The organism is Haliea salexigens DSM 19537 (assembly GCF_000423125.1).
GTDB classification, from domain to species: Bacteria; Pseudomonadota; Gammaproteobacteria; order Pseudomonadales; family Halieaceae; genus Haliea; species Haliea salexigens.
On sequence record NZ_AUHJ01000005.1, the window covers coordinates 1 to 57671 of the forward strand.

A 57671-nucleotide genomic window follows, 5' to 3' on the forward strand; every position below is an offset into this window, starting at 1 on the left:
CCTAGATCATAATCCATAAAGCTGGGGTCCGGCCTTCCGGCAAGCCAGATCTCGTCAGCGATCTCTCTAATCCCTACATACTGGCCCGCAAACACGGTACTGAAGTTCACCTTGCGGCTGCCTATGCATATCCGCCCACACTGGGTGACCTGGATCGTACGGTCATGAAACGGGTACTCAGGCGGTTCCGGGTGGAAGTATTCTCGGGCTGAGGGTGTATACACTTCAGCAGGATACCGGCCTTCAAGCGCCTGGTGGGGCCGGTCGTTGTTGTAACCCTCTATGAAGTCATCAAAGCGCGCTTGCTGCTGCAGGAAATTATAACTGGGCGGCTTGGTGGCCTCATTCTTGAGGGTCAGGTGCATACGCTCATGTCGGCCGTTCTCTTGGGGGTTGCCCGGTTTGATCCGTTCTATACCGATTCCCAGGCGTAGCCACCAGACCGAGAGCCGGCTCAGGCCAAACAGGGCATGAGGACTGGAGAACGGCACGCCATTGTCAGAGCGAATAGCAGCTGGCAGACCGAACTCCTTAAATACCCGCTCAAATACGGGGAATGCGCCGCTTTCCTTGGTGGATTCCAGGCTCTCACAGGCCAGCAGATAGCGCGAGCGCTGATCGGTGATTGTCAGGGGATAGCAGTACTGTTTGTTGCCCAGCAGAAACTGGCCCTTGTAGTCAGTACACCACAGGGCATTGGGGCTCAGGGCGATGCTGAGGCTTGTGCCCTGGGCTTTGTGGCGCCTGCGCTTGCGGCGTTTGACCAGTCCGTGTCGATCGAGGATCGCATGGATGGTGCTGGGAGCCGGCGGCTGGATCACCGGGAACTCCTTGATCAACTTGTCCCGGATCTTGGGAGCGCCCCAGGTTTTATGTTCCCGTTTGATTTTCAGGATTGCTTTTTCCACCTGAAAAGGCGTTTTGTTCGGGTGCCGGTAGGGGCTGCGGGCCCTGTCCTCCAGCCCTCGAATACCGGCGTCTTTGTAACGATTGAATATCTTGTACCCGGTTTTGCGGGAGATCCCGAACTCCCGGCACATGACGGCCATTTTCTCGCCATCCAATAGGCGGGCCACAAATCTGAGACGTTCATCCATATGATTACACTCGTTCCAGGGCATCTGAGGCTCCCCCCAAATGCCTAATTGTGTAACCTATGTGCCCGGAATAAAGTGGTACCTATGTGTCGGGAAGCTCACAAAACTGATTCAGTACCGATTCGGTGTAGAGCTGGATGCACTGCCAGGCGCGGTCAATCGGAATGCCCCCGGCCAGGGGATGCAGCACCATGTTGCGCTCCGGGTCATCGTGCAGGCGCTGCCGGCATACGTCGGGGGTCAGTATCTCGTACTGGCCGCTGGCGCGGATTGCCTCTACACCGGTACCTTGCGTCTCCATTGGGCGAACCAGGCCCGACATGCTCCAGCTGTTATATTCCTGCACCTCGTTGAGGAAGCAAGGGCCGATCTCGGCCCATGCCGCTTCTGGGTCAGGGTCGACGAAGATCAGGGAAAAATCTGCGGGTGGTGCGACGACAAAGCCCTGCTTGCCATGTTTTTTCAGCTGCTGGTGATAATAGGCCTCCAGTTCATCGTTTTGCGTTGGAGGGGAGAAGGGGAGACCGAAACGGGCCGCCCGGCGCGCAGCCGGCCGGCTCATGCCGCCGACCATGAACGCCGGGTGTGGCTGTGAATACGGTTTTGGTGTCACATTGATAAGCTCTCCCCTGTACTCGAAGGGTTCGTTCCCCCATGCCTTCAGCAGCGTTTCGAGAACATGGTCCATCCAGGCCCCGCGGTCTTCGAAGGGTTTGTTGAGCGCCTGAAATTCCAGCTTCCGATAACCCAGACCGGCAATAAAGCTGAGGCGGCCTTTGCTGAGCAGGTCGATTACGGCAATATCTTCCGCCAGCCGGACAGGATCGTAGAGAGACACCAGCAGGGCCATGACTCCGATGTTGATGTTATCCGTGCGTGCGGCTATGGCGGCCGCCATGGTCAGCGGTGAGGGCAGCCAGCCGTTTTCGGCACAGTGATGCTCCTCGACGTTGACGTAGGTAAAGCCGTGTCGGTCTGCGTAAGCTGCCATGTCGATGGCCGTACGATAACGCAGGGCACGTTGTTCGGGGTCCTTTTCGGCCCCGGTCATGTTGAGTCGCAGGCTGGTGGTTGTCATATTGTCACTCTCTGTTACGACCTTGCCGCGGCAGGTGGCTTAGGGCCTTCAACCCGGGATCTGCAGTCGCGCCAACCCCGGTTTGATCAGCGACTCGTAAGTGTCTATGAACGCTTCGGGTTCCTCCGGCACGGAAAAAATAAAGCGGCGCGCGCCGGCATCGACGAAGGCCTGCATCTGTTCGATAAAGTCCTCAGGACGACCCAACAGGCAATATTTACGTGCCGCGTCGCGGAAGGGGCGGTTATAGATCATTTCCAGCATGGCAGCGGCACGGTCCAGCGCTGCCTCGTAGCTCTTGTCAGGGAAGGTGAAAATGAACGCAGATGACTCAAAGTCAACGGCACTTCGACCGAAGCGCCCGGCCTGTCTATCGATCTCGCGCATGTTTTCCGCGTATTGCTGCGCCGAACACATATGGGAGATGTAGCCGTCCCCGTGTTGGCCCGCGCGACGGAAGGTAGGACCTTTACGTCCACCGATGAGTATTGGGGGCCCCGCCTTCTGCAGCGGCTTGGGATCCAGCGATACAGGCCCGAACGAAAAATGCTTGCCCCGGTGCTCCGCTCCATTCTCAGTCCACAACTTGCGCAAGACCTCAATGGCTTCGTCAATTCTCGGGCCGCGTTCTTCCAGCGGCACACCGCAGGCCTCATATTCGGGCGGGAACTCGCCACCCACCCCAACCCCGAGGGTGAGGCGCCCGCCAGACAACAGGTCGAGCGTAGAGGTGATCTTGGCCACCGGTGTGGGATGCCGCAATGGCAGCAGATAGACGCTGGTGCCCAGACGCACCCGCTCGGTGATCGCGGAAACAAAGGTCAGTGCAGTCAATGACTCCAGCAGCGGGATGTAAAACGACACGTGGTCGCCAACCCAGATTGAGTCGAAGCCCGCCGCCTCCATTCTCGGTGCCAAACGCAGCATATCTGCCCGGTTTTGTGCGGGCAGTACCATGCCACACTGTATGTCCTGTGGCAGTTTGAGGTTCTCGAACATGGTTGCTCCTTGTTTCTGATTTATCCGGGGCAGGCTACGGCACGAAGGCCGGTCGGGTACCGATCACGCCCGCGGTCTGCAATTGTTCCAGCTCATCAGGCTGCAGACCCGCCAGCTCACCCAGCACCTGTGCATTGTGCTCTCCCAACATCGGGGCCGGGGCTCGTAGCGGAAACCTCTGCCCGTCAAACTGAAAGGGAAAATTGGGGTAATCCAGTTCACCGGCCACCGCGTGCTGTAGCCGGGTAAAAAAGCCATTTGCGCGCAGCTGGGGATGATGTTGCAGCTCACGCACATTGCGCAGAGCGGCCGCAGGCACACCTGCTGCCAACAGTGTATCGAGTGCATCCGCAGCGTCTTGTGATGCGCACCACTGTGCGACCGCAGTCTCAATGCCGGTCTCTTCTGCCCGGCGTCCGGCTCTGTTCGCTAGCGCCACCGCTTCTGCAAACCCCTTGCCCAGCAGGCGAGCCAGTGCCTGCCACTGCGCGTCGGTTTCTACTGCAACAGCGATCTCAGCGCCAGCCCTGCAGCTGAAGACGCCCTGCGGCACCGCGTGTGGGCTGCGGTTACCGTGCCTGCCCAGGCGCGAGCCGTAGGCCGTGTATTCTGCGATCTGTTCGCTAACCGCGTAGAGGCCAGCCTCCGCCAGAGGTACCTCCACCAGCTGCCCGCCGGCCCCCGCATCCCTGAGGCGTAGCGCTGCCAGTGTTGCGATGACAGCATGCATGCCGCCGAGTGGGTCGACGCAGCCCCGGGGGACTACCGGCGAGCGGTCGGGATAGCCGGTTTGCCAAGCCAGGCCCGAAACCTGCTCGATCGTCATGGCGAAACCGGTGCGGTGACGCCAGGGGCCTTCCAGCCCAAAGGCCGGCATGCGGACCATCACGGCCTCTGGATTCAGTGCGCTGATTTGCGTCCAGTCGAGGCCAAATTGTTGCATTACCCGGGGCGAGAAGTTCTCTATGACGACATCACATTTCGCGATGAGCTTTTTTATCGCGGCCAGACCGCGGCTGTCGTTGAGATCGAGGGTGATGCCAAGCTTGCCGGTATTCGCGCCGTGCGTTATCGGCGAGCATTCCCAAAGTGGTTTGTCTTTGGGGAAAAAACCAGCGGCGAAACGCATGCCATCGGGATGCTGTGTCGATTCGACCTTGATGACCTCCGCACCGAACAGGGCGAAGCAGGCCCCGGCCACTGGCCCCGCCCAGAAAGCGGTAAGATCGAGCACGCGCAGGCCCTGCATGGGCAGGGTTGCATCTCGCTGCGGGGCTTCATCCCGCGGTGTCCAGTCAGTTGACTGCGCGCCGCGCCGGGGCGCGGTGCCGGGGCGACGTAAACGTCCTTTGCCCAGGCGGTAGGGTGGACGTGGCTGCTGATGTTGGTCCGGATGCCGCCAGAAGCTTTTCCTGGCGACGAACTGGGCCATGTCCAGCACTGTGGCGCCATCTCCGACGGGGGCCACAGGAATTCGCCTTCGCTCCGCTTCCTCGATGATCTGGGCGACGCTGTGGCGTTGGGTCCAGGCGTGGATTGCTGGCTGCACCCTGTCAATGTGTTGGAAGCGCATGAAGCCGGTGCGCAGTGTGGGGTCCTCGCCCAGATCCGGGCGGCCGATCATTTCCGCGAAACTGCGCCATTGCTTTTCGGTGATCGTGCAAAGTCCCACCCAGCCGTCATTTGCGGGTTCGATGCTAGGTACATCCACTGACGCCGGCATGGGCGTATTCGGTTCCAGTTGGCCGTGCAGGTACTGATAGGGCTGGAAACTCAGCAACATGGCCTCAAAACGGGACACTTCCGCGCGGCGACCTGGCGTCATGCGCAGCGCAGCCATTGCCGCCACAGCCGCGAAAACGCCACAAATATGGTCTCCGATATGCCCGCCTGCGGCAAAGGGCGCACGATCCGGGTAGCCGCGGTAGGCGGTGGCGCCCACTTCGGCCTGCAGTGTGAATTCCGTGGCCGGTCGACCTGACCATGGCCCCTTGTCGCCCCAATCACTGATACTGATGATGGACAACTGCGGGTGTTTCGCCAGTAGCTCCTGGGCGGACAGACCCACGCTAGCCAGCTGTCCTTCCTCGAGCAGCAGGTCTGCCTGCGCCAATAGTGCTTCGAAAGCGGCGCGATCCGGGTCGGTTGACAAGTCCAGGGTGGTGCCTTGTTTACTGGCGTGCAGGCAGTTGAACAGTGCTCCAGTGTCCCCCGGTGCCAGTGGGTCGCCGCCGTCGAGTTCCGCGGATGCTCGCCACTGGCGCAGCGCCGCGCCACCCGGGGGTTCCACTAGCATGACCTCGGCGCCGGCCTCGGTCAGTATTTTACCCGCGGTCGCCGCACTGGTGCCGCCGGCCAGCTCAAGTACGCGGATGCCCCCAAGGGGAAAAGCCTCGCTTTTCATGGCGCTGTGCACCTGCCTGTCGTTATGAATAGTGTTGGCATAGCGCCCTAGTATGCACAGCTCGACCTGTTACTGCATCCGGATACGGCAGTGCTTGTGCGGTTTGCGTGTGTTGCCCAAATTCTCGTACTCGGAGGGCGCCCGTGTGGTGAGCCGGTCGGTGTCCGTAAGGCGGCGAGAATGGTTTATACTGATTCGCAGTTTACAGTGCAGGTGTGCTCGCGCTCCTTGTCAGTACAACATCCATAGCCGTTTTCTATATGCAAGGCAGGGGGAGCAATGGATAGCTTTCGCGTGAAATACGAGATTTCCAACCATGGACAGCCCAGCCTGCTGCCGGAAATCGCTTTCGCGCCGGATGGTCAAGCGTTTGCTGTATCCGTACAGGAGCAGAATGAAGTTCGCCTCTACGAGACCGCGACCGGGCGGTTGCTGCGGTGCTGGAAGAACCCGGAGGCCGGTTTTGGTGAGCCTCACGGGGTGCTGCTCACAGAGCGGCATCTTTTGGTGTCCAACCGGAATTACTTCAAGGCGCCGAGTGAGATTCGGGTGTACAGCCTCAACAGTACGGACGATTATGCCATGCATCGCCTGGTCACACCCTTCAGTGAGCTGGTTGAGGCTCATAGCATGACGCTCTCAGATGGCCGTTTGCTGGTCACTTACTGCGAGGGCGAGGGGCGTACGGGGGGTGTGGTCTGCTACGCGTATGACGACGAACGCGGCCGCATAGGCGAACCGCTTTCGATGGTGGATGCGTGTTTTCACCGTCTCGGTGATCCCAAGGGCGTGACCTTTTTCGATCAAGGTCGACGAGCACTGGTCTCGTTCAATTCGTTGAAGCCAAATCCGCCGTTACAGCGGCTGATCGTGCGCTCCCTTCGGCGCTGGTACAAAAAAATGGCCGACTCCACAGGGAACGTGTGGCGCAGCGCCTGGAACGTGCTGAGAGAGGGGCAGGGCAAGCAGAGAAAACCGCCGCCGATTCTGCACAACGGGCTCGCTGTTTTCGCGATTGATGCGACGGGCAATCTGTCACCAGAACCCGAGCGTGTTTTGCTGCGCGATGAATTTTGCCGGCTCGAAAACGTCCACTGCCTTGATGGTACCTGTGCCGTTGCGGATACCATTAACGGGCAAGTGCTGCTGTATGACATCGTCGCAGACCCGAATCTGGAACGCCCGCGGGAGATCGTGCGGGAAGCACTCTCCTTGCCCCACGGCGTCAAGCTGTCGCCGGATGGCAACACCCTGGTTGTGAGCAATTACGGCCTGCGGGCCTGGCGACAGGAGATCATCTGGTTCGGCTGGAGCAAACCCCGCACGGACACCGTGGCAATCTACCGGCGTGAGGCCCGCACGCAGCCAGCCTAAACGCGGCGCACCGAGGGCCGCAGCAAACGGTTGCGGGCCCTGATGACGAGAGTGGTGAGCCGCCTTTGCGAGGTGTTTGAAGCGTGTGTATACAGGTCTGTATGACGCAGTCGGTTGCGCAATGTGCGTCCACTCAGAAATCGATTGTAGTTGTCTTCGATGATATCAATCTCGGCGTTCTCGCGATCCGCCACCCGCGGCGTCACGTGCGGTGTAATAAGCACATTCTGCTGCCGCCAGAGGCTGTCCCACGGAGGTAACGGTTCGGGGTCGGTAACGTCCAGACCGGCGCCGGAGAGGGTGCCCCGTTTGAGCGCAGCTTTCAGCGCGGCGGTATCTGTCAGGCGCGCACGGGCGACGTTGACCAGCATCGCGCCGGGTTTGAGCAGAGCGAACTGGCGCTCGCCGAGCATGGCATGGCTGCTGTCGTTGAGAGATGCCGCCAGCACAACAATATCGGCGTGCGGCAACAGGTCGTCGACCGAGTCGCCTGCCGCGAGGCTTGAAACAGGAATGCCGAGGCCTTCGTCTCCCCCCGCGCTGCGCCGGAACGCGGACACCTGCAGCCCCAGCGCGAGGCAGCGGGGAACGAGGGCTTTGGCGGTGCACCCCAGGCCAATAAGCAGCACGCTGCGGCCCTCAAGTCCGCGCATTTTACCGGCGCCGCTCAAACCCCACACGCGGTTGCGTTGTGCCTTCAGTTGCTGCGCGCTGTTGTAGGCCAGTGCCAGCATGAAAAACAGCGCGTGCTCGGCCAGCACGGCTGCAGAGCGCCCGGATGCCGATGTCACCGCGAAGGGGGCATTGATTATTTGCCGAGTGGCACAGGCATCCAGTCCGCTGCGGTTACAGTGGATCCAGCGCAGCTGCTGATGCTGGAGATAGGTTGCGTCAGGCACCGTTGGCAGCACGGCAATGTCAGCTGTGCGCAACTCCCGGCGCAGGACCGCGCGCGCGCCGGGGGCAAGGAAAACCGTCTGGGCGGGCTGGAACAGCGCCTCCAGGCGCGCGCGGTGGTGTTCACCGTAGGCCGATGCAATGACAACGCGGTTTGGCGCAGCGACGGCGGTTCGAGGTTCGGAACGGTCGCTGTCGGTTGTGGCTGGATTCATCTTCCTGGTTACCCCTTGCCCCGGTGTTTAGCGCAATCACCTCAATGTGAGTAGTAGCACGGGAGGTGTGCAGCGTCCATTCTGGCGACGCACACGAAACTGGTCTGGAAATCTTTCCTTGTGTACCCTGTGAGGTTACCTGACAGGCTGGGCGCATCGCGCTGTTCATCGGCCAAACATCGAACAACGGAGCCCCGGCTATGCGATCTCCTTCACGTCCCCGTGTTCTGGTCACAGGCGGGGCAGGCTTTCTCGGCAGTCACTTGTGCGAGCGTCTTCTCGCCGATGGCCACGATGTACTCTGCGTGGACAACTTCTTCACCGGCAGCCGCGACAATGTGCTGCACTTGCTCGGCAACCCCCGCTTCGAATTGTTGCGTCACGATGTCACATTCCCGCTGTACGTCGAGGTCGACCAGATCTACAACCTCGCGTGCCCTGCATCGCCGATTCACTATCAGGCGGACCCGGTACAGACGACCAAGACCAGTGTGCATGGCGCCATCAACATGCTCGGCCTGGCCAAGCGAGTCAACGCCCGCATTCTGCAAGCCTCTACCAGCGAAGTGTACGGTGACCCGGAAGTCCATCCCCAGCAAGAGGGCTATTGGGGGCGCGTGAACCCTGTGGGCCCACGTGCCTGCTACGACGAGGGGAAGCGCTGTGCTGAAACACTGTTCTTCGACTACTACCGCCAACACGGGTTGCGCATCAAGGTGGCGCGCATTTTCAATACCTACGGGCCGCGCATGCACCCCAACGATGGCCGCGTTGTTTCAAATTTTATTGTTCAGGCACTCAGTGGCGCACCCATAACGCTCTATGGCGACGGTCAGCAAACCCGCTCTTTCTGTTACGTCGACGACCTGATTGAAGGGTTGATTCGGCTCATGAACACGCCGGATGACGTAACAGGCCCCGTGAATCTGGGTAACCCGGTGGAGTTCACTATTCGCGAACTCGCACAGCAGGTGCTGGCAAAAACCCGGTCTTCCTCCGAGCTATTGCAGGAGCCCCTGCCGGAGGACGATCCACGTCAGCGTCAGCCCGATATCGGCCTCGCTAAAACGCTACTCGATTGGGAGCCCGTCGTGCCCCTGGCCGATGGGTTGGATCGCACCATAGATTACTTCAGGCGTATTGGTTCCGAAGTATGACGCCGTTTGTGCTGCCATGAGTCGGGTGGTACATCTCAGGCACGTGGCTGCGCGACTGAAACAAAAAGCGAATGGCAGTCGTGTGTTGCGCGCAGGCTTCCTGGCCTCGCTGGTGCGCGGTACCGGGCTGCTGATAACGTTTGGGTTGCAGCTATTGCTGGCACGCCTGATAGGCGACGCCACCCATTACGGGCTCTATGCCTGGGGGCAGAACCTGCTGTTCCTGCTGGGCGCTATCTTTGCCATTGGTATTCCACTCGCCAGCAGTCGTCTCATTGCGGTGCATCACGCCCGGGGTGACCTGGCCACTGCCTCGAGAGTGGCCTGGCACAGTACAGGCTGGTTGCTTGTGACGTGCGCCTTGGGCATCGCCGGAGTGACTGCGCTGGTACTTGCCATGCCGGCTGAGCTGTTTGTCGACTTTCCGCGCGCGCTGATCCTGTTGGCCGTGTTTGCCGCTCCCCTGGTTTCGTTTACCACCTTGCTGCAGGCGCATGCCAGGGCAAAGGGTCGGCTTCTGCTGGCTTTCGGGCCGACACAAGTGCTGCGCCCACTTTTTACCGCGCTTATCGCTGGCGTAGTCGTATTCTGGGCGGGCTTCCAGCTCGGGGCAATTGAAGCGATGCTCGCCCTGGCTGGCAGTTTGCTGCTGGTGCTTTTGTTGCAATGCGTACTGGTTGCGCGCACCGGGCGCCGGAATGCCCCCTTGCCCGCCAAAGAGCCATTGGCAGAGGAGGGGAACTATGCGCCTTCGCAGCTCATGCACAATGCACTCCCGCTGTTTGCGACGCGCTGCGCCACCTTGACCATGCAATACAGCAATACGCTGCTGCTGGGTATTCTGGGCGGGCCAGCGATTGCCGCGAGTTTTTTTGTGGCAGATCGCCTGGCGCGCCTTGGGGCGATACCGGGTACCGTTGTCGCGGCAGTGGTGCAGCCCTGGCTCGCCAGCGCGTATGCCGAGCGACAGCATGAAAAACTGCAGGCGGTAGTTACCGAAGCCAGCCATGTCAGTCTCTGGCCCACTCTGCTCGGCTGCGTTTTGCTCTATCTCGCTGCCCCGTTTCTGGTAGGGTTGTTTGGCGCCGAGTACCAGGGTGCGCTGGAGGTGCTGGGCATTCTGCTGCTTGGCTACGTTGCAGGTGCAAGTCTTGGTCCCAGCCAGCAAATGCTGGTCATGAGCGGCCATCAGAGAGTGCTCATGCACATCATGACGCTTTCGGCCCTGGTGCACATCCTGGCGCTTATACTTCTCATTCCTAATTTTGGTGCTACCGGTGCCGCGGCCGCCACATTGTTCAGCACGACCCTCGCGCGTTCGCTGTGCCTGGTGATTGTGCGCCGACGCCTGGGTCTGCAACCATCGGCGCTCGTCCATCTGGCGCAGCGATTGCGAAACAAGGAGCCATTGTCATGATCAGTGAACCCGTCCCCGCGTCGCCCGGAGGCAAGGCTCGGCGGCGCGTTGCGGTAGTAGTGCGGCGCAGGTTGCGGGCGTACCGTATGGATCTCGCCAAGTATTACCGCAGGGACTGCGTGTTACCAGACTTTCTGATTATCGGAGCGATGAAGTCGGGCACCACGACCCTGTTTCATATGTTACGACAACACCCGGGTTTTTTGCCGCCGCTAGCGAAGGAACTGCAGTACTTCCATCAACCCCGCAATTTTCGCCGCGGCGAGGCCTGGTACCGTGCCCATTTCCCGCGCCAAAGCCAGTTTGACGCGGCTCGCGCGCAGCTTGGATACAGGCCGGTAACGGGAGAGGCAACGCCGGCCATGTCAGCGCCCGGCTATGCGCGACATGCGGCAGCGCTGGTTCCCCATGCCCGCCTGGTAGTGACCTTGCGCAACCCGGTGGACCGCGCCTGGTCGCATTATCAGCACATGCGTCGCAACATGTTGCCGGAAAAACTGGACTTCGGCCCGGCACTCGCAAGAGAGCAGGACTGGTATGCGCGCGGGCTGGAGCTCACGACAGACAACTTTGCAACGCTCGGGCCCCGCCTGCACAAGTTGGGCTACATCAAGCGCGGCCAATACGCCGAGCAGATTGAAGAATGGTTGCGTCATTTTCCGAGGGAGCAGTTCCTCTTCCTCAACTTCGATGCCTGGAAAAGCGAGCCTGTTGCCGCTGCAACGCGTATTGCAGAGCATCTCGGCCTGCCCGCTCACAGTTTTCACGCGGCTGCAGCGAATACTGGTGGCTACGGCAAGGCCATGCCGGAGCAATGTCGGGAGTATCTGACGGAGCACTTCCGGCCATGGAACGCGCGTCTGTTCAATTTGCTCGGCGAGGACTGGGGGTGGCCGTGCTAGCTTCAATGACGCTACGTCCGTCACTGTCCATCGTGGTGAATAATTATAACTATGCACGCTATCTGCCGGAGGCATTGGAGTCAGCGCTTGGTCAGCTAGGAGAGCGGGACGAGATCATTGTTGTCGACGATGGCTCGACTGATGACTCGGCGGAGGTGTTGTCGCGCTACGCGGAAAACCCACATATGACCGTCATACTGCAGCGCAACCAGGGGCAATTTGCCGCCGTTTTGAATGGGCTGGCTGCCGCGCGTGGTGACCTGTGTGTGTTGCTCGACAGCGATGACTATCTGCTGCCCGGGTATCTGTCCCGCTTGCGCACCACTGCGGAAGCGCGGTTGCAGGAAGACTTTTTTTTCAGCGCTGCCGAGCCCGGGGGGGACAGTGTATCCGCGGCTGAGATGACGCGTGCAACACTCGCCAGAATGGCCCTGCCCGAGGGGCCGACCGGGGCCAGCCGGTGGGGAACCTGGGTCGCGGGTGAGTTTCTGGGTACCCCCACATCGGGCCTGGCGCTGCGGGCAAGCCTGGTGGAAACCATCCTTGCGATGCGTGAACAGTTGGATGATCGGCTGGCTTGCCCCGCCTGGGCGGTGCACGTATTCCGCATGAATACCTCGAGTCACATCGTCAGTCGACTGTCGGCTGATGGCATCATCGTGCGCGCGAGCTCGCTGCTCGGTGCGCGCAAGTACTGTATGCGAACGCCCGGATTCTTCTATCGCATCCACGGCGGCAACGCGTTCGCTGGGCTCGGGACGTTGGCGCGATTGTATTTACGCTTCAAGCGCGGCAAACAGGTGGTGCGCATGGTGGGCGCAGCAATGGACATACCCTCAAGGCCGACCGTGCGGCAGGTTTTGCTGGAGGCGGGGGGGCGCAGCGCGCCCTTACGCGTCAGGCGTCGCATCACACTCTGGCTGAACTACAGCCGGGCCCTGCTTTGTACGGCGGACGCTATCCCGATGCGTTTCACCGCGCTGCTGCAACTACCGTGGCGTCTCTTTAGACACAGCAAGGCGTAACCGCAAGAGGGGTGCGAGCAAAAACCAGGGTGTCAGCAGGTAGCGGCGCCAGAGCCGTCTGGGGTCGTGTAACAGGCGGTATAGCCATGCCGCGCCATGCCTCGACCAGGATGCGGGTGGTTGCGCCTGCTCACCGCTGTAATAGTCCAGCGTGCCCCCCGCCTGAAGAATAATTCCGGCCGTGAGCGCATCGCGGTGCTCAAGTATCCACTGCTCCTGCAGAGGCATCCCGAGCCCGACCAGCAACAGGTCCGGGGCGAAGGTATTGATGCGCTCAATGACCCGTTCGCTGTTCGACTCATATCCGTGGTGCAGGCCGATGGCGAGTTCTTGCCAGGATTCTCCCAGCCAGTGGCGCGCCCGCTCAACACTTGCTGGCGACCCACCCAGGTAAAAAACGCGCAGAGAGGCGCGTTCCGCCATGGTGAGGAATTCAGGCAGACAATCCATCAAGGAAAAGCGCTGCATTCCCGCGGTTTCGACGCCGGCAACCCGTAACGCCCACAATGCGCCCATGCCGTCGATGTAGCACTCGCAACTCGTCTGGTAAAAGCGGCGCACCTGCTCGTCGGTTTGTACCAGATACAGGCTGTGCAGGTTGTGGTGGGCGAATATCAGGCCTTCTGCGCCCTCTGCAAGGCGGGCCGTCAGTTGCAGGAAAAAGTCGGGCAGGCTGCGTGCCCGAATAGTGCAGCCGGCAAACGCTGCCAGTGCAGGACCGCTGGAGATGTCTTCATTCATCCGGCAGCCATTCGCGCAAATTGCGGTTGGTGACGTTCATGAGCCCCTCAATTTCAGCGCTGAACTCGCGGCTCAATGCGTTGCGCTCTGCTCTCGGCAAGGGCGGCAGGCGGCGCAGATTGGATTGATCGATACGCTCCTTGGTCCAGCTTACAAAGGGCAATGGCAGCAGGCGACGCGCTGTGCGTTTGATGCGAGGAGAACGCACCAGTCGATACAGCGCGCGGCTGCGCGGCAGGCCCGAACGGTTTTGTCGGTGTGCGGCGGGGGCTCTGCCCGTTGTTTCCAGCTCAAGGAAATTGCAGCAGCCCCGCCACAGGCATTCTGGCCTGTCGCGCAAGTCCTCGTAAAACATGATGTGTACGCGGTCCCTGCCAAACTGCTTGATATAGTCGCGCACGGGCGCCAGGTAGTGACTCATTTCCCGATACCGCAACAGGTGTGACGGGTTTTTTCGCTCGGGCTCCGCCTGCAGCGCCTGTGCAAACTGCTCATACGGTTCTTCGTTGTCGCGCCGGGCATGACACCAAGCGGAATAAGCGCGGTCGGCGGGTTGGCGCAGTATGATCAGAATCCTCGCCTCGGCATTGAAATTGTGCAGGCGCGCCGCCATACCTGGCTCGGAAAGGTACCAGGTGCTGGCATCGCCGAGGTAGCGGGCCTGCGCAGGGGCGTCCTGGAACAGGTCGAGATACTCCGCGCGCGACGCGACGACCCATGAGCTTGCCGCTGCCGGGCGTCCATAACCGTCCAGTGCCCGGTAACCCGCAGCGCCGAAAGCGAGGTAGCCCGGCTCCTTCGGCTGGCACATGTAGATTTCAGGGTGCTGACTGAGCATGACTGCGAGGGTGGTGGTGCCGCTCTTTTGCGCGCCAACCAGAAACAGGTTGGGCAGGCGTGGCTCAGTAGGCATTGCGGCCGCTCCAGCCCAGTAGCGCCGTTTTCGCCAGAATTTTGATATCCAGCCAGATCGACCAGTTCTCGATGTAGTAAAGGTCGTATTCGAGTCGCTTCTGCATTTTATCCAGGGTCTCCGTGGCACCGCGACAGCCGTTGATTTGTGCCCACCCCGTGATGCCAGGCTTCACCCGGTGGCGCTGCATGTAGGTGTCCAGCCTTTTGCGGTATTGATCGTTTAATTCCAGCGGGTGTGGCCGTGGCCCTACCAGCGACATGTCTCCCTGCAGCACGTTGAAGAGCTGCGGCAGTTCATCGAGGCTGCTGCGCCGCAGGAAGCGTCCAATGCGGGTCACGCGTGGGTCGTTGCGGCTCGCCTGTCGCGTGTCAGCGTTTCTGGCTGTGTGCATCGTACGGAATTTGAATACCCGGATGATCCTCCCACCACCCCCGTGACGGGGTTGTTTGAAGAGCGCAGGTCCAGGGGAGTCCAGGCGCACCAGCGCCGCAATCAGCACCAGTAGCGGTGACAGCGCCAGCAGCGCAACGGCGGCTAGTGTACGGTCCATCAGCGCCTTGACAGCGCCCTCGGGCCCGTCCAGCGGCGTGGCGTTGAGTTCAATCACCGTGAGGCCATCCACATCGTTGATGCGGTGCTGCAACATCCGCAGCACGGTGAGGTCGGGCACGTAGCGCACAGGCAGGCTGCTCTGGCTCAAGCCACTTTGTAAAACCGTGTCGGGAATGGCGCTGGCGCCATCGGGCGCGAGCCAGAGCTCGTCCACATGACTGTCAGCGCCGCTCAGGAGTTCGTCGAGTTCGGCGAAGTGTCCGAGAAACGTGGCGGGTAGCCGCAGGCCTGCCGTTTCCGGCTCGCCCGGTAGCGCCAGCATGCCAATCACCTGGTTTTGCGGTTGCCGGCTTTGCAGATGTGACACTGTCGCACAGGCCAGTGGACCGGTGCCCAGCATCAGTATCCTGCGACTGGCTGATGTGGGCAGCGTGCTGGCAAACAGGCGCCAGACTGCCATGCCCGGAATACTCAATATGACCCAACCCAGCATCCACAGGCGGGAGAAGTCCGCAGTGGACTTGGTCAGCATGGCGATTGCCAGCAGGCTGGCAAATACCAGCAGTAAACCGGGAACCGCCGCGACCACGCCGCGCACCGGATGGCAGCAGTGCGGGTGGCGATAGGCGCCGGTAAGCGGGAGCAGGACGATCGCGAGCAGAAAGGCCAGTAGCAGGGCAATAGGGTAGGGGGCGCCCATGTTGGCATCGGGGAAGCGCAGCAGCCAGCTGATTCCCCCTGCCGTTACCAGGGCGAGAGCATCCAGTGGCGGCGCATAAGCCGTCAGGCGGGTGTTGGTTGATGCTGCCACTAGTGCGCCTCTGCTGCGCGGTTGGCATGCCAGAGCGTCGCCAGTTGCGCAAAAGCGACGTAGACCCCCAGCGGTACCACGTAAAGCAGCGCTCGATCCAGTGTGACGCCGTTGGCGGCCTGACGGAAATAGTGGGTGAGGCCAAATACTGCCAACAGAACGCCCAGACCACAGACAAACACCACGAGGGCGATATTGTGCAGGGTCTTATAGCCGCGTAGCCACAGGCCCGCGAGCAGGCAGGTGAAGAGCAATAGCCAGAACAGGTGCCAGTTGGCGGTTATAAAAAAGCTGTCCCAGAGTAGTGGTAGCAGCGGCGCGGGCGCGAGCTGCAGTGTGGGCAGCGCGCCGGGCAAGGGGATTGTCAGGTGGTCGGCGCCAAATTGTGCGGCGTCGGGGTGCAAACCCAGTAGCAGGCCCACAGTGGTCAGCGCCAAGGCGCTGCCCAGAAACCAGCCAACCCAGCGGGCCGGGGGACGCCACAGGAGCAGCCCTGCAGCGGCGAGCAGAATCGCCGCGTAGGCGAGCCCGGGAACCTTGAAGAATGCGCAGCATAGCGCCAGTAACGCGGCGAGCACCCCCCAGCGCCACTGGCCAGAGGCGTGCCATTCCGCCAGGGCCATGCCGCCAAGCCCGAACGCCACCGCAAGCCAGAGGTCCGCATACCCGGGTAGCGCTGTGTGGGTGTTGGCCAGCGGCTGGCTAAGCAGTGCAAACACCGCGAGTGCACAGACGGCGCGAGGCAAACTCAGTTGGCGCAGGTGCCCCCAGAGCGCGAGCCCCGCTGCGGCTGGTAGCAGCAGCCAGGGCAGGTACAGGAGGTTGTGGTCGTAGGTGCCGCCACCCAGCATGGGCCAGAGCAGCAGCAGAGGCACGCCGGGCGGATAGACATTTGCCCGCGGATTGCCGAGGGTGTAGGGCGCGGGGTCTGTCGTGGCGGCCAGCCATTGCTCGGGCATCACAAAGGTGGCCAGTGCGCCCTCATGGAACCACACCACCGCACGCGGCGCCCAGTTCATCCAGGCATCCCATGCGAACAGCGGCCGCATTGTCACTTCCCCTGCGAGGCTGAGACCGCGTTCCGCGAGAAAAGCGAGAAGTGGCAACAGCCACAGTGCATCACGCCAGCCCACTGTAAATTCTGGCCCTGGCGACGGTGTGTTCCGTCTCCACGCCAGTACCAAGAGTGCTGTCAGTGCAGCCAGGACCCAGGCGAGAGGTGCGAACGCCAATCTCAGGCCGAGGGCGTCCCATGCGAGCAGAAGCAGAATGATCAACAGCTGCCCGACCATGAATCCATGCCCCAGCAACAGTGTGAACCGGAGTGGCCCGAGCAAGGCGCGAACGGCGACCACGCCGGCCAGCCAGGGCAGGGCCAGGGCGAGCATGAGGCCCGTCGCGTCAAGTTCGGGAATCATCGTCATGGTGTCGTCGGTACCCCCAGGTAGCCGGACAGCAGATACAGGTTGCCTCTGGCATGTGAGTCCACCAGGCGTGCCCGATAGGCGTGGTGACCATCGCTGAGTATTTTCTGTTGCGGCAGGTACTGGATCTGCGGCATTGCGCCCAGAGTCAGGACGTAATCGCCCCGGCGCATTTGACCGGGCGGCAGCAGCTCGGCGCCGTAGTTGTAGGTGTTTGCCGGAAGCATGTGGAACTGCAGGCGCAAGCGATCAAAATTCTGACCCGCCGCCGTGTTCAAGAGGAACACCCGCGCATCCTGCGAGTGCAGCCGGCCCTGTATGTGCCCGGCGTAATCGTAGAGTTCTGCGTGGCGACTCGCGGCATGTTTCTCGGCCTGGGTTTTACCTGCGAACGCTTCGCCAGTGAGGAGGGACTGCCGATCGAGCTGTGCCTGCCACAAACGATCCAATAACAACCAGGGTAAAAACACGGCGAGCAATCCTGCGGCCAGCAGAGCGCGGGACCCAGGCCGGCGCCAGACCGCCCAAAGTGTAACAAACGCCAGCGCCAGTACCGCCCAGAGTCCGATGAGTCGCGCGGGGGAGTGGTCGCTACCCGGGGGTGCGCCAAGGTAGCGATTGATGGCGAACGCCGGCCAGCTGCCGCCTGCATGCCAGTGCGACCAGGCCGTCCCCAGGTTCGCCGTACGGGAATCCGGGTGCAATGCAAGCTCGCGCAATGCGACCGGGGCGGCTGCATCGGCACTGAATGCGCCCAGTGCCAGGTGTGTTGTCGTACCTCGCCAGAGTTCCGAGGTGGACATCCGGTGCCAGCTCACCCCATTGCCCGCCGCCTCAAGTGGTGCGTAATACTGTTGCCCGGGATTCTCCTGTGTGCGCCAGAAAAGAAAATAGCGCAGCGATGGGTTGCTCCCCGCCGCATCGAGCCGAATGTAGGGATAGCGTTCCAGTGGCAGCCGCGCCTCAACGGAAAACACCGCCTCGCCGCCGGTCAGCTGGCCAATGATCTGGGTGTTACCGTCGATATAGGCGCCGTCGCCCCGCTCGGCCCGAAAGTCGCTTCCCGCAAATACGCGGCTGGCAGCTGTGCCTGATACCGCAGCGCCATGCCCGGCATCCAGTTGCGGCAATAGCGCCCACAGCGTGAAAGCGGCAAGCAGCAGTGCGCCGCCCGAGGCCAATATGCCCCGTAGCACGCTCCCTGCACTACCATCGGACGCCATAACGGGGTCTGGTGGGGGGGCGCCAGGCCCCTCTGGGTTTTGCCTGCTATTCATCAGTAAAGGGGATTTCACCGCTGAAAAAACTGCAGCTTAGCGCTTGGCACTCCACAGGCCAAGGTCCGCACAGGGCTTTGCGCCGCGTTTTAGCCGGCAGAGCTCCGCGTTGTGCACGCTACAGGCCTTCTGGTTTAATGCAGGCCTCATAGCTCCGGGAGGTTCACATGGTCTGGTTTATTGTCGTGGTGCTGGCACTCGTGCTGTTCAGCCTGCTCTATCTGCGCGGCGCTGACATGTCGCGTTTTGACGGGCCCGCACTGCCTGCACCGACATCGCCGCCCAGCTCGGGGCATGCGGACGTCTTGCAGCGCCTGCGTGAACTGCTGCCGGCAGGGCAGGCCAGGCAGCGCGGGCGTGCACAGCTTGTGCATATGCGCAGCCTGATGGATGGCTTGAGCGCCGGCCGTGACTTTACCTGCAGTTTTGTGCCTGTCAGCACGGCGGACGTGCGCGGCGAATGGGTGCTGGCGCCGGCGCACGATGCCAGGCGTCGCCTGTTGTACATACACGGCGGCGCGTGGATTGCCGGTAGCCCGCTCAGTCATCGGGCAATTACGGACCGTCTGGCTCGCCTGACCGGCGCGGCGGTGTTTTCACTGGACTACCGTCTGCTCCCGGAAAACAGGCGCATAGACGGTATCCACGACTGCCGCAACGCCTGGCGCTGGCTGTTGGAAAATGGCCCCGATGGCCCGACGCCGCTTGACTATGCCATGGTGGCCGGAGATTCTGCGGGGGGCAGCCTCACCCTCGGCTTGATTGCCTGGATCCGCGACGAAGGTCTGCGCCAGGCCGATGCGGCTATCGGCTTTTCGCCGTCGACGGATGTAACCATGAGCGGCGGCAGCCTGCGCACTAATCTGGCGACCGACCCGATGCTGGGTCCGATGTTCAGCTGGATGGCGAAGGTGCCCGCGCTGCTGCTCCTGTGGGGTACCTGGTTTACCAATCGCCTGCCACCCTCGCACCCGGATGTGTCTCCGCTGCGCGGCAATCTGGCCGGCCTGCCTCCCACCCTGCTGCAGGTGAGCGAGCAGGAAATGCTGCTCGACGACTCCCGCCGCTATGCGGCTCGCGCGGAGGAGGCAGGGTCGCCGGTGGTGCTGCAGACCTGGCCGCACATGGTACATGTTTGGCAAATGTTCACGCCGGAGCTGGAGGAGGCGGAAGAGGCCTTCGCCAATATCGCGGAATTCCTCACCAGCGCGGGTGTCCCCGTTGCGGAGGGCGGCGACCTGTGAAAGTGGTGCGCTCTCTGCTGGTTTTCCTGTGGATGGTGGTGACGGTAATTCCGGTTGGCCTGGCGCTGGTAGTCATGTCGCTGTTTCTGAACGACACCCGGTTGTGGTGGTGGTTTGCGGTTCCGTGGCTGCGCGGCGTGGTCGAAGTGGCGCGGCTGATCGCCGGTGTGCAGTACCGTATTCACGGCATGGAGAACCTACCGGCACCAGATGATATGCGCCGCATCGTACTGTGCCCCAAGCATCAGTCGACCTGGGAGACCTTTTTCTTTCCCAGTATGACGCCGCATCCGTTGGCCTATGTCTTCAAGAAAGAGCTTCTGTACATTCCCATTTTTGGCTGGTGTCTCGCGCGGCTCAAGATGGTGCATATCGATCGCAGCAAGCGCTCTGAAGCCTGGACCCGAGTGGCCGCCCAGGGCAGGGAGCTGATGGACCGTGGCAAGTGGGTCATCATGTTCCCCGAGGGCACACGCACGGCGCGTGGCAGCAAGGGACAGTACAAGAGTGGTGCCACCCGTCTTGCTGTTGCCACCGGCGCCAGCGTTATTCCCGTTGCCGTGACCTCTGGGCGCTGCTGGCCACGACGCACATTCCTGTTTATCCCCGGTGTCATCGATGTGTCGATCGGCACGCCGGTTTCCGCGCTGGACAGGGACCCGGGAGAACTCATGGACGAGGTGGAGCGCTGGATAGAAGCCGAGATGCATCGGCTTGACCCACTGGCATACCAGACCCCCGCGAGCTGAGCGACCAACACAGGAAACCGCGATGCGAGAACCTCAGGTGCACGTTGCGATCGTCAGTGGCGACCCTGTGTTCGCGACTCGCTGGGTGGATGAGTTGACCCGTTGCGCGGCACTGGAACAGCGGGCTCTGCACAGCGGTTTTCACTTCCGCGCGCTGAAAACGGGCGAAGACATGCTGTTTGCGGCAGGCGAGGATGGCCTGTTGCAGGCGGTGGTGGTGGACGCCAGCACGCTGCCGGATGCCATCTCGGTACTGCCTGTGCTTGCCCGGTTGCGCCCGGAGCTGGACCTGTTCCTGATGCCCAATGGGGATACGGTCCCCGATGCCGTCGCGGTGGAGTTGTTGCACCGGGAGGACACCCGGCCCTCGCAGCTCTTCCGTCAGTTGGTGAGTGCCCTGCAGCGTCGGTCGCGTACCCCTTTTGCCGACACCCTGCGCGATTACGTTTACAGCGCCAAGGATGCCTGGCACACCCCCGGTCATTCCGGGGGCGACAGCCTGCGTGACAGCCCCTGGGTGGCGGATTTCTACGAACTGATGGGCGAGCATATATTCAATACCGATCTGTCGGTGTCGGTGCAGACACTCGATTCACTGCTGGAACCCCACAGCGTCATTCAGGAAGCACAGGCACTTGCTGCGCAGGCCTTTGGCGCACGCCATACGTTCTTCGTCACCAATGGTACGTCCACCGCGAACAAGGTCATCCTGCAGCAGCTTGCCGGTGCCGGTGGCAAGGTGATCCTGGATCAGGCCTGTCACAAATCAGTGCATCACGCGGTGGTTCTGTTCGGTGTCGAGCCCGTCTACCTGCCGGCCTCTATGAATACACGCTTCGGATTCTACGGCCCCGTGTCGCAGAAGGAGGTGATCGCGGCGATTGACACTAATCCGGATGCGCGCCTACTGGTGCTGACGAGCTGCACGTATGACGGCTTTCGCTATGATCTGGCGCCGATCATTCGCCACGCGCATGCAGCAGGCATCAAGGTGTTGGTGGATGAAGCCTGGTATGCGCATGGCCGCTTTCATCCCGAACTGCACCCGTGTGCACTTGATTGCGGCGCGGACTACGTGACCCAGAGTACGCACAAGATGCTGTCCGCGTTTTCCCAGGCGAGCATGATTCACGTCAGCGACCCGGATTTTGACCTGCACCGGTTCCGGGAAAATCTCAACATGCATACCTCAACCAGTCCGCAGTACGCGATGATCGCCAGTCTTGACGTGGCGCGGAAACAAATGAGTATGGAGGGCTTTGCGCGCCTGCAGGACTGCTTCAGGATCGCCACACAGCTGCGCGAGGGTATTGATCGAACGGGAGTGTTTCGAGTCTTGACCCTCGATGACATGCTGCCGCATGCATTGCGTGACGACACGATACGGCTGGACCCGCTCAAACTCAGCGTGGATGTGTCGGCGTCGGGGTATTCCGCGCGTCAGTTACAGCTGTTGTTATTTGAAGACTACGGTATTCAGATCGAAAAGGTGACGCACAATACCCTCAGTATTCTGGTCACCCTGGGTTCCACCGAAAGCAAGGTGTTGCGGTTGCTCAACGCACTGCAGGCACTGGGGCGCGCGGCGCCGGGACAGGCAGGTGCCAGCTCGCCGCGGCGCGAGGGCGCGGGGTTGCCGGCGCTGACCGATTTCGCCTGTCTGCCCCGGGAGGCCTATTTTTCGCCTGCGCTGCTGGTGCCCCTGCAGGGGGTGGAACGGGGCGTCAACCCGGCCCTGGTGGGCGCTGTCAGTGCCGAGCAGGTGGTGCCGTATCCTCCGGGTATTCCGGTATTGGTGCCGGGGCAGAGGATTTCGGAGGAGATTGTGATTTTTCTCTGCGACCTGTTTCGCGCCAACGCCGGTATTGAAATCCACGGTCTGGTGACACAGGGTGATACGCCCTGCCTGCGTGTGGTGCGGGGGCTTTCCTGAGCCGGCGGCATCGTCTAGGCTAAGGGTTTTTTGGAACGAGGGAGCAGCATGTCCATACAAACCCGTTTTATCGAGTATTCCCATGCCGGCGCCACCTACGAGGGGTTTCTGGCCTGGGACGATAGCGCAACACAGCCCCGGCCGGGCGTTGCGGTGGCCCACACCTGGGCCGGGCGCGGCGCGTTTGAGCAGGATAAGGCCGTGGCACTGGCCGAGGCCGGCTACGTGGGTTTTGCCCTGGATATGTTTGGCCGGGGGGTCTACGGCGAGGGTACTGAGGAGTGCCAGGCCCTGATCGCTCCCCTGTTGGCCGACCGGGCGCTGCTACAGGCGCTGGTAAACAAGGCCGTGTCGGTGCTGGGCGAGCAACCTGAAGTGGATGCGAAGCGCCTGGCCGCGATGGGCTACTGTTTTGGCGGTCTCACCGTGCTGGACCTCGCTCGCAGCGGCGCGGACGTGCGCGGTGTAGTCAGCTTCCACGGGCTGTTTAATGCACCGGAAACGAGTACGGGGGCCAGTATTCGTGCCAAAGTGCTGTGTCTGCACGGTTATGACGACCCCATGGTGCCACCGGAAAGTGTGCTGGCCCTGGCCGCCGAGCTGACCGCCGCCGGCGCCGACTGGCAGATCCATGCCTATGGCAACACGCTGCATGCCTTCACCAATCCGGCAGCGAACGACCCCGGGTTTGGCGCCGTGTACAACGCCGATGCCGACCGTCGCTCGGCGCAGGCCCTGAACGACTTTCTTGCTGAGGTGCTGGCCTGAGGCCCGCTCGATCATGGCTTCTGTGCGGTTATATGATTACTGGCGGTCGTCCGCAGCGTTCCGGGTGCGCATTGCGCTGCACCTGAAAGGGGTTGACTACACGGTCATTCCCGTCGACCTGGTAGCAAACGCGCAGTCATCAGACGAGTATCTGCAGCAGAACCCGCAGGGCCTGGTGCCCGCGCTGGCAGCCGGGCAAGGGCCGTTGTTGACTCAATCGCTTGCCATCCTGGAGTGGTTGGAGGAAACACGGCCAGAGCCACCCCTGTTGCCGCGAGACCCCGTCGAGCGCTGCCGTGTGCGCGCCATGATGCAGTCTATTGCCTGCGACATTCACCCCCTGAACAACCTGCGTGTGCAGCGGTATCTGGTGGGCCCACTGGGCGTTAGTGAAGCGGATAAGCTGGGCTGGTATCACCACTGGATCGCGCAGGGCTTCGGCGCCCTGGAACAGCAGGTTACCGGCGTTCAGTACTGCTTTGGCGAGGGGCTAACGCTGGCCGATGTGTGTCTGGTTCCGCAGATGTACAACGCACGGCGTTTCCAGCAGGATCTCGCGCCGTACCCGAAGCTGGTCGCTATCACAGATTACCTTGAACAGTTGCCGGCCTTCGCCGCTGCCGCACCGCAGGGCAACGCCGAGGCCTGACTCACCCGACATGCCAAAAGGCTAAAGAGACCACATGAATGACGATCAACCGATACTGATTGCCCAGGCCCAACGTACCTGGCGTGACAGGGACCCGGCGCGCAGCCTGGTCGATGCGCTGGAAAGCGTGTCGCGTGCAGCGCTGGCGGACGCGGATGCTCCCGGATTGCGCGACGCTATTGATACCGTGGCAACCGTGCCCTTTCTGGCGGCTCAGGTGCCCGACCTGGCCGGCATGCTGCCCCCGCACGCCAGCGATGCGCTGTGCCAGCGGCTCGGTGTCGAGGCCAAAACGTTTGCCGCCGACGTGGGTGGCAACACACCGCAGCTGCTGGTGAATTACTTTGCGGATCGTCTGGTTGCAGGCGAGTCGAAAGCGGTACTTATCAGCGGTGCAGAGCTGATGTACACCTTGTTCGGTGCGCTGTCTTCCGGTGCTGATATCAGTCACTGGCAACAGGGTGGGGGTCACACGTCGGTGCAGTTGGGCGATAACCGGGCCGCCTGCAGCGACAGCGAGTGGGCGCACGGTCTGGTGGAACCTATCCGCACGTACCCGCTGTTCGAGAGCGCCTTGCGCCATGCAGCCGGTTTGGATCAGGACGCGCATATGCAGCGGCTCGGTGGCCTGGTGAGTCGCATGAGCAAGGTGGCCGCAGCCAACCCGCTGGCATGGCGTCAGCAAGTACTCTCTGCCGAGGAGGCCATTGATACGGGTGGCGGCAATCGCATGATCACCTGGCCGTATACCAAGTGCATGAACGCCATTCTGGCAGTTGATATGGCAGCGGCGGTTGTTATGACGACCGTGGGCGAGGCGCGCCGGCTCAAGATTGACCCCGCGCGCTGGATCTTTCTGCGCGGTGGGGCGGCCGCCTGTGATATCTGGAACTTCAGTGAGCGCCCGGTGTTGCACGAATCTCCCGCGCTGGCAGCGTGCGCGCGCAGTGCGCTGGAGCAAGCCGGACTGTCGCTCGCAGCCATTGACCTGTTTGATCTCTACAGTTGCTTCCCCTCGGCTGTGCAGGTGGCCTGTAACGCCCTCGGCCTTGCCCTGGATGACCCGCGCGGCGTGACGGTAACGGGTGGCCTGACCCTGTTTGGTGGCCCTGGCAACAACTATTCGCTGCATGCCATAGCCGAGGTGGTTGCGCAGCTTCAGGCGGAAAAAGGCAAACATGCCGTGGTGACCGCTAACGGCAATTACCTCACCAAGCACGCGGTGGGCGTTTATTCCCGCGAGGCTGGCACCCAGCCCTGGGCGTTGGCGCGCCCGGACTTGCAGACCACGATAGACGCATCCCCGCGGCTGGAGGTAGACAACCGGCCTCGGGGTCGCGGCACGATCGAGGCCTGTGCGGTGGCTTTCGACAAGGAGATGCCCAGCCGTGGCATCGTGCTCGGGCGCATGGAGGACGGGCGGCGCTTTCTCGCCAACACCCCGCGTGATGACAGTGCGGCGCTCGAGGCGCTGATAAACCAGGACCCGGTCGGTCTGCAGGGGCAGGTGACACCGGGTGACAAGGTGAATCGGTTCGAATTCTGAGCACCCCTCTGACTGCGCAGGGTCATCGCCCGTCGGGTTAATCCGCGATTCGCAGGGTGACGTGTCACCTCAGGTCAATTTTTTTAGTAGCTGACGTCATTGCCACAAAGCCAGGCAACTTTCACTATGTGCGCTGACTGAATATGCACAACCCTGAGATGAGGAGTCCCATGACACACACGGCCTATATTTTCGATGCGCTGCGCACACCCCGCAGCAAGGGCAAGGCGGGCGGCAGCCTCAATGAAGTCAAACCGGTGGACCTCGGTGCGGGATTACTGCGTGAGTTGCAGGCCCGTCACGACCTGGATACCGCGTATGTGGATGATGTGGTGATGGGCTGCGTGACGCCGGTGGGTGAGCAGGGGTCTGACATCGCGAAAATGATTGTGCAGAACGCCGACTGGGATGAGTCGGTCGCCGGGGTGCAGCTGGACCGGTTTTGTGCGTCAGGCCTGGAGGCGGTGAATATCGCTGCCCAAAAGGTTGCCTCCGGGTGGGAAGATCTGGTGGTTGCTGGCGGCATTGAATGCATGTCCCGCGTGCCCATGGGTAGCAACGGCGGCCCGATGGGCGGCGACCCGGCTTTCAGCCTTAAAAGCGGTTTTGTGCCGCAGGGTATCGGTGCGGATACCATTGCCACCCTCGAGGGGTGGAGCCGTGAGGATGTCGATGCCTTTGCCCTGGAATCGCAGCGCCGCGCTACCCATGCGCGTGACAGCGGCTACTTTGATCGTTCCGTGGTGCCGGTGAGGGACCGCAATGGCCTGACCATTCTGGAGCGAGACGACTTTATCAAGCCCAATACCACACTGGAGGGGCTCGCCGGGCTCAAGGCATCATTTGCGATGCCGGGGCAGATGGGCTTCGACGACGTCATTCTCGCCAAGTACACCAAGCTGGACCGGGTGGACCACGTACACACGCCGGGCAACTCGTCAGGCATCGTGGACGGCAGCAGTGCGGTACTTATCGGCAGTGAACGCGCGGGCAAAGACCTCGGGTTGACGCCACGCGGGCGTATTGTGGCAACTGCTGTACTCTCCACCGACCCCATCATCATGCTCACAGGGCCCGGACCTGCTGCGGAAAAGTGCCTGCGCAAGGCAGGGCTGCAGAAATCAGATATCGACCTGTGGGAAATCAACGAGGCTTTCGCTTCGGTGGCAATGCGCTACATGAAGGACTTGGGTATTGACCACAGCGTAACCAATGTCAACGGCGGCGCGATCGCCATGGGGCATCCCCTGGGTGCTACGGGCGGCATGCTGGTGAGCATTGTGCTGGACGAGCTCGAACGGCGCGGCCTCAAGCGCGGGATGCTGTCGCTTTGCGTGGGCGGTGGCATGGGTATCTCCACCATTATTGAACGTATTTAAGCCCGCGGCGAACAGGAAAAGGATCGAAAGACAATGAGTGTATTCAAATACGAGAAAGATGCCGACGGCATTGTGACGGTCACCATGGACATGACCGGGCCGGTCAATGCGATGAACGAAGAGTACCGCCTGGCCATGGACGAGACGCTGCAGAAACTGGAAGCGGAAAGCGGGCTGACTGGTGTGGTGATAGCCTCGGCCAAGAAAGTGTTCTTTGCCGGTGGCGACCTCAATGACCTGTTGGCTGCAAAGCCGGGTGATGAGGCGGCTTTCATGGCAGAGGGGGAGCGAGTCAAATCAGGTCTGCGTCGTCTCGAGCACCTGCCGGTACCGGTTGTCGCTGCGATCAATGGCGCTGCACTGGGCGGCGGCTTTGAACTGTCGCTCGCCTGTAACCACCGTGTCGCGTTGAACGACCGCAGCGTGCAGCTGGGTCTGCCCGAGGTCAGCCTGGGTCTGCTGCCTGGTGGAGGCGGCGTGGTGCGTATGGTGAACCTGCTTGGCCTGGAGAAGGCCCTGCCGTATTTGCTCGAAGGTACGCGTATTGACCCTGCCGCGGGTCTTGAGGCGGGCCTGATCAATGAGCTGGTGGAGAGTCGCGAGGCGCTCGTGCCGGCCGCCAAGGCGTGGATAGCAGCACAACAGGGCAGTGCGGAGGCAGCGCTGCAGCCCTGGGACCGCAAGGGCTTCCGTATCCCCGGCGGTAACGCGTCCAGCCCGCATATCGCCCAGCTCATTACCCTGGCGCCTGCCATGCTGCGTAAAAAAACCCGCGGCCTGTTGCCGGCCCCTGAGGTGATTCTCGATTGTGCGGTGGAGGCATTGCGTCTGGACTTTGACACCGCGCAGCGGGTGGAGTCACGTGGTCTGACCTATCTGGCGATGACGCCGGTGGCCAAGAACATGATCTCCACGTTCTTTTTCGGCATGAACCGGGTCAACCGGGGCGGCAGCCGGCCGCAGGACGTGCCTCCGCAGCAGGTGAAGAAGCTGGGCGTGCTGGGCGCAGGCATGATGGGGCAGGGTATCGCCTATGTGGCGGCCATGGCGGGTATCAACGTGGTGCTCAAGGACGTCAGTGAAGATGCTGCCAGCCGCGGCAAGGCGTACAGCGAGCGTCTGCTGGACAAGCGTATACAGCGCGGCAAGCTCACGGAAGAGAAGAAACAGGCAATCCTCGACCTGATACTGCCGACCGTCAACAATGACGACCTCGCAGGGTGCGACCTGATCGTGGAAGCGGTCTTCGAGAACATGAGCCTGAAGCACAAGATTACCCGCGAACTGGAAGGGCAGCTCGCAGCTGACGGCGTATGGGGGTCCAACACGTCCTCCCTGCCGATTACGCAGCTGGCTGAAGCGAGCGCGAACCCGGCCAATTTCATCGGTATCCATTTCTTTTCACCGGTGGATAAAATGCCCCTGGTGGAGATTATCTGTGGGGCTGAAACGAGCGACGAGACACTTGCCAAGGCCTACGATTTTGCACGGCAGATCCGCAAGACGCCGATTGTGGTCAACGACTCGCTGGGCTTCTTCACCTCCCGCACATTTGGCACCTATCTCGATGAGGGGGTGCGCCTGGTGGCCGAGGGGCTGCATCCGGTGCAGGTGGAGAACATGGGCAAGGCCATCGGGATGCCCGTCGGCCCGCTGGCGGTGTATGACGAAGTCAGCCTGGAATTGACACGCAAGGCACAGGAAACCTGGGCAGAAATGGGCGTGCTGGACAAGTTCAGCGACGGCACCATCACGCGCGGTGTGATCAACACACTTGTGGGTGAGCATGGCCGCGGTGGGCGCCACCACGGTGGAGGCTTCTACGACTACGCGGAAGACGGCAGCAAGGCGATTTGGCCCGGTTTGCTGGAGCTCTACTATCAGCCACAAGCCAGCGTGCCGGAAGCGGATATGCGGGATCGTCTGCTGTTTCGTCAGGTTATCGAGGCACTGCGTTGCCTGGAGAGTGGTGTCTTGCGCACCGTGGATGACGGCAACATCGGTTCCATCATGGGCATCGGCGCGCCGCCCTGGACCGGAGGGCTTATCCAGTTCGTCAATACCTATGGGCTGGAGCGTTTCGCGGCACGCTGTGCGGTGCTGGCTGAACACTACGGCGAACGCTTCCTCGCCCCGGCGATTGTGCAGCAGAAACTGGCGGCCGGCGAACGCTTCGAGTAGCGCGTAACCGGCTATTTTCTCCGGGCAGGGCAGCGCGTATGATGCTGCCCTGTTTTGGCTGGATGGCCGGTTTGCTCATGAAGTGCTTTTCTGATTTTCTGCGTGTCTCGCTTGTGGCACTGGTACTAGGCGGCTTTGCGCAAGCTGGCGTCGCCGCCCCGGAGGCCGCCGCCAGCGGTTTCTACCCGATTCCGGAGCCCGACGACCACCTGGTGGGTGGCCTGGTCACAACCACGGCCGCCGAAGAAGATACCCTCGTCCTGATTGGCCGGCGCTACCGCACGGGCTATGGTGCCATTCGTGCTGCCAACCCGGGTGTCGATGCCTGGTTGCCGGGCGAGGGCACCCAGGTGCTGTTGCCCACCTGGCACATTCTGCCGGAGGCTGCGCGCAAGGGTATTGTGATCAACACGGCAGAGATGCGGCTTTATCATTACGAGCCCGCAGTGGCCGAGCAGCCCGCGCGGGTGGGGGTGTACGCGATCAGCATAGGTCGCGGTGGGCGTGAAACGCCGCTGGCGACTGCACGCGTGACGCGCAAGGCTCAAAACCCCACCTGGTATCCCACCGAGTCGATTCGCAAGGATCGTGCGGAACGTGGTACACCGGTGGCGGCGGTAGTGCCACCGGGGCCGGATAATCCACTGGGTACGCGCGCGCTGTACCTGAACCTCCCCGCTTACCTGATTCACGGCACCAACCGCGAACTGGGTATTGGTATGCCGGTTACCGCTGGCTGTGTGCGCATGTATCCGGAAGACGTTGAGTACCTCTACGAGCAGGTGCCTGTCGGCAGCCAGGTGGAGATTGTCTATCAGCCGGTGAAGGCCGGGTGGATGGGGGATACGCTCTATGTGGAATCACACAACCCGCTCGGCGACCTGCCGATCACGGTAGACGAGCGTGTACAACAGTTGCGTGCGGCCATAGCTCGAACGCTGGGTGAACGCAGGGATTTTACGGTGGACTGGAGCAAGGTGCGCGTTGCCGCCGAAGCGTCGACGGGTTTGCCTGTACCGGTGGGACCGATCTGGCTTGAGCACCACAGGCCGGATGAATCGAACGACAGCGATGCCGTTGGTGAATAAGGTTGGGACGAAAGTAAAACGGCGGGGCCGAAGCCCCGCCGGAAAACGTGCGACGTCTTACTTCTGCATGGAAGTCTTGAAGGCGCGGTCGATTTTGCTGTTGGCTTCATCGGCGCTGCGCTTGGCTTCTTCAGCGATGCGCTTGGCGTCAGAGGCTGTGCGCTCTGCGCCAGCTGCAGATTGCTTGGCTTCGTCAGCTGAGCGCTGAGCGGCTTCCGCGATGCTGCGTACTTCGTCGATTTGTGACGAGCTGGCACAGCCTGTGGCCAGTGTCGCGAACGCGGCGATTGCAACAGCCTTGATGAGCGTGGATTTCATGGTAATACTCCTTGAGCAGGGTTGGCCTGTCAGAACTAGGAAGCCACAAAGTGGCGAAACGTGCAAACTTCGAACTCCCGTCTGGGGCCCTTGGTTCGAACGCGCGTAAAATATCACTCCCGGAGCATGGTAAACCAGTGAGCGTAAGAGCGTTATTGGCGTTTTGTGCATTTTTCCTGAATTTTATCTTGCCAGAGGCTGCTGCGGCCTTCAATCCAGCCGTTGATCAGGTGGTTGTGGTCAAATCGGAGCGTGTGCTGTATCTCAAGGCCAGCGGTGAGGTGGTGCGCCATTACCCGGTGGCCCTGGGCCCGGTGCCCTGGGGGCACAAGGAGCGTGAGGGGGATGAGCGCACCCCGGAGGGGCGCTATATTCTGGACTACAAGAACGCCGAGAGTCGCTTCTATAAATCAATTCGCGTGTCTTACCCCAATCAGCGCGACCGGCAACGGGCGCGAGCCATGGGTGTAGACCCCGGTGGTAACATCATGATCCACGGACAGCCGGAGACACCGCAACCCGGGGCGGAGCTGTTCAACTGGACTGACGGCTGCATTGCCGTCAGCAACGAACATATGGACGAGATCTGGCGGCTGGTGACCGTGGGTACGCCGATCGAGATTCTGCCCTGAAAAGACGTCGCGCAAGGCCCGGCACGCCATGGCTGCAGCCGCAGTAGTCGGTATGCGAGGGACCGCCCCGCGTATGGGGAGCAGGACTCGCGCTCTGGTCAGTTTTGGGGCGATGCGGTAAGCTGCTGCTTTAGTTGAGGAATAAGCACAATGTTGGGGCGCGCCAGTTGTGTTTTCGTCATTGCCGCCGGGCTGTGCCTCGGCGCCTCTCTGCCGGCCGCCGCGGCGGGTGGCACGGAGCTGGTGCGGGCCCTGACCGCCGTCGCTCCCACCCTCGACCGCAGCGTGCTGCGCCGCGCCGTTGCGGCAATGAACTGTGCCCTGGATCGTGGGCTGGAACGCGCAGAGCGCCTGGCTATTATCGATTTCTCCCTGCCCTCCACTGAGCAGCGGTTGTGGATTTTCGACCTGTCCCAGCGCGAGCTGCTACTCAATGAACTGGTGGCTCATGGGCAGGGCTCCGGGCAGAACGTAGCCTCCCGTTTTTCCAACGTATCCGGCAGTCACCAGTCAAGTATCGGGCTGTTTCGTACCAGTGAGAGCTACCGGGGCCGTCATGGCTATTCCCTGCGTATGGATGGCCTTGAAGCCGGCATCAATGATCTGGCGCGGGAGCGGGCTATCGTAATTCACGGCGCGGACTATGTGGATCCGCAGTGGATAGACCGACAGGGCCGAATCGGGCGCAGCCAGGGTTGCCCGGCTGTCCGTCAGGAGGTCGCCAGCACCGTTGTCGATACGCTCAAGGACGGCCAATTCCTGTTTTCCTGGTACCCGGATCCCGACTGGCTGGCCAACTCGGACTTTCTCAATTGTCCCGCGGGGGGGCTCGCCAGCCTCGACTGAGCCTGGCGAGTGCTTCGCAGCCGGCGCTTGCGTTCGCTCAGCTGGCCATGGTCATGAGTGACGCATTGCCGCCCGCGGCCGTGGTGTCAATACTCACCGATTTCTCCCACAACGTTTGCTTGAGCAGGGTTTCAGGCGCCACACAGCTGATCAGCGGCAGTACCGGCCCTTCACGTGTTGCCAGTGCCCGCGCCGCAGCCCGCAGATAGCGGCTGCGCGCGTGTACCATCGCGCCGTGGATGCCGTCTTGCTTGAGCAGGGTGTCTGCACTCTCCAGTGGCAGCAGCTGGAACAGCCCCGCGGGCAGGCCAGCGGCATGCAGGCTGGCCAGGAGTGCCTGCCATTCATCCACCAGCTCAGGCGCGGCCATACCGATAACCCCGTTGCCTGTGGCCAGGGCCGAGATGATCGCCATCAGGTACTCGCCCTGATGTTCCCGGGTGTCCAGCAGCAGCAGCAGGGTGCCGCGTGGCTCGTGCTGCAACTGATTGGACTCTCCGGTCGGCCCGGGCAGCTGTTGTGGTGATGCCAGCAGGGTAGCCGCGTTGTGCAGTTGTTCCCGCGCGGCGCCCAGCGTGTTTTCAAGGATGGCCGGGTTGTCATCGGGGCGGCTTGCATAGGATGCCAGGAAGCGTCGCAACACCGATACCCGATCACTGACCGGACGGCGCGCCCAGCCCGGGGTGGCCTTGCACGCAGCGACAAGCGCGTCAGCCGTTGCCGGGGGTTCGCTACCTGCGTTCGGCAGCGCCAGTTGGCCCGCGGCGTTTTCTGCTTCTTCGCCGGTGGTCACCAGCCGCGACAGGTATTGCGGGCCGCCGGCTTTTGGCCCGGTGCCGGACAGTCCGCGCCCGCCGAAGGGCTGTACGCCTACAATGGCGCCGATCATGTTGCGGTTGACGTAGATGTTGCCCGCCTGCACACGCTCAGCCGCGCGTTGGCAGGCCTCCTCAATCCGGCTATGAATGCCAAAAGTGAGGCCGAAACCGGTCGCGTTGATCTGTGCTATCACGTCGTCAAATGCCTCCGCACGATAGCGGATCACATGCACAATGGGGCCGAATACCTCGCGTTCCAGCAGTGATACATTGCTGATCTCATAGAGGTGGGGCGGAAAAAACGTGGCTGCATGCCCCGCCGGGCGCTCGCCGGCGTAAAGCAGGCGCCCGGTCGCCTCCAGGTAGCGCACGTGGTCGGCAAGTGCCTGCTGCGCACGTTCATCAATCACCGGTCCGATGTCGGTTGCGAACTCAGCGGGGTCCCCCAGACGTAACTCCTGCATGGCGCCGATGATCATGTCGATCACTTTGTCGGCAATGTCCTCTTGCAGGAACAGCACGCGCAGGGCGGAGCAGCGCTGCCCCGCACTCTGGAAGCCGGATGTCACCACATCGCGCACCACCTGCTCGGGCAGTGCGGTGGAGTCGACGATCATGCAGTTCTGGCCGCCGGTTTCGGCAATCAGGGGGACCGGAGCGTCGCTGCGCTCGGCCAACTTGCGCGCGAGCCAGTTGCCCGTTGTGGTGGAACCCGTGAACATGACAGTTTTTACTCGCAGATCGGGGATCAGCTGCTCCCCTACGGCGCGCCCTTCGGCGACCAGTAAGGCGATGGCACCCTCGGGAAAACCACACGCCGCCATCAAATCCACGGTGCGCTGGGCAATCAGGCTGGTTTGCTCTGCGGGCTTGGCAACTACCGTGTTGCCCGCTGCCAGCGCCGCACTGACCTGGCCGATGAAAATCGCCAGGGGGAAATTCCAGGGGCTGATGCAAAGCACCACGCCGCGCGGCTGCAAGCCGTGCTCGGCAAAGCGGGCCTCCACGGCGCGTGCGGCGTAGTAACGCAGGAAATCCACGGCTTCGCGCACTTCCGCGACACCATCGCGCAGTGTTTTACCCGCTTCCTTGCAGCACAGTGCGATCAGCTCGTCGCGGTGGGTCTCCAGGGCATCTGCCAGCCGCTGCAGGCACTGTGCGCGTTCATTCACGGGCAGCGCGGACCACTGGGGAAACCCCGCGTGGGCGAGCGCCAGCGCGGACTCGATGGTAGCGGCATCGGCCAGTTTGATGTGGCCGATCAACTCACTGCGGCGTGCGGGGTTGCGCACTTCGCTCACGCCACCGGTACCGACGGCCGCGATGGGCAACGAGGCCTCCCAGGCCTGCATGTTTCTGCGTATCGCCTGCAGGGTGGGGCGGTCATGCAGGTCCACCCCCTGTGCATTGCGGCGTTCCTCCCCATACAGATCGGGTGGCAGGGGAATCAACGGGTTGCGTTTCTGCTTCCAGCCGCGGGCGGCCTCAACGGGGTCTTCCAGCAGGCTTGCCACCGGAATGTCCTCATCCACGATATTGTTGACGAAGGAGCTGTTGGCGCCGTTTTCCAGCAGCCGGCGCACCAGATAGGCGAGCAGGTCGGCGTGTACACCGACCGGCGCGTACACCCGGCAGGGCACTTTTTCGGCATCGACAATCTGGTTGTAGAGTGTTTCGCCCATGCCGTGTAAACGCTGGAATTCATAACCGCTGCGGTCGCTGTCCATCTCCAGGATAGTGGCGGCGGTGTAGGCGTTGTGTGTGGCAAACTGCGGGTAGAGGCTGTCGCGATAGGCGAGCAAGCGCGCCGCGCAGGCCTGGTAGGAGACGTCGGTAGCGGCTTTGCGCGTGAACACCGGATAATCCTCCAGCCCTTCCACCTGTGCCAGCTTGATTTCCGTGTCCCAGTAGGCGCCCTTGACCAGGCGTACCATCAAGCGCCGCTGGCAGCGCAGGGAAAGTTCGCGCAGCCAGTCGATCACCAACAGGCTGCGCTTCTGGTAAGCCTGCACGGCAACTCCGAATCCCTGCCAATCGCCCAGCTCCGAGTCGCTGGCTACGGCCTCAATCACGTCCAGGGATAGCATCAACCGGTCCGCTTCTTCAGCGTCCACGGTGAAGCCGATGTCGAAGGATTTCGCCGCCAGTGCCAGCGCTTTCAGGCGTGGCACCAGCTCCGTCATAACCCGTTCGCGCTGGGCGAATTCGTAGCGGGGGTGGATGGCAGACAGCTTTACCGAGATGCCGGGGCTGTGCTCCGGGCCGCGGCCGTTGGCAGCTCGGCCGATGGCCTCGATCGCGTTGCGGTAGCTGTCGTAGTAGCGCTGGGCATCGGCTGCGGTGCGGGCCGCTTCGCCCAACATGTCGTAGGAGTAGCGATAGCCCCGGCGTTCCGCCTCCCGCGCGCGCTCCAGCGCCTTGTCTATGGTGGTGCCCATCACAAACTGGGTGCCCATGATCTGCATGGCATAGCGCACGGAGGCGCGGATAACCGGCTCCCCCAGGCGACCCATGGTTTTCTTCAACAGGCCGAATTGGCGCGGGTTGTCTTCGTCGTTGTAGTTCACCACCTTGCCAGTCAATAGCAGGCCCCAGGCAGAGGCGTTGACGAACAGTGACTCGCTGTTGCCGAGGTGGGAGCTCCAGTCACCATCGGCGAGTTTGTCGCGTATCAACCTGTCCATGGTGAGGTGGTCCGGTACGCGCAGGAGTGCCTCGGCGAGGCACATCAGCACCACGCCTTCTTCCGTCGATAGCGCAAACTCCTGTAGCAACGCATCCACGCCCCCTTTGCCCACCTGCGCTTCGCGAATATTCACCACCAGCTGCCGCGCCCGCTCCCAGGCGCGGCTGCGAGCGGCCTGGCTCAGGGTGGCGACAGGCAGCAATTGTTCCAGTACCCGCGCCTCATCGTCGCGGTGGGTGGCTTCCATGGCCTGGCGCAGCGCGTCAGTGGAATCGAGTCGGCAGTCGTGCAGCATGAGGCGGGCTCTCGGGCAGGTTGAAAGTGAGAATTGTAGTCAGTGAGCGGCAGAATGAGCTGTTTTTTTTCCACGTACTCTTGAATAATATTCTTCTGATTTATAAAATTATAGCATATTGTGTGGTGTTTAGAGGCTTTGAGGGGAGGATTTGGATGGTTTATACCTTGGATAAGACAGATCTACGCATTCTCGCGTTTCTGCAAAGCGAGGGGCGCCTGTCCAATGTGGAGTTGGCCCGGCGGGTGAATCTCAGCCCCAGCCCCTGCCTTGAGCGGGTGCGTCGGTTGGAGAGTACGGGTTTTATAGAGGGTTACAGCGCTCGCCTCGACGCCGCGGCGCTGGGGTTCGGTACCAGCGCCTTCATTCAGGTAACACTGGATCGCACAACGGCGGAGGTGTTTGATCGCTTTCGGGACGCCGTAATCCTGATTCATGAGGTGGCGGAGTGCCATATGGTGGCAGGCGGTTTTGATTACTTACTGAAACTGAGGCTGACCAGCATGGATGCCTATCGCGCCGTGCTGGCGCGTATCGTGGACCTGCCTGGTGTCGCACAGACGCATACCTATGTCGTCATTGAAGCGATCAAGCAGGATGCCGGATTGCCCCTCTTACGCTGAGGTGACTGCTTCAAAGCGGTTTGCCGCAACGTTTTTAACGACGTTGTCCGCATCGAATACTTCACCGTTCATGGCAATGTACACGCCGGGCGGCTTGCCCTGCAGTGCCCCGATGGCGCAGCCGATATTGAAGATGGCGTCGGATTGCGCGAATGCCGCCGGCTGCAACGCACCGGTGAGCACGATGCACTTGCCGGGGATGTCCTGCAGCGCGCGTGCCGTGGCGACCATGCCGTCGGTGCCGTGGGTGATCAGAACACACTGTTCGGGGCACTGGATTGCGGCGCGACGGATCAGATCCCGATCCGCGTCTGTCATGTCCAGGCTATCCTTGCGCATGGCCGATTCCACGCTGTAGTCGAACCGGGCTCCCATGCGCTGCAGTAATTCACCGATAACCGGCTCGCCCACCTGGTAGTCACTTTTGGCATCGAAGTAGATCTTGTCGATGGTGCCACCGGTGGTGATGATATGCAGTTTCATGGGTTTGCGTCTCTCGGCCGTGAACGGTGGGGCAGTATAGCGCCGGGGCTTACGGCTGGGTACCGAGTGCCTGTTCCAGCCGGTCACAGAGGGCTCGCAGGATCTGCACGCGGGCATAACGCTTGTCGTTGGCCGCAACCAGTATCCAGGGTGCGTTCGGGGTGGATGTCAGCGCGAGCATGTCCAGCACGGCGCGCTCATAGTCCTCCCAGCGTTCGCGATTGCGCCAGTCATCCTCGGTAATCTTGTGCTGTTTGTGTGGAGTGGTTTCTCGCTGTCGAAACCGGTGCAGCTGTTCCTCCGGCGAAATATGCAGCCAGAACTTGAGAAGCACGCCGCCATGCCCGGCAATCTGCGCCTCGAAATCATTGATTTCCTCGTAGGCTCGCTGCCATTCTTCGGTGCTCGCAAACCCCTCCACACGCTCGACCAGCACGCGTCCGTACCAGGAGCGGTCAAACAACATGGTGCGACCGCGCCGTTCCAGCGCGCGCCAGTAGCGCCACAGATAATGCTGGGCGCGCTCTTCGTCCGAGGGCGCGCTGCTTTGCACGACGCGATAGAGGCGGGGGTCCATGGCTGCTGTAACCCGGCGAATAGCGGAGCCCTTGCCCGCTGCATCCCAGCCTTCGAAAACCGCCACTAGAGAGCGTTGCGCCTCGTGTGCACGCCAAGCGAGTGCCTGCAGGCGCTGCTGTTGTTCCACCAGTGAACGACGATAGGTGGACTTGGAGAGCCGCAAGTCGCTGGGTACCGCTGCCAGTGCCGGTGTTGTCGTCGCATGCGCGGGGGGCGGGCAGGGCATGCTGCTTGCTCCGTTGCCGCCACGGGCTACCGCGGCTCGCTCCGTCATCATGCGCAGAAGCGTTGCGCCGGCGTCCAGGTCGCGCTGGCGCGGGTCCGCTGCCGTAATCAAGTGCCAGGGCGCCGTCGCGGAACTGCTCTCTGCAAGCACCTGATCGGCTGCGCCCTGGGCGGCCGCGGGGTCCTCAGCCCATTGTGCTGCCGCAGCCGGCAGGTGTTGCAGGCGTATTCGGTCTGCGGCGAGCCGTTTTTGCTGGGTGTCGCGATCCACATGCAGCCACAGTTTCACGAGCAGGGTGCCATCGTTGTGCAGCATGTGCTCAAAGCGCTGTATAGTCGCCAGCCTCTCACGCTGCTCCGGGGCGGTGAGCTTTCCCGCCGCGCTGTCGTGCAAGAGGCGGGTGTACCACGAGCCGAGAAAAATGGTGGTACGGCCCTTCCGCGGCATGTGACGCCAGAAACGCCAGAAATAAGGCCGATCCTCTTCTTCGTCCGAATGCCTCCACTGGGCACTGGTGTCAACGAACCTCGGGTCCAGCCACTCGTTCAGCCGGTGCACCAGTTCGCTCTTGCCGGCGCCCGGCAAGCCGCCAATCACGATGATCATGGGATAGTCGCGCTTTCCCAGGTCCAGTTGCGCCTGTAACAAGGCGCTCCGGAGTGCTGTTTCCCGCGCCTTCATGTCGGCGCGGGCTGGCTTGATGAAACTCGAGGAGTGTTCACGGGGTCTACCTCGGTACGGTGCAGTCGAATTCGCTTGTTGTTGGTGCATAGGCTAGTGGAACATAGGCCGGTATAATCATACGCAATTCATGGAGATTAGCAGAATGGGATTTTACGAACGGAGGATCCTGCCTCACGTGATCAATTGTGCTTGTGCCAGCAAGCCGATCATGCGCCAACGCGAGAAGGTTGTGCCACTTGCGCGTGGCGAGGTGCTGGAGATAGGTATTGGTACCGGGCTCAATTTGCCCTATTACGACCCGGCGAGGGTCACGCGGCTGATTGGCCTTGATCCTTCGGAAAAGTCCTGGGAGCTTGCCGGCAAGCGCGCGGCGGCCTTGCCCTTTACCGTGGAGTTTGTCGGGCTGCCGGGCGAAGCCATTCCACTGGCGGATGAGAGTGTAGACACGGTTGTTGTGACCTTTGCGCTTTGTACCATTCCTGACCCGGTAGCGGCATTACACGGCATGGCTCGCGTGTTGCGGCCGGGGGGGGAATTACTGTTTGCTGAGCACGGGCTCGCACCGGATGCCGGTGTGCAGCGTTGGCAGAATCGGGTCAACGGGTTCTGGGCCGCCGTAGCCGGGGGTTGCAATCTCAACCGCGATATTCCTGGCCTACTCGCTGCAGGCGGCTTTGAGGTAAGTGAGCTGCAGACACAGTATCTCCCGGGTACGCCACGCATTGCCGGTTATAATTTCTGGGGCCGTGCCCATCGCGCAGCCAGCGCCTGATCCGGGTAAAGCCCGCTGTGCTGCGACATGCTCGCTTTCTGCTGCTGTGCTGTTGCGTCCTGCCCTGGTCTACCGTCAGGGCAGACGCCCTGCTCGAATACCGCCTGGAGGGTCTCGACAAAGCACAGCGCGCCAATGTTGAAGCCTGGTTGGGCGCTCTGCCTGAAAGCGAAGCCGCGCGCAGCAATTTCCTCTCCTCGGCCAGGGAGCGTGTGGCGGATAGCTTGAAGGCGCTGGGCTATTACCGTGCCGATGTCGACCTCACAGTAGACAGAGCCACAAGCCCCTGGGAGCTGCTGATCGTTGTTACGCCCGGCCCGCCGGTCACGGTGGAAGAGCTTGATATTCAGGTAACGGGCGCCGCGCAGGACGACCCGGCGTTCCAGCGCCTCCTGGCTGATCCGGGCCTTGCCGTGGGTGACACACTGCACCACGGACACTATGAGTCACTGCGCAATTCGCTGTTGCAGTTGGGGCAGCGCAGAGGATACTTTGATGCCCGATTGCTGCAGCGTTCGGTGGCAGTGGAGCCTGCCGCGAACACTGCGCGGGTGCAGCTGCACTACGCCAGCGGTGACCGCTATCGGGTGGGGGAGTTGCGTTATGCCGAGGATATCGTCTCCCCGGAGCTGCTGCAGTCGCTCAGTCACTTCAAATCGGGAGCGCCCTACGACGTTGGCGCGTTGCAGACACTGCAGGCGGAGCTGCAACGCACGGGCTACTTTTCCGGAGTCACCCTGCGCCCGCTGCTGGAGCAGCGTGCTGATGGCAACGTACCGCTGCAGCTGGAGCTGTTTCCCGCCAAACGGCATACGGTGGATGTGGGTATAGGGTACAGCACTGATACCGAGGAGCGCGTATCGGCCACCTGGAAAACACCGCGTATCAACCGCCACGGGCACAGTCAGGAAACCCGCTTCGAATATTCCCGCATAAACCCGAGTGGGCAATTCACGTACAACATCCCGCTGACCCACCCGCTGGAGGACATGTTGCAGTTTTCGCTGCGCGTGGAACAGAATGAGTTCGGTGATCTGGACAGCAACCAGCATGAAGCGCAGGTGCGCCGGGAACGACGCTATGGCAGATGGGTGCTGAGCTATCACCTGCGAGCACTGAATGAGCGCTGGGATGCGGCGACCGTGCAGGGCGACGAAGACTATCTTTTGCCAGGTTTCACGGTTTCGCACAAGTCGCGAGAGGGGTCGCCGGTCAACCCCGACCGCGGTTTCAGCCAGTTCTATGAGGTGGAAGCCACCTCGAGTCAGCTCGGTTCCAGTATCGATATGACCCGGCTCTACGCCAATTGGGTGCATGTCATGCCACTCGGCGAACGGGGCCGCCTGGTCAGTCGTGCCGAGGCCGGTGCGGCGCTCATTGGGGAGGGGCAGCGGGACGACCTGGCACCGTCGCTGAGCTTTTTCGCCGGTGGCTCACAGAGCCTGCGCGGCTACGGGTATCAATCCATTGGCAATACGGTCCCCGTCATGTTGCGCAATGGAAGCGAGGTTGACTACGTGCTCGGGGCCGATCGCCTGGCACTGGCCAGCCTCGAGTACCAGTACCGGTTCCTGCCGGACTGGCGTGCCGCCGTGTTCGTGGACGGGGGTGACGCCTTCGATGAGGGTGAGTTCGAGGCGGTGATCGGCGCGGGCTTCGGGCTGCATTATCTGACCCCCGTGGGCGCCCTCAAGCTGGAAATCGCCAACAGCGTCAGCGAGGACAACCCGGACTGGCGTTTCCACATCAATATCGGAGCTGAGTTTTGAAGAAGCTGGCGGCTGTATTGAGCGCTGTCCTGCTGATGCTCGTCATCGCGGTGCTGCTGCTGCCGTTCAGTGCCAGCGGCACACGGTTTCTGGTGACCCTTATCCCGGCGAGCTCGCCGCTGCAGGTGACCTATGCAGGAGGGCGCCTGGCCGGTGAATTAGAGCTGGCGAATCTGCGTTTGACACTCGATGGACTGAAGGTCGAACTTGCGGGTGTGCACACAGAGCTTCGTCCCGCCTGCCTGTGGCAGAGTCTATTCTGTTTTACCAGGCTGGATATTGATCGTCTGGATGTGGTTGTGGAGCAAGACGATACGACCGATGAAGCGGCTACCGAAGCACCCTCCACCGAACCAGTGCAGCTCCCGGTGCGCTTGCGAGCACCCGGCGTGCGTATAGCGCAAACCCGCGTGCGCTGGCCCGGAGGTGTGTGGCAACAGGCCGCTTCCGAGCTGGATATTGAACTGACCCCGGAGGGGGTGTACCTGGGGTCGGCAATCCTGCGCAACGCCGAACTCGCCCTTGAGACAGCAGCGCCCTCAGCGCCTGCAGGAGAGCCCTCAGCGTCTGGAAAAGAGCCCTCAGCGTCTGGAAAAGAGCCCTCAGCGCCGGCAGGAGAGCCCTCAGCGCGGGTAGCCCTCAAGCTGCCCGAGCTGCGATTGCCGCTTACGCTGGCCGTCGATGCGCTGACGCTGGAGCAGCCGCGCCTGCGGCTGGGCGATGAGATCACACAGTTCGAAGCCGTACGTGCCGCCGCCCGCTGGCGTGGAGAACAGCTCGAGATCGAAACCCTGGAGCTGGTCCAGGCGGAGCTCGGTCGGCTTGCCGCCAGCGGCCACGTCAACATGACGGGCGACTGGCCCCTGCAGCTGGCCTTGCGCGCCGATCTTACCTGGGCGGAGCTGCCCCCTCAGTTCAGCGCACGAACGCTACAGCTCGACCTGTCCGGCGATGTGGGTGACCTGCAGCTTGAGCTGCTCTCACCCGGGCAGCCGCGCCTGGCGCTTTCCGGTGCAGTCGACCTGCTTGCACCTGAGCTGCCTTTCAAACTCTCGGCTGTGCTCAATGGGGAGGAGCCACTGGGGCTTGCAGAGGTTGAGGGGGTCCCAGCAGCGTTCGCCGAAGCTGCGGTGGCGTGGCCGCTGGAACTGACTGCCACGGGTAGTCTTGAGGCCCAGGCGCTCACGCTGCGGGCGCAGCTGCATGAGCTGGGCTACGAGTCCCTGGATATCATGCTGTCAGCACGTCACACCCCCGGTAGCCTTGAGGTCGACAAGCTGCAGCTTGACGGGGCGAGTGCCGGCAACCTCTCTGCCTCAGGTGTGCTGGACTACGGCGAGGCAATCGCCTGGCGGGCCGTTGTGGAGACGCCCGGCCTGCAGATGCCGCGCTGGAGCGATTACCTGTTCGGCTCACTGTCGGGCGGTTTCGCAACGAGCGGTCAGCTAGAGGCGCAGAACTGGCGGGTCGTACTTGATGATGTTGACTTGTCGGGCGACATCAATGGGCTTCCGGCGCTGGTTGAGGGGGGGCTCACACTGGATTCCGCTACGCTGGTGCACAGCGGTGCGCTGCGCGCACAGGTGAATGGCGGAGAGATCGATATCACCGCAGACGAGGGTACCGCCGGTGAGGTTCATGCTGAGCTGGGTATAGCCGACTTGAGTCGCTGGTCACGTGACGCGGGTGGCAGTGTGCTGTTAAACGCCGACTGGTCGCAGGCGAGCAATCGTCTGGCGCTGCGGGGGAGCGTGCAGGGTGTTTACTGGAACAGCCTCCGCGCAGACCGCGGTGTGCTGGAGGGCAGCATGGATCTGGGCGAGAACCTGGGCGCGAGCCTGCGCGGTGAGGGCCAGTTGCGCCTGGACCAGATGGAATTGGCCGGCGTGGCACTGGAGGGTTTAGGGCTCAAGTTAACAGGTGGACCCGAGTCCGCAGAGCTTGGCCTGAGCATTACGGGTGACATCACCGGTAAGCTTGAGGTTGCGGCGACTGCCGTTGACGACGGTTGGCAATTGACGGTGCCGCCGACCGAGTTCGCAACGCCCCTCGGCCCGCTGTCACTGGGTATGCCGATTGAGGCGCGTGTGACACAAGCCGGCGGCAGCGTCAGCGCGCACTGCTGGTTGTTACCGGAGAGCGAGTTGTGCCTGGCTGACATTGCGCTGGGCGCCACGGGCGGCTTAACCGGCCAACTGACCGGCGACCTGGCACTGGTGGACGCAGTATTGCCGCAGCAAGTTGAGGCCCGTGGGCCGCTGCAGGCAGAGGTCTCGATTGCCTGGTCTCCGGATGCCGCGCTGCAGGCCGAGGCGCAGCTGACCAGCCCGGGGGGCGCAATTACGCAATTCCACCCCGAGGGTGAGTCTGCCTCGTTCACTTGGGAATCCCTTGCTGTCACTGTCGAGCAGGGCGCTGATGGCCTGGCCCTGGAAGCCGGGTTGCAACAGGACGGCCGCCAGCGTCTTGCCCTCAATGTGGCACTGCCATCACGGCGCGACGGTGCCCTGCAGGGCCTGTTTGCCGTTGACGCCTTGCAGGTTGCGGCCTTGCGACCTTTTCTGCCGCAGTTGACGCGCATCGATGGTGAACTGAGCGGGCGCATCGAACTGTCAGGTAACCTGCAGAATCCACAGGGGCAGGGCGAGCTGCGGTGGCGCAACGGCCTGGTGCGGCTGGAGGCCAACCCCACCGAGGTTGACGATATCGATGTGCGTATCGCCCTTGATGGCACCACGGCAACGCTGGCGGGCGCTGCGATGGTGGGTGGTGGGCAACTGGCGTTGAGCGGCGATGCCCAGTTCGGTGCCGAGCCAGCACTGCGCCTGGATATCAAAGGCGACAACCACCGCTTGCTGTACCCGCCGAGCACACAACTGGAAGTGTCGCCAGACTTGCGTTTGCGCATTACGCCTGCCGGTATTCACGTGCGTGGCGAGGTGCGGGTGCACGAGGGGCTGCTCGCTTACGAGGAGTTGCCGCCAGGTAGTGTTACCCTTTCTGATGATGTGGTGGAGGTCGACTTTGCCGGTAATCCACTCGATGCGCACAACCCCTTCGGTCTCGATGCCGATTTGCGGCTGCGCATTGAGGACCGCTTCCGGATACGCGGCAAGGACCTGAACCTCACCGTAGGTGGCGACCTCAATCTGCGTCAGGCACCGGAGCGACCCCTGCAGCTGTTTGGCAATCTCAACATCATCGGCGGGGAGTTTCGCGCCTATGGTCAGCGCCTGTTAGTGCGTCAGGGGCGAATTGCCTTCAGCGGTGCCCCCGAAAACCCCGAGCTGAATCTGCGCGCGGAGCGTGAAATACCGGCGGAGGACGTGCGTGCCGGGGTTACGGTCACCGGCACTCTGGAGCAGCCGGAACTGACTGTGTATGCGGAACCCTCCATGTCGCAAACCGAGGCGCTGTCGTATTTGTTGCGCGGGCGAGGGCTGGACTCCGGCGCGGGTGCGGACGGCACCGCCATGGCCCTGTCGCTGGGTACCAGCCTGGTGAACCGCAGTGCCCTGGTGGAGGAACTGAACAAGTTGCCGGGTTTGCGCAATGTGGAGTTCGGCACAGACGGCTCCGAAGACGACACAGCGGCGACCGTCAGCGGGTATATCGGTGAGCGGATTTACCTGTCCTACGGTGTGGGATTGTATGAGCCGATCAACGTACTCACGGCGCGCCTCTATCTGCAAGCGCGCCTGTGGCTGGAGGTGGTCAGTCGGCTGGAGAGCTCGGTAGACCTCTATTACAGCTTTGACATCGACTGATCGTCAGGCCTTTGGCAGGATCATCAGCTCTACCCGGCGGTTCTGACTGCGTCCCTGCTCGGTGTTGTTGTCAGCGATCGGCTGATCGTAGCCCACGCCTTGCACCAGCATCCGCGAGCGCTCCACGGCGCGGGTTGCCAGATAGTCGGCGACACTGCCAGCGCGCCGCTCGGACAGGGTCTGGTTCAGGGCCCGCCCGCCGGTGTTGTCCGTGTGTCCGGTGATACGAAGGGTGGTGTCGGCATACTTCGCCAGTACCTGGCCGACGGAATTGAGCGCCGGGTAGAAGTCACCGCGCAGGTTGTAGGAGTTGGTTTCAAACGTGATGCTGCCGGGCATGATGAGGCGTATATTGTCGCCTTCCCGGGCCACCTGCACACCGGTCCCCTGCAATTGTTCGCGCAGTTTGGCTTCCTGTACATCCATGTAGGCGCCGACGCCAGCACCGACGATGCCGCAGCCCAGGGCCGCGTTGCGCGCGTGTTTCCCTGAGTCGATGGCACCCACCAGCGCGCAGACGGCGGCCGCGCCGGCACCATAGGTGGCAGCCTTGCTGGCCTGCTGTTGCCCTGTGTAGGGATTGGTCGTACAGGCGCTCAGCAACACGCTGGCGGTGATGGCGGTAACAAAATTCAGGCGCATGGGGTAATCTCCTCGTCCACTCGGGGCATTGCAGCGTAAACACGCTAGGTCCGACCTGCAAGGCCGGTAAAAGTTGCAGTGCGGTCCGGTTGCTTACGCAGTTTGAAGAGGAACAGAATGGATCCCTTAACCCAGGGCGCCTTGGGCGCTGCGCTTCCGCAAGCGGTCGCCAACCGGCGCCAGATCGTCACCGCCGGACTGCTGGGGTTCCTGTCGGGCATGGCGCCGGATCTGGATGTGCTGATTCGCTCTGCCGAAGACCCTCTCCTGTTTCTGGAGTATCACCGCCAGTTCACGCATTCGCTATTCTTCATTCCGCTTGGCGGCCTCATTTGCGCGCTGGTTCTACACCGGCTGATTGGTCGCCGTGGGGGGCTGTCACCCGGGCAAAGCTACCTGTTCTGCGTGCTGGGCTATGCGACCCACGGCCTGTTGGACGCCTGCACCACCTATGGCACCCTTTTGCTGTGGCCTTTCAGTGACCAGCGCTTCGCGTGGAATACCATTTCCATCATCGACCCGCTTTTTACCCTGCCAGTGCTGGTGCTTATCGCTTACGCGGCGCTGCGTCGCCGGCCCGCGCTGGCGCGTGTGGCACTGGTCTGGGTACTGGTCTACCAGGGCCTTGGCGTTTGGCAGCGCGAGCAGGCCGAGGCGCACGGCTGGAAGCTCGCAGAGTCGCGGGGCCATGTGCCGCTGCGTCTGGAAGCCAAGCCCAGCTTCGCCAATATTCTGGTGTGGAAGATTGTGTACGAGACAGACAGTCATTTCCATGTGGATGCGGTGCGCACCTGGCCATCGGTCGTTGACTACCCCGGGGGCAGCATCGCACGTCTCGACGTGGCCCGTGACCTGCCGTGGTTGCAGGACGACTCCCAGCAGCGCGCGGATGTCGAGCGTTTTCGCTGGTTCAGCAACGGCTACGTAGCGCTGGACCCGGCAGTGCCCGGGCGTATCATTGATGTGCGCTATTCCATGTTGCCCAACGAGATCAACTCGCTGTGGAGTATTGAAGTACGACCGCAAGCCACGGCCGATGACCACGTGAGCTACCGTATGCATCGCAGTGGTGGCCGCGAGCAGGCGAGTGAGTTGTGGCGCATGCTGCTCGGTGAAACGGCATCCGCCGCCCCCACCGAGCGCGGTGGGTCAGGCCTGGAGTACGGCGTCGGCGGCGACTAGCGCGGCACCCGTATCGGTCGCAAGGCCCTGTTGTTGCAGGGCCGTCGACAGGGCGGTCAGGCACAGAATGACGTTGCTGCGGTTGCAGGCCTGGCCCATCAGGCCGATGCGCCAGGTCTTCCCGGCAAGGGCGCCGAGGCCGGCACCGATCTCCAGGTTGAAATCCTGCAACAACGTCTGCCGCAGGCGGGTATCGTCGATGCCCTCGGGAATACGCACCGCGTTCAGCTGCGGCAGCCGATGTTCGGCTGCAACCGCCATCTCCAGGCCCAGGGCGCCGAGACCGGCGACGAGCGCCTGGTGGTGCAGCCGGTGCCGCGCGTGCGCCGCCTCCAGGCCTTCTTCCCGGAGCATCAGCAGGGCTTCATGCAGGGCGTAGAGCAAATTGATGGGCGCCGTATGGTGATAGGCGCGTTTACTGCTGCCGCCCCAATAGCCCATAACCAGCTGCATATCGAGAAACCAGCTCTGTACCTTGTGGCTGCGGTTCTGAATGCGCTCCACCGCACGCGGGCTGAAGGTCACGGGCGACAGGCCGGGTATGCAAGACAGGCACTTCTGGGTGCCGGAGTACACGGCATCGGCGCCCCAGGCATCGACCTGCAGTTCAATACCGCCGAGGCCGGTGACGGAATCGACAATGCTCAGTGCGCCGTGTTTCCGCGCCAGGGCACAGAGTGCGGCAACATCACTGCGCGCGCCCGTAGATGTCTCGGCGTGCACGAAAGCCAACAGCGAGGCTTCCGGGTGGGCGGAAAACGCGGCTGCAACCTTGTCTAGGCTGACGGGCTGTCCCCAGTCGTCCTCGACCATGATCGCGGTCGCCCCGCAGCGCTCGACGTTTTCCTGCATGCGGCCGCCAAAAACGCCGTTGCGGCAGACGATGACCGTATCACCGGGCGACACCAGGTTGACGAAACAGGCCTCCATGCCCGCGGAGCCGGGTGCCGAAATCGGCAGTGTCAGCGCGTTGTCGGTTTGAAAGGCGTACTGCAGCAGGCCTTTCACATCGTCCATCAGGTTGACGAAAAGCGGGTCGAGGTGGCCTATCGTGGGCCTGCCCAGGGCGCCCAGTACACGCGGCGACACGTCGGACGGGCCGGGGCCCATTAAAACCCGGTGGGGCGGAAAGAAACTTTGGGTCATGGTGGATTTACTCCTTATCAGCCGCGCCGACTTTCGGTTTCGCGGCGCACCTTGGCCTGGGCGGCGGCAATGCGCGCCACGGGTACACGGAAGGGGCTGCAGGATACGTAGTCCAGCCCCAGGTCGTGGAAAAACTGTATGGAGCGTGGATCGCCGCCGTGCTCGCCACAAATGCCGTACTTGATACCGGGCTTGCGCGCGCGACTTTCCTGCACCGCCAGTTCCAGCAGGCGCCCCACGGCGCGCTGGTCAAGCGAGACAAAGGGGTCGCTCTCCACCAGCTTTTTCTCCAGGTACATGGGCAGGAACTTACCCACGTCATCGCGGGAGAAGCCGTAGGTCATCTGGGTGAGGTCGTTGGTGCCGAAACTCATGAATTCCACTTCCGGCGCCAACCGGTCAGCACCGAGGGTTGCCCGTGGCGTTTCCATCATGGTGCCGATCTTATAGGGCACGGACACGTGTTTTTCCTTCATTACCGCCTGAATACCGCGGTCAATGATTTCGCTGATGAGGCGAATCTCGCGCACGTTGACCACCAGCGGAATCATGATTTCCGGCAGTGGCTTGAGCCCCTCTTCAATGGCCCGCACGGCGGCGCTGATGATCGCCTTGACCTGCATTTCGGTAATTTCCGGATACACGATGGACAGCCGGCAACCGCGGAACCCGAGCATCGGATTCACTTCCTTGAGGCTCTCGGTCATCTCGCGAATTTTCTCCACGGGCTTGCCGATGCGCTCTGCCAGTGCCTGCATATCGGCCTCATCGTGCGGCAGGAACTCGTGCAGCGGTGGATCCAGCAGGCGCACGGTCACCGGCAGGCCATCCATGACCCGGAACAGGGCCAGCATGTCCTCTTCCTGGTAAGTCAGCAGGCGCTGCAGGTAGCGCTGCCGCTCTTCCTTGTTTTCAGCGAGGATCATGCCGCGCATCTGGTCAATGCGTTCTGCGTCGAAGAACATGTGCTCGGTGCGGCACAAGCCGATGCCTTCGGCGCCCAATTCGCGTGCCTTGGCGGCATCCTCTGGCGTTTCGGCATTGGCGCGCACCTTCAGGCGACGGTGCTGATCGGCCCAGGAGAGCAGGATCTGGAAGTCCTCGCTACTGCTCGCTTCGGTTTTCGGCACGTCGCCCAACATCACCTCGCCAGCCGTACCGTCGAGGGTGATGACATCGCCGCGGCGCATGACAACACCGTCGGCTGTTGTTGCCGTGCCTTGCGCATAGTTGATACTCAAGCCGCCGCAGCCGGTGATGGCACAAACCCCCATGCCTCGCGCAACCACCGCGGCGTGCGAGGTCATGCCACCTAATTCGGTGAGAATACCCGCGGCGACCTTCATGCCGTGGATATCTTCCGGCGTGGTTTCCCGGCGCACCAGAATCACGCTGGCACCTGTAGCCGCGACCTCAACCGCTTCCTCGGCAGAGAACACCACGCTGCCGGTGGCGCCGCCGGGGCTGGCGGGCAGGCCGGTGGCGACAATATCCGTTTTCTGCGCCGGGTCGACCATCGGGTGCAGGAAAGACTCGACGTGTTCGGGTGACACCCGCATCAGGGCCTCACTCTCCGAAATCAGCCCTTCGCGCACCATGTCCACCGCAATCTTCACCGACGCCCGCCCGGTGCGCTTGCCGCTGCGCGTCTGCAGCATGAACAGCTTGCCTTCCTGCACGGTGAACTCCAGGTCCTGCATGTCGCGATAGTGCTTCTCGAGCAGGGCCTGAGTCATGAACAGCTCGTCATAGACGTCCGGAAGCCTGTCTTGCAGGGCGGACACCGGCAGCGGCGTGCGAATGCCGGCCACAACGTCTTCGCCGGCCGCGTTGAACAGGAACTCGCCAAAAAAGTCGTGATCACCGTTGGAGGGATTGCGTGTGAACGCCACACCGGAGCCGGAGGTGTCACCGAAGTTGCCGAACACCATGGCCTGCACGTTAACGGCCGTGCCCAGTGTTTCGGGAATGTTGTTCATTTCCCGGTACACGTAAGCGCGCGGGGTATGCCAGGACAGGAATACCGCTTCCACGGCAAGCTTCAACTGGACAAACGGGTCTTCCGGGAAGTCCACCAGCGTTTTGTAGATACGGATGATTTCCTGCCAGTCTTCGGCGCTCATGTCGACGTCGTTGGGTTTGCCGTGGGCGGCCTTGTATTGCTCGATTTCGTGCTCGAAGCGTTCGCCATCGGCCTCCAGAACCACATCGGCGAACATCTGGATGAAGCGCCGGTAGCAGTCATAGGCAAAGCGCGGGTTGCCGGTTTTCCGCGCCAGGCCTTCAGCAATTTCGTCGTTCAGTCCCAGGTTGAGAATGGTGTTCATCATGCCGGGCATGGACACTGGGGCCCCGGAACGCACCGAGAAAAGCAGGGGGTTTTCCGGGTCGCCAAAGCGCGCGCCCATCTTCTTCTCTACCAGGTCGAGGGCGACCCGGTATTCCTGCTCCAGCAGCGGCGGTAGCTTGTTGCCGGACTCGAAGTACTCGCGGCAGGTGGGGGTGGTAATAATGAAACCGTAGGGTACCGGCAGGCCCAGTGAGGTCATTTCACAGAGGTTGGCGCCCTTGCCGCCGAGCAGGTCTCGGTCATCCTTGCTGCCTTCATTGAACAGGTATACGCGCTTGGCCATGGGCCCTCCGGCTTGTTAAGGGAGTTGCTGTCTGAATTCGCGCGCGAGTATAGCGGAAAAGGGGGAGGGCGTCCCGGGCGGGAAAGCGCCGGGCAGGTCAGCCCCGGCGCAGGTAAATACCGGGGCAGGCCAGCACCGTGCGGGTCAGCCGCGGCGCAGCAGCAGGTCTCCGAGGCGGTCTACCTCAGCCAGATCGGCCGTGGCGGGCACCAGGAAAAGCTCCTCGCAGCCGGCCGCCTGTGCATTGTCGAGCGCTTCAAGGACCGCATCCTCGGAACTGCGATGCACCGATTCGGCCATCATAGTGGCAATTTCCGGACCCGCGATGGCCAGGTATTCATACACATAGTCGTACAGCCGCTGCGCGCCATTGTCCGCCAGTGAGCACCAGAACCCGCCCAGTCGATAGGGTTTACTGTCGCGCCCGGCGGCTTCCCAGGCGTTGTCGGCCATCTGGAAGGCGTTGGCCAGTTCGCCTTGTTCGCCATTGCCGGACCAGGCGTAGAGGCCATCGGCCCATTGCGCACAGCGGGCGATGCTTTTCGGTCCCAGGGCGCCGGCGAGCAGCTTCGGGCCGCCGGCCTGTGTGGGCGCGGGGCCAATCACGCCGCCGCCGGGGATGACTTCCTGCTGGTTCCATACCTGGCGCAGCGTTTCGACCTGGGTGTCCATGCGGCCATAGCGGCCCTTGAACGGCGCTTCGAGTGCCGCGTAGTCCTTGTCCCTGCCGCCGTAGCCGACACACACGTGCTGTACCCGCCCGCCGGAGAGAATATCCAGGCTGGCGACTTCCTTGGCCACTTGCACAGCGCTGTGCATGGGCAGCACGTAGAGCGTGGGGGTGATCATGACTTTGCTGGTGCAGGCGGCCGCAGCCGCCAGCAACACACGCATGTCAAAGGTCGGGCCATGCACGCGCTCGCCGCAGGAAATACTGTGAAAGGGGCCAGCGTCGACGCGCTGGAACCATTGCAGGTAGTCGTCGCGGGTCAACCCGGCTTTCATGTACGGCAGACAGATTCCAACTTTCATTTTTGTGGTGCCTCGGAATTTAAAAGGGGCATTATGACGCAGACCCGGCAACCCGTGCCCGCCCGGGTGTACACCTATGTGAACCAGCGCGCTTGAGCAGTGGTCCGCAGCGGATGAAGCGGGCACAGGAACATGGGCAGACACCCCCTTAACTGGCCAGTGCGTTTATGCTGTGCATCGGGTATCGCCGAGCCACGGAAAAGGAACAGAGTCGATGTCGATAAAAATAGATGGCCCGTTTTATGCCCTGTTGAGTGGCGCCGCCGAGGAGGCCCGGCGGCTGGCACAGCTGGGCTACGACGGTGTGTACACACTGGAAGGCAGTACCGACCCGTTCCTGCCGCTGGTGCTGGCCGCCGAGCACGCCCCGGGGCTTGATCTGGCAACGGGTATTGCCGTGGCGTTTCCGCGTAATCCGTTGCACCTCGCGTACCAGGCCTGGGACCTGCAGAAATTCAGCCAAGGGCGCTTCATGCTCGGCATAGGCTCCCAGGTGAAAGCGCATATCGAGAAGCGTTTCGGCGTTGAGTTCAACCCTCCGGCGGCGCGCATGCGGGACTATATACTGGCCCTGAAGGCCATCTTCGCCTGTTGGCAGGATGGCGAGCCGCTGGCTTACGAGGGTCGCTTCTACCGCCACACACTGATGACGCCCATGTTCAATCCGGGGCCGAACCCGTTCGGTGCACCGCCGGTACTGTTGGGGGCTCTGGGACCGCGCATGACCGAGGTGGCGGGGGAGGTTGCCGATGGGCTGATCGTGCACCCCTTCAATAATCCACGATTTCTGCGCAATGAGGCGCTCCCGGCGGTACAGCGGGGGTTGGCGCTGGCGGATCGACAGCGCGAAGACTTCACCCTGCAGATCAATGCCATCGTCATTACCGGTGAAGACGACAAGCAGTTTGCTGCGGCGCGCAAGGCCGTGCGCGGCTTGTTGGGTTTTTACGCATCCACTCCGGCGTATCTGCCGCCCATGGCGGCCATGGGTTTCGAGGAGCTGCAGCCCGAGCTCAACCGTCTTTCCAAGGCGGGTGACTGGGAGGCCATGGGCGAGCGCATTGATGACGATTTTATTGCGGCGTTTACCACCAGTGGCCACCCCGGCGATATTGCCGCTGCGCTATTGGCGCGTTACGGCGACTGCGCGGACCGCCTGGCTATTTACGCGCCCTACGCGGCCCCCGATGGCATGTGGCGCGACATCATTGCGGATCTGAAGCGCCTGCAGAATGCACAGTGACCGCTTTCGCCAGAAAGTCTGGCCTGTTCCCACCCTGTATTGGCCGCCGGGTGGCGCTATGATCAAGCCTTGCGGCAGGGGAGACGCCAATGAAAATCCAGTTCACTGAGGCTCAGGTTGCACTGCGCGATGAGCTGCGCGCTTACTTTCGCGAGCTGATGACGCCGGCGCTGCAGGCAGAGTGCGAGCGCGACATGGGCGAGGGCGGCGGGCCGCTGTGGCGCGAGGCCCTCGCGCGGATGGGTCGCGACGGCTGGATAGGGCTCGGCTGGCCGGAGGAATACGGTGGCCGCAATCTCTCGCCGATGGAACAGTTCATTTTCGTCGAAGAGGTGATGCGAGCAGGCTATCCCTTCCCGTTTCTCACCACGGAATCGGTGGGGCCTACACTGGCCGAGCACGGCAATGCCTGGATGCGCGAAGAGATCGTGCCGAAGATTCTGCGCGGGGAACTGCTGGTCTCCATTGGTTATTCGGAGCCGGATGCAGGTACCGACCTTGCCGCGCTGCGCACCTCGGCGGTGCGGGAGGGTGACGACTGGATCATCAAAGGGCAAAAAATGTGGACCTCACTGGCCCACTTCTGCGATTACACCTGGCTGGCCGCCCGCACCGATCCCGATGCCGCGAAAAAGCACAAGGGAATTTCGATGTTCCTGGTGCCCAACAGCGACCCGGGCTGGAGCTGTACGCCCGTGCACACGCTGGGTGGTGTGCGCACCAACGCGACCTTCTACGACAACATCCGCGTCAGTGACGCACACCGCGTGGGTGAATTGCACGGCGGCTGGAAGCTCATCACCAGCCAATTGAATCGCGAGCGCCTGAGCCTGATCAATTTTGGCCCCATCTCCGAACTGTTCAATCAGGTGGTGCATTGGGCGCGAGCCGAGCCCGGCGAAACCGGAGGCAGCATCGCCGAGCTGCCCTGGGTGCAGGCAAACCTGGCCCGCAGCCGCGCGCTGATCGAATGCATGAAGTTGATTGTGTACAAACAGTCGTGGGCCATGACCGAAGGGACACTGGCCATGGCGGATGCCTCAGCGGCCAAGGTGTTCGGTTCCGAGGGGTTCATCGAAGTCTACCGTTTGTTGGGCGAAATTGTGGCAGAGCGTGGCCTCCTGCGCAGCCATTCCCCCGGGGCTGCTGAGCAGGCTGCGCGTATCGAGCGTCTCTATCGCACAGCGTCCATCATCACTTTCGGTGGCGGCGCCAACGAAATCCAGCGTGACATCATTTCAGCGGCGGGGTTGTGGATGCCCCGTGCCAGTCGCTAAGGGGAATTCGCCATGGACTTTGGTTTTTCAGAGATTCAACACGACCTGCGCGGTTTGGCGCGCAGGATTCTCGATGATGCAGTGTCGGCCAGCACACTGGCGGCCTACGACGAGTTTGCCGCGCCGCGCTTTGATCGTGTCCTGTGGCAAACCCTCGTGGACAGCGGTTTGTCGGGTATTGCTGTGGCGGAAGAGCACGGCGGTATGGGGCTGGGATTCATGGAACTCGGCCTGTTCATTGAGGAGCTGGGTCGCAGCATCGCACCCGTGCCGGTGCTGGCGCATTGCGTGGCCGGCATGTTGCCCCTGCAGCAGTTTGCCAGCGCTGATCTGCAATCCCGTGTTCTACCCCCCGCCGCGCGGGGTGATATTCTGCTGACGGGTGCGTTCTGGTCCGGCTCGGCAACACCGGAGCTGCGTGCGCAGAACACACCCGAAGGTCTGCTATTGACGGGTCACTGCCGCGCCGTGCCATTTGCCCAGCAGGCGGACTGGTTGCTGGTGCCGGTTCAGGTTGCCGCCGGCGTTGCGGTTGTACTGGTGCCCACCGACGCCGTCGGGGTGCGCAGCAACGCCTTGCAAATGACCCATTTCGAACCGCACGCAGACATCGAATTCAATAATGTGCCTGTGCCGGAGGCCGACATCGTGCTGGCTTCCGGCGGCGAGGCACTCGTGACCTGGACCCGGGAGCGCTGCACCGCCGCAGTGTGTGCACAGCAGTTGGGCGCCGCGGATTGTGCGTTGCGTATGGCCGCCGGTTACACCAGTGAGCGCAAGCAATTCGGCGTGCCGGTGGCGACCTTTCAGGCAGTGGGCCATCGCATGGCAGATTGCTACATCGATGTCGAATGTTTGCGGCTGTGCACCTGGCAGGCGCTGTCACTGCTGGGCGAGCAGCGTGCGGCAACCACCGAAGTACAGATTGCCAAGATCTGGGCGGGGGATGTCGGACACCGGGTCAGCTATGCCTGCCAGCATGTGCATGGCGGCACGGGTATTGACCGCGATTATCCACTTTGGCGCTATTGCCTGTGGCTGCGCTTCAATGAGATGACCCTCGGGTCCAGCGCGGCCCAGGGGGCGGCGCTGGGGCAGCGTCTGGCGCGAGGGGAGGGGCTCTTCGACTAGCGCCGGCGAGGTGGTACCGAAACGCAGAATGTGCTCCGGTTGTTACGCGCCTTGAGTTACACTGGCAGTCATGTTGCTGCGTTTCTCTACGGTTCTGCTTCTGGTGTCGCTGGTTGCCTGCGGCAATACGCCGTCGCGTGAAGCCACCGCCAGCAGGGTCGGTGTCGATTTTGGTGGGCAATGGTCGCTGGACTACGGCATGAGCGACAACCTGCAGGTTAGCCTCAATGTGCTGGTGCGCGAACTGCAGCGCCAGGCCGACCGGCGCGCACAGGCGGCCGGCTCCGATACGCGCGCTGCCACAGCCGGTGTGCTCTTGGGGGGCTCGGGCAGCGACAGCGGGTCCGCCATTATCGGGCTGGCACAAATGGCCGATCTGGTCAGCCGCAGCCCGCTGCTGGATATCACCCAGGATCTTCAGGGCATCCGCGTGCGCCGGGAGGATGACTTTGCCCTCGACTGCGATTTCCACGACGGACGCCCACAAGCGGTAGAAACACCCCTGGGCCGCGAACTCTGTGCCTGGGACGGTCACCAACTGGTTTTCGTCCTGTCCCTGCCCGACGGTCTCGGCATTCGGCATCGGCTCACACTCGGCCCGGATGGCCAGTTCCTGAATATTGCCAGCACGGTGAGTTCGGACCGTGTATCCCAACCCTTCACGCTGAACCGCGTCTATCGCCGCATGGAGCCGGGCGCGCAGGGCTTTACCTGCCAGCAAACCCTGACACGAGGCACCGTGTGCACAACCGAAACCGAGTGAAACGGGCGAGCCTGCTACTGTCTGTTGCGCTGTGCCTCTGTGCTTGTGCCACGGCGCCACCTGAGCCTGCGCCGGGCGCTGAACCCGCGGCCGCGGGTGATACGACGCCCGCCGTGGGGAACGTCACCCTGGAAACCGTGTCATCGCCCCTCACACCCGCACTCGCTTTGGTGGTCGCGAGTTTTGACCCCGGTCTACCCGCATCCACCGTGGGGCTCAGCCGAGCAGGAATTTTCCCTGAAATCCGCAGGGCCGAGGCGCGCTTCATGCCGGTACTGCTGCGCCAGGTGCTGCAGACCAGCAATGCCTGGGGTCCGGTGCGCGTGCTGCCGGAGCCGCAGGCCAGCGCCGAGCTGCAGGTAGACGGGCGTATTCTGCACTCTGATGGTCATCTTCTGGTTTTGCAGGTGCGCGCTGTTGATGCTGCGGGCAGGGTGTGGCTGGACCGGCGCTACCGGGATGAGTCACAGCCGGGGGACTTTACCGCCAGCGGCACCGAGGACCCGTTTATCGATCTGTATCGCCAGGTGGCAAACGATCTGCTGGCCGCGTACCGCCAGCGGGCGAGTACGGAATTGGCACAGCTGCCGGTCATTGCCCTGTTGCGCCAGGCCCGCGATCTGGCGCCGGCCGCGTTCACCGGCTATTTGGGCGAAGATGAGACGGGGCTCAGCCTGCGTCGCGCGCCGGCAGAGGACGACCCCATGATTGCGCGCGTGCAGCGCATCCGCGATCAGGAATACCGTTTTATCGATGCGGTCGACCAGCAATATGTCGATCTGTTTGAGACCATGCAGCCCACCTATAATCTCTGGCGGCAGTTCGGTCGCGAGCAGGCAGAGTACCGCGAAGAGTACGCGCAGCGCCTCGCCCAGCGCGACAAGGCCGGACCGCGCGGCACCTATGCCGCCATGGAGCAAACCTACAACGCCTTCAAGTGGAGCAAGATCCAGCAACAGGATCTCGAAGACCTCGCCCGCGGCTTCAACAATGAGGTGCAACCCACCGTGCTGGAAGCCAGCGGCAGTGTCTACCAGCTGAGCGGCAGTCTCGAGAACCAGTACGCGGAGTGGCGTGATATTCTCGGAGAAATTTTCCGCCTTGAATCCGGTCTGCCCTGAACCGGGCGCATCGGCAAAACCCGGAGGGTTGCGCTAAGCTTGGGCCATGAGCGATAGAAAATCGAACGATGAAGCAGAAAGCCTGCTGGCAGGCTTGATGCGATTCACCGGGCAGGTGGCGGGTGGCACGCTGGAGATCGCGCGACACACCGCCACCATGACTGCCATGTTCGGTGAGGGTTGGGTGCGGCAGATGTTGCTGCACAGTATGGAACCGGAGCGTCTGGAGGCGATGGCAGACGCCGGGCATTTCCTCCGCGATGCCAGAGAAACGGCGGGGCTGTCGTTGAAGGAGCTCGCCGACAGCCTCGGCCTGTCTGACAAATCCGTACTGGAAGAGGTGGAGCGCGGTGACAAGATCATGCCGCTCGAGCTGGTTTTGCGTAGCGCCAGCCTGCTTGCGCGGCACGATCCGGTGCCTTTCCTGATCAAGTTTCTACGCACCTACAACCCACAGCTCGAGCAGGTGCTTGAGCAATGGGGCGTTATGGCGCTGCCCCGGCAGTACGAGCGTGAACGACGCTTTGTGAATCTGTACCGCCAGCACGATGCCCTGCGTGGGTTGAGCGATGACGAGCACGACCGCTTTATCCAGTATATCGATGGTGCAGCGCAGCTTGTGCTGGACGTGATGCAGAAAGAAAAGGCGGCCAACAGCCCGCCAACGCGGGTACCCAAACGGCCGTCGCCCGCGCGCAAACGCACCCCGCGCAAGCGCAGTTAGCCGCGCTTTCCGGTACACTGTGCAGCTCGCGGACACCCCCGGAATATTGCATGCCTAGCCCCACCTCATCCTCTCCCGCTTCGACAGTGCAGCCGGCCAGCGCCAGTCGCCAGTGGTTCGCCACTTGCCCCAAGGGCATGGAAGGCCTGCTCCGCGACGAGATGCTGGCGCTGGGCGCAGACAGCGCGCGCGAGACGGTTGCGGGGGTATATTTTGCAGGTCCACTCGCCATGGGCTACCGCGCCTGCCTCTGGTCGCGGCTGGCCAATCGGGTGTTGCTCCCCCTGGCGAAATTTGAGGCGGGGGACGCCGACGCCCTGTATCGCGGTGTAAGCGCGCTGAACTGGCGCGACATCTTTGCCCCGGAGCAGACCTTCACGATCGACTTCACCGGGGAGAACGCACAGATACGCAACACCCAGTTTGGCGCCCAGCGCAGCAAGGACGGCATTGTGG

The 57671-nt window shown here is 62.3% G+C and carries 46 protein-coding genes (1 of these 46 running past the window's edge); 28 read left to right on the forward strand and 18 right to left on the reverse strand.

What is annotated here, in order from left to right; all coding sequences use genetic code 11:
* The 4 genes from G533_RS0106980 to G533_RS0106995 form a co-directional block, all read right to left on the reverse strand.
* Positions 1–1121 (reverse strand): integrase core domain-containing protein (locus tag G533_RS0106980; RefSeq protein WP_035527076.1); only part of this gene is annotated, 1121 nt, incomplete at its 3' end.
* Positions 1122–1179: 58 nt separating this feature from the next.
* Positions 1180–2175 (reverse strand): LLM class flavin-dependent oxidoreductase, encoded by a 996-nt coding sequence (locus tag G533_RS0106985; protein WP_027949338.1) that lies wholly within the window; start codon positions 2173–2175, stop codon positions 1180–1182.
* Between the two features lie 48 nt (positions 2176–2223).
* Positions 2224–3174, reverse strand: coding sequence for an LLM class flavin-dependent oxidoreductase (locus G533_RS20955; protein ID WP_051230070.1), 951 nt, complete (start codon positions 3172–3174; stop codon positions 2224–2226).
* A 34-nt stretch (positions 3175–3208) separates the two neighbouring features.
* Entirely contained in the window at positions 3209–5578 is a 2370-nt protein-coding gene (locus G533_RS0106995; RefSeq protein ID WP_035526985.1) for a CaiB/BaiF CoA-transferase family protein, read from the reverse strand.
* 279 nt (positions 5579–5857) lie between these two features.
* Here G533_RS0106995 and G533_RS0107000 point away from each other — a divergent pair, with 279 nt between their 5' ends.
* The gene (locus G533_RS0107000) at positions 5858–6952 is read left to right on the forward strand and encodes a YncE family protein (RefSeq protein ID WP_027949340.1); all 1095 of its coding nucleotides are present in this window, start codon (positions 5858–5860) and stop codon (positions 6950–6952) included.
* On the opposite strand, the gene G533_RS20960 is transcribed toward G533_RS0107000, so the two are convergent.
* Positions 6949–8064: an NAD(P)-dependent oxidoreductase gene (locus tag G533_RS20960; RefSeq protein ID WP_051230071.1), complete on the reverse strand. Its 1116-nt coding sequence runs from the start codon at positions 8062–8064 to the stop codon at positions 6949–6951. The two genes, G533_RS0107000 and G533_RS20960, sit on opposite strands and share 4 nt — an antisense overlap.
* A 200-nt stretch (positions 8065–8264) precedes the next feature.
* Between G533_RS20960 and G533_RS0107010 the strand changes: the two genes are divergently transcribed.
* Genes G533_RS0107010 through G533_RS0107025 form a run of 4 tightly spaced genes read left to right on the forward strand, consistent with a single transcriptional unit; the run spans position 8265 to position 12565 of the window.
* On the forward strand, positions 8265–9221 hold the full coding sequence (locus tag G533_RS0107010; protein ID WP_035526989.1) for a UDP-glucuronic acid decarboxylase family protein: 957 nt from the start codon (positions 8265–8267) through the stop codon (positions 9219–9221).
* A 43-nt stretch (positions 9222–9264) separates the two neighbouring features.
* The gene (locus G533_RS0107015; RefSeq protein WP_027949342.1) at positions 9265–10638 is read left to right on the forward strand and encodes a lipopolysaccharide biosynthesis protein; all 1374 of its coding nucleotides are present in this window, start codon (positions 9265–9267) and stop codon (positions 10636–10638) included.
* Positions 10635–11540 carry a sulfotransferase family protein gene (locus G533_RS20965; protein WP_051230072.1) on the forward strand — a complete coding sequence of 302 codons (906 nt, stop codon included), beginning with the start codon at positions 10635–10637 and terminating at the stop codon, positions 11538–11540. Before G533_RS0107015 ends, G533_RS20965 begins: the two co-directional genes overlap by 4 nt.
* 5 nt (positions 11541–11545) lie before the next feature.
* Complete coding sequence (locus G533_RS0107025) at positions 11546–12565, forward strand: glycosyltransferase family 2 protein (protein ID WP_027949343.1); 1020 nt, start codon at positions 11546–11548, stop codon at positions 12563–12565.
* On the opposite strand, the gene G533_RS20970 is transcribed toward G533_RS0107025, so the two are convergent.
* Genes G533_RS20970 through G533_RS0107050 form a run of 5 tightly spaced genes read right to left on the reverse strand, consistent with a single transcriptional unit; the run spans position 12530 to position 18232 of the window.
* A complete protein-coding gene (locus G533_RS20970; RefSeq protein ID WP_051230073.1) occupies positions 12530–13306 on the reverse strand; it encodes a WecB/TagA/CpsF family glycosyltransferase in 777 nt (258 codons plus the stop codon). The genes G533_RS0107025 and G533_RS20970 overlap by 36 nt on opposite strands.
* Positions 13299–14219 carry a sulfotransferase family protein gene (locus G533_RS0107035; RefSeq protein ID WP_027949344.1) on the reverse strand — a complete coding sequence of 307 codons (921 nt, stop codon included), beginning with the start codon at positions 14217–14219 and terminating at the stop codon, positions 13299–13301. The genes G533_RS20970 and G533_RS0107035 overlap by 8 nt, the downstream gene beginning before the upstream one ends.
* On the reverse strand, positions 14209–15585 hold the full coding sequence (locus G533_RS20975) for an undecaprenyl-phosphate glucose phosphotransferase (protein ID WP_051230074.1): 1377 nt from the start codon (positions 15583–15585) through the stop codon (positions 14209–14211). Before G533_RS20975 ends, G533_RS0107035 begins: the two co-directional genes overlap by 11 nt.
* Positions 15585–17009, reverse strand: coding sequence for a hypothetical protein (locus G533_RS24775; RefSeq protein ID WP_158413399.1), 1425 nt, complete (start codon positions 17007–17009; stop codon positions 15585–15587). The genes G533_RS20975 and G533_RS24775 overlap by 1 nt, the downstream gene beginning before the upstream one ends.
* A complete protein-coding gene (locus G533_RS0107050; RefSeq protein ID WP_144079818.1) occupies positions 17006–18232 on the reverse strand; it encodes a hypothetical protein in 1227 nt (408 codons plus the stop codon). The genes G533_RS24775 and G533_RS0107050 overlap by 4 nt, the downstream gene beginning before the upstream one ends.
* 221 nt (positions 18233–18453) lie before the next feature.
* On the opposite strand from G533_RS0107050, the gene G533_RS20985 reads away from it, so the two are divergent.
* From G533_RS20985 to G533_RS20995, 9 genes are all read left to right on the forward strand, one after another.
* A complete protein-coding gene (locus tag G533_RS20985; protein ID WP_035526993.1) occupies positions 18454–19530 on the forward strand; it encodes an alpha/beta hydrolase in 1077 nt (358 codons plus the stop codon).
* On the forward strand, positions 19527–20279 hold the full coding sequence (locus G533_RS0107060) for a lysophospholipid acyltransferase family protein (RefSeq protein ID WP_027949346.1): 753 nt from the start codon (positions 19527–19529) through the stop codon (positions 20277–20279). Before G533_RS20985 ends, G533_RS0107060 begins: the two co-directional genes overlap by 4 nt.
* Before the next feature lie 22 nt (positions 20280–20301).
* Positions 20302–22212 carry an aminotransferase class I/II-fold pyridoxal phosphate-dependent enzyme gene (locus G533_RS0107065; RefSeq protein ID WP_027949347.1) on the forward strand — a complete coding sequence of 637 codons (1911 nt, stop codon included), beginning with the start codon at positions 20302–20304 and terminating at the stop codon, positions 22210–22212.
* 48 nt (positions 22213–22260) lie between these two features.
* Positions 22261–22980, forward strand: a complete 720-nt coding sequence (locus tag G533_RS0107070; protein ID WP_027949348.1) for a dienelactone hydrolase family protein — start codon at positions 22261–22263, stop codon at positions 22978–22980.
* A 13-nt stretch (positions 22981–22993) separates the two neighbouring features.
* On the forward strand, positions 22994–23629 hold the full coding sequence (maiA, locus tag G533_RS0107075; protein WP_035526996.1) for a maleylacetoacetate isomerase: 636 nt from the start codon (positions 22994–22996) through the stop codon (positions 23627–23629).
* A 34-nt stretch (positions 23630–23663) separates the two neighbouring features.
* Positions 23664–25175 (forward strand): hypothetical protein, encoded by a 1512-nt coding sequence (locus tag G533_RS20990; RefSeq protein WP_035526998.1) that lies wholly within the window; start codon positions 23664–23666, stop codon positions 25173–25175.
* A gap of 170 nt (positions 25176–25345) precedes the next feature.
* Positions 25346–26554 (forward strand): acetyl-CoA C-acetyltransferase, encoded by a 1209-nt coding sequence (locus tag G533_RS0107085; protein ID WP_027949350.1) that lies wholly within the window; start codon positions 25346–25348, stop codon positions 26552–26554.
* A gap of 33 nt (positions 26555–26587) precedes the next feature.
* Positions 26588–28735 carry a 3-hydroxyacyl-CoA dehydrogenase NAD-binding domain-containing protein gene (locus G533_RS0107090; RefSeq protein ID WP_027949351.1) on the forward strand — a complete coding sequence of 716 codons (2148 nt, stop codon included), beginning with the start codon at positions 26588–26590 and terminating at the stop codon, positions 28733–28735.
* A gap of 38 nt (positions 28736–28773) precedes the next feature.
* On the forward strand, positions 28774–29823 hold the full coding sequence (locus tag G533_RS20995; RefSeq protein ID WP_051230076.1) for a L,D-transpeptidase family protein: 1050 nt from the start codon (positions 28774–28776) through the stop codon (positions 29821–29823).
* Between the two features lie 57 nt (positions 29824–29880).
* On the opposite strand, the gene G533_RS24780 is transcribed toward G533_RS20995, so the two are convergent.
* Entirely contained in the window at positions 29881–30141 is a 261-nt protein-coding gene (locus G533_RS24780; protein ID WP_035527002.1) for an Lpp/OprI family alanine-zipper lipoprotein, read from the reverse strand.
* A gap of 188 nt (positions 30142–30329) precedes the next feature.
* Here G533_RS24780 and G533_RS0107105 point away from each other — a divergent pair, with 188 nt between their 5' ends.
* Complete coding sequence (locus tag G533_RS0107105; protein WP_240472392.1) at positions 30330–30773, forward strand: L,D-transpeptidase family protein; 444 nt, start codon at positions 30330–30332, stop codon at positions 30771–30773.
* A gap of 150 nt (positions 30774–30923) precedes the next feature.
* Positions 30924–31619, forward strand: a complete 696-nt coding sequence (locus tag G533_RS0107110) for a murein L,D-transpeptidase catalytic domain family protein (protein WP_084638856.1) — start codon at positions 30924–30926, stop codon at positions 31617–31619.
* A 37-nt stretch (positions 31620–31656) separates the two neighbouring features.
* Here the strand turns inward: G533_RS0107110 and putA are convergent, their stop codons facing one another.
* Entirely contained in the window at positions 31657–35418 is a 3762-nt protein-coding gene (gene putA, locus G533_RS0107115; protein ID WP_027949354.1) for a bifunctional proline dehydrogenase/L-glutamate gamma-semialdehyde dehydrogenase PutA, read from the reverse strand.
* 167 nt (positions 35419–35585) lie between these two features.
* Here putA and G533_RS0107120 point away from each other — a divergent pair, with 167 nt between their 5' ends.
* Positions 35586–36041 carry an Lrp/AsnC ligand binding domain-containing protein gene (locus tag G533_RS0107120; protein ID WP_240472393.1) on the forward strand — a complete coding sequence of 152 codons (456 nt, stop codon included), beginning with the start codon at positions 35586–35588 and terminating at the stop codon, positions 36039–36041.
* Here G533_RS0107120 and G533_RS0107125 read toward each other — a convergent pair.
* Positions 36033–36524, reverse strand: coding sequence for an asparaginase domain-containing protein (locus G533_RS0107125; protein ID WP_027949356.1), 492 nt, complete (start codon positions 36522–36524; stop codon positions 36033–36035). The genes G533_RS0107120 and G533_RS0107125 overlap by 9 nt on opposite strands.
* Before the next feature lie 49 nt (positions 36525–36573).
* A complete protein-coding gene (gene pap / locus G533_RS0107130) occupies positions 36574–38100 on the reverse strand; it encodes a polyphosphate:AMP phosphotransferase (RefSeq protein ID WP_084638857.1) in 1527 nt (508 codons plus the stop codon).
* Between the two features lie 88 nt (positions 38101–38188).
* Here pap and G533_RS0107135 point away from each other — a divergent pair, with 88 nt between their 5' ends.
* The 3 genes from G533_RS0107135 to G533_RS0107145 are packed head-to-tail and all read left to right on the forward strand — an operon-like array spanning position 38189 to position 44321.
* Positions 38189–38785, forward strand: a complete 597-nt coding sequence (locus G533_RS0107135) for a class I SAM-dependent methyltransferase (RefSeq protein WP_338035394.1) — start codon at positions 38189–38191, stop codon at positions 38783–38785.
* Between the two features lie 17 nt (positions 38786–38802).
* On the forward strand, positions 38803–40554 hold the full coding sequence (locus tag G533_RS0107140) for an autotransporter assembly complex protein TamA (RefSeq protein ID WP_051230078.1): 1752 nt from the start codon (positions 38803–38805) through the stop codon (positions 40552–40554).
* Positions 40551–44321 carry a translocation/assembly module TamB domain-containing protein gene (locus tag G533_RS0107145; protein WP_027949360.1) on the forward strand — a complete coding sequence of 1257 codons (3771 nt, stop codon included), beginning with the start codon at positions 40551–40553 and terminating at the stop codon, positions 44319–44321. Before G533_RS0107140 ends, G533_RS0107145 begins: the two co-directional genes overlap by 4 nt.
* A gap of 3 nt (positions 44322–44324) precedes the next feature.
* Here the strand turns inward: G533_RS0107145 and G533_RS0107150 are convergent, their stop codons facing one another.
* Entirely contained in the window at positions 44325–44963 is a 639-nt protein-coding gene (locus G533_RS0107150; RefSeq protein WP_027949361.1) for a YiaD family glycine zipper/OmpA-like lipoprotein, read from the reverse strand.
* Positions 44964–45080: 117 nt separating this feature from the next.
* Between G533_RS0107150 and G533_RS21000 the strand changes: the two genes are divergently transcribed.
* Positions 45081–46145: a metal-dependent hydrolase gene (locus G533_RS21000; RefSeq protein ID WP_084638859.1), complete on the forward strand. Its 1065-nt coding sequence runs from the start codon at positions 45081–45083 to the stop codon at positions 46143–46145.
* On the opposite strand, the gene G533_RS0107160 is transcribed toward G533_RS21000, so the two are convergent.
* The 3 genes from G533_RS0107160 to G533_RS0107170 form a co-directional block, all read right to left on the reverse strand.
* Positions 46113–47291, reverse strand: coding sequence for a pyridoxal-phosphate-dependent aminotransferase family protein (locus G533_RS0107160; RefSeq protein ID WP_027949362.1), 1179 nt, complete (start codon positions 47289–47291; stop codon positions 46113–46115). The genes G533_RS21000 and G533_RS0107160 overlap by 33 nt on opposite strands.
* A 17-nt stretch (positions 47292–47308) precedes the next feature.
* On the reverse strand, positions 47309–49924 hold the full coding sequence (ppdK, locus tag G533_RS0107165) for a pyruvate, phosphate dikinase (RefSeq protein WP_027949363.1): 2616 nt from the start codon (positions 49922–49924) through the stop codon (positions 47309–47311).
* 144 nt (positions 49925–50068) lie between these two features.
* Complete coding sequence (locus G533_RS0107170; protein ID WP_027949364.1) at positions 50069–50956, reverse strand: LLM class flavin-dependent oxidoreductase; 888 nt, start codon at positions 50954–50956, stop codon at positions 50069–50071.
* 214 nt (positions 50957–51170) lie between these two features.
* Here G533_RS0107170 and G533_RS0107175 point away from each other — a divergent pair, with 214 nt between their 5' ends.
* From G533_RS0107175 to rlmKL, 7 genes are all read left to right on the forward strand, one after another.
* Positions 51171–52199 (forward strand): TIGR03617 family F420-dependent LLM class oxidoreductase, encoded by a 1029-nt coding sequence (locus G533_RS0107175; RefSeq protein WP_027949365.1) that lies wholly within the window; start codon positions 51171–51173, stop codon positions 52197–52199.
* A gap of 89 nt (positions 52200–52288) precedes the next feature.
* On the forward strand, positions 52289–53476 hold the full coding sequence (locus G533_RS0107180) for an acyl-CoA dehydrogenase family protein (protein WP_027949366.1): 1188 nt from the start codon (positions 52289–52291) through the stop codon (positions 53474–53476).
* A gap of 12 nt (positions 53477–53488) precedes the next feature.
* Positions 53489–54607, forward strand: a complete 1119-nt coding sequence (locus G533_RS0107185) for an acyl-CoA dehydrogenase family protein (RefSeq protein WP_027949367.1) — start codon at positions 53489–53491, stop codon at positions 54605–54607.
* Positions 54608–54677: 70 nt separating this feature from the next.
* Positions 54678–55370 (forward strand): hypothetical protein, encoded by a 693-nt coding sequence (locus G533_RS0107190; RefSeq protein ID WP_035527006.1) that lies wholly within the window; start codon positions 54678–54680, stop codon positions 55368–55370.
* Positions 55349–56491 (forward strand): hypothetical protein, encoded by a 1143-nt coding sequence (locus G533_RS23405; RefSeq protein WP_027949369.1) that lies wholly within the window; start codon positions 55349–55351, stop codon positions 56489–56491. The genes G533_RS0107190 and G533_RS23405 overlap by 22 nt, the downstream gene beginning before the upstream one ends.
* Positions 56492–56537: 46 nt before the next feature.
* On the forward strand, positions 56538–57215 hold the full coding sequence (locus tag G533_RS21010) for a helix-turn-helix domain-containing protein (RefSeq protein WP_051230081.1): 678 nt from the start codon (positions 56538–56540) through the stop codon (positions 57213–57215).
* Between the two features lie 50 nt (positions 57216–57265).
* Positions 57266–57671: the beginning of a bifunctional 23S rRNA (guanine(2069)-N(7))-methyltransferase RlmK/23S rRNA (guanine(2445)-N(2))-methyltransferase RlmL gene (gene rlmKL / locus G533_RS21015; RefSeq protein ID WP_084638860.1), read on the forward strand. The gene runs 1871 nt beyond the window's last position; only the first 406 of its 2277 coding nucleotides appear in the window; the start codon lies at positions 57266–57268; the stop codon falls past the right edge of the window.

Excerpts from the sequence above, each read along its gene's own strand:
- G533_RS0107000 (WP_027949340.1), top strand. The coding sequence starts at position 5,858 with ATGGATAGCTTTCGCGTGAAATACGAGATTTCCAACCATGGACAGCCC.
- G533_RS20960 (WP_051230071.1), bottom strand. The coding sequence starts at position 8,064 with ATGAATCCAGCCACAACCGACAGCGACCGTTCCGAACCTCGAACCGCC.
- G533_RS20970 (WP_051230073.1), bottom strand. The coding sequence starts at position 13,306 with ATGAATGAAGACATCTCCAGCGGTCCTGCACTGGCAGCGTTTGCCGGC.
- G533_RS21000 (WP_084638859.1), top strand. The coding sequence starts at position 45,081 with ATGGATCCCTTAACCCAGGGCGCCTTGGGCGCTGCGCTTCCGCAAGCG.
- G533_RS0107085 (WP_027949350.1), top strand. The coding sequence starts at position 25,346 with ATGACACACACGGCCTATATTTTCGATGCGCTGCGCACACCCCGCAGC.
- G533_RS0107110 (WP_084638856.1), top strand. The coding sequence starts at position 30,924 with ATGTTGGGGCGCGCCAGTTGTGTTTTCGTCATTGCCGCCGGGCTGTGC.
- G533_RS20995 (WP_051230076.1), top strand. The coding sequence starts at position 28,774 with ATGATGCTGCCCTGTTTTGGCTGGATGGCCGGTTTGCTCATGAAGTGC.
- G533_RS0107010 (WP_035526989.1), top strand. The coding sequence starts at position 8,265 with ATGCGATCTCCTTCACGTCCCCGTGTTCTGGTCACAGGCGGGGCAGGC.
- G533_RS24780 (WP_035527002.1), bottom strand. The coding sequence starts at position 30,141 with ATGAAATCCACGCTCATCAAGGCTGTTGCAATCGCCGCGTTCGCGACA.
- G533_RS0107150 (WP_027949361.1), bottom strand. The coding sequence starts at position 44,963 with ATGCGCCTGAATTTTGTTACCGCCATCACCGCCAGCGTGTTGCTGAGC.
- G533_RS0107035 (WP_027949344.1), bottom strand. The coding sequence starts at position 14,219 with ATGCCTACTGAGCCACGCCTGCCCAACCTGTTTCTGGTTGGCGCGCAA.
- ppdK (WP_027949363.1), bottom strand. The coding sequence starts at position 49,924 with ATGGCCAAGCGCGTATACCTGTTCAATGAAGGCAGCAAGGATGACCGA.
- G533_RS0107025 (WP_027949343.1), top strand. The coding sequence starts at position 11,546 with ATGACGCTACGTCCGTCACTGTCCATCGTGGTGAATAATTATAACTAT.
- G533_RS0107065 (WP_027949347.1), top strand. The coding sequence starts at position 20,302 with ATGCGAGAACCTCAGGTGCACGTTGCGATCGTCAGTGGCGACCCTGTG.
- G533_RS0107090 (WP_027949351.1), top strand. The coding sequence starts at position 26,588 with ATGAGTGTATTCAAATACGAGAAAGATGCCGACGGCATTGTGACGGTC.
- G533_RS21010 (WP_051230081.1), top strand. The coding sequence starts at position 56,538 with ATGAGCGATAGAAAATCGAACGATGAAGCAGAAAGCCTGCTGGCAGGC.
- pap (WP_084638857.1), bottom strand. The coding sequence starts at position 38,100 with ATGCACCAACAACAAGCGAATTCGACTGCACCGTACCGAGGTAGACCC.
- G533_RS0107160 (WP_027949362.1), bottom strand. The coding sequence starts at position 47,291 with ATGACCCAAAGTTTCTTTCCGCCCCACCGGGTTTTAATGGGCCCCGGC.
- G533_RS0106985 (WP_027949338.1), bottom strand. The coding sequence starts at position 2,175 with ATGACAACCACCAGCCTGCGACTCAACATGACCGGGGCCGAAAAGGAC.
- G533_RS0107190 (WP_035527006.1), top strand. The coding sequence starts at position 54,678 with ATGTTGCTGCGTTTCTCTACGGTTCTGCTTCTGGTGTCGCTGGTTGCC.
- G533_RS0107050 (WP_144079818.1), bottom strand. The coding sequence starts at position 18,232 with ATGGCGTCCGATGGTAGTGCAGGGAGCGTGCTACGGGGCATATTGGCC.
- G533_RS0107170 (WP_027949364.1), bottom strand. The coding sequence starts at position 50,956 with ATGAAAGTTGGAATCTGTCTGCCGTACATGAAAGCCGGGTTGACCCGC.
- G533_RS0107125 (WP_027949356.1), bottom strand. The coding sequence starts at position 36,524 with ATGAAACTGCATATCATCACCACCGGTGGCACCATCGACAAGATCTAC.
- G533_RS0107175 (WP_027949365.1), top strand. The coding sequence starts at position 51,171 with ATGTCGATAAAAATAGATGGCCCGTTTTATGCCCTGTTGAGTGGCGCC.
- G533_RS0106995 (WP_035526985.1), bottom strand. The coding sequence starts at position 5,578 with ATGAAAAGCGAGGCTTTTCCCCTTGGGGGCATCCGCGTACTTGAGCTG.
- G533_RS20965 (WP_051230072.1), top strand. The coding sequence starts at position 10,635 with ATGATCAGTGAACCCGTCCCCGCGTCGCCCGGAGGCAAGGCTCGGCGG.
- G533_RS0107185 (WP_027949367.1), top strand. The coding sequence starts at position 53,489 with ATGGACTTTGGTTTTTCAGAGATTCAACACGACCTGCGCGGTTTGGCG.
- putA (WP_027949354.1), bottom strand. The coding sequence starts at position 35,418 with ATGCTGCACGACTGCCGACTCGATTCCACTGACGCGCTGCGCCAGGCC.
- G533_RS20990 (WP_035526998.1), top strand. The coding sequence starts at position 23,664 with ATGAATGACGATCAACCGATACTGATTGCCCAGGCCCAACGTACCTGG.
- G533_RS0107180 (WP_027949366.1), top strand. The coding sequence starts at position 52,289 with ATGAAAATCCAGTTCACTGAGGCTCAGGTTGCACTGCGCGATGAGCTG.
- G533_RS0107070 (WP_027949348.1), top strand. The coding sequence starts at position 22,261 with ATGTCCATACAAACCCGTTTTATCGAGTATTCCCATGCCGGCGCCACC.
- G533_RS20955 (WP_051230070.1), bottom strand. The coding sequence starts at position 3,174 with ATGTTCGAGAACCTCAAACTGCCACAGGACATACAGTGTGGCATGGTA.
- maiA (WP_035526996.1), top strand. The coding sequence starts at position 22,994 with ATGGCTTCTGTGCGGTTATATGATTACTGGCGGTCGTCCGCAGCGTTC.
- G533_RS20985 (WP_035526993.1), top strand. The coding sequence starts at position 18,454 with ATGGTCTGGTTTATTGTCGTGGTGCTGGCACTCGTGCTGTTCAGCCTG.
- G533_RS24775 (WP_158413399.1), bottom strand. The coding sequence starts at position 17,009 with ATGACGATGATTCCCGAACTTGACGCGACGGGCCTCATGCTCGCCCTG.